At 60.7% G+C, this 54,923-nt stretch carries 57 protein-coding genes, 2 tRNA genes and 2 pseudogenes (1 of these 61 running past the window's edge); 42 read left to right on the top strand and 19 right to left on the bottom strand.

Going from position 1 to position 54,923, the window contains the following annotated elements:
- Window positions 1-253 precede the first annotated feature (253 nt).
- Both JJ889_RS14905 and JJ889_RS14900 read left to right on the top strand, forming a co-directional pair.
- On the top strand, window positions 254-2,002 hold the full coding sequence (locus JJ889_RS14905) for an amidase (protein ID WP_291896454.1): 1,749 nt from the start codon (window positions 254-256) through the stop codon (window positions 2,000-2,002).
- 8 nt (window positions 2,003-2,010) lie between these two features.
- A complete protein-coding gene (locus JJ889_RS14900; protein WP_291896452.1) occupies window positions 2,011-2,640 on the top strand; it encodes a glutathione S-transferase family protein in 630 nt (209 codons plus the stop codon).
- Here the strand turns inward: JJ889_RS14900 and JJ889_RS14895 are convergent.
- From JJ889_RS14895 to JJ889_RS14885, 3 genes are all read right to left on the bottom strand, one after another.
- Window positions 2,637-3,560, bottom strand: coding sequence for a carbon-nitrogen hydrolase family protein (locus JJ889_RS14895; protein ID WP_291896450.1), 924 nt, complete (start codon window positions 3,558-3,560; stop codon window positions 2,637-2,639). The two genes, JJ889_RS14900 and JJ889_RS14895, sit on opposite strands and share 4 nt — an antisense overlap.
- The gene (locus tag JJ889_RS14890) at window positions 3,557-5,599 is read right to left on the bottom strand and encodes a S9 family peptidase (protein WP_291896448.1); all 2,043 of its coding nucleotides are present in this window, start codon (window positions 5,597-5,599) and stop codon (window positions 3,557-3,559) included. Before JJ889_RS14890 ends, JJ889_RS14895 begins: the two co-directional genes overlap by 4 nt.
- Before the next feature lie 136 nt (window positions 5,600-5,735).
- Window positions 5,736-8,075: a TonB-dependent receptor gene (locus JJ889_RS14885; RefSeq protein WP_291896446.1), complete on the bottom strand. Its 2,340-nt coding sequence runs from the start codon at window positions 8,073-8,075 to the stop codon at window positions 5,736-5,738.
- Window positions 8,076-8,618: 543 nt separating this feature from the next.
- Between JJ889_RS14885 and JJ889_RS14880 the strand changes: the two genes are divergently transcribed.
- From JJ889_RS14880 to JJ889_RS14870, 3 genes are read left to right on the top strand one after another with little or no spacing between them, the layout of a single operon-like run.
- A complete protein-coding gene (locus tag JJ889_RS14880) occupies window positions 8,619-9,659 on the top strand; it encodes a hypothetical protein (RefSeq protein WP_291896443.1) in 1,041 nt (346 codons plus the stop codon).
- A gap of 3 nt (window positions 9,660-9,662) precedes the next feature.
- On the top strand, window positions 9,663-10,253 hold the full coding sequence (locus JJ889_RS14875) for a hypothetical protein (protein WP_291896441.1): 591 nt from the start codon (window positions 9,663-9,665) through the stop codon (window positions 10,251-10,253).
- A 2-nt stretch (window positions 10,254-10,255) separates the two neighbouring features.
- Window positions 10,256-10,624 carry an MmcQ/YjbR family DNA-binding protein gene (locus JJ889_RS14870; RefSeq protein ID WP_291896439.1) on the top strand — a complete coding sequence of 123 codons (369 nt, stop codon included), beginning with the start codon at window positions 10,256-10,258 and terminating at the stop codon, window positions 10,622-10,624.
- On the opposite strand, the gene JJ889_RS14865 is transcribed toward JJ889_RS14870, so the two are convergent.
- The 4 genes from JJ889_RS14865 to JJ889_RS14850 form a co-directional block, all read right to left on the bottom strand.
- Window positions 10,621-11,097 carry a hypothetical protein gene (locus tag JJ889_RS14865; RefSeq protein WP_291896437.1) on the bottom strand — a complete coding sequence of 159 codons (477 nt, stop codon included), beginning with the start codon at window positions 11,095-11,097 and terminating at the stop codon, window positions 10,621-10,623. The genes JJ889_RS14870 and JJ889_RS14865 overlap by 4 nt on opposite strands.
- Window positions 11,098-11,146: 49 nt before the next feature.
- A complete protein-coding gene (locus JJ889_RS14860) occupies window positions 11,147-12,520 on the bottom strand; it encodes an alpha/beta hydrolase (protein WP_291896435.1) in 1,374 nt (457 codons plus the stop codon).
- Between the two features lie 55 nt (window positions 12,521-12,575).
- Window positions 12,576-14,723, bottom strand: coding sequence for a methylmalonyl-CoA mutase (gene scpA / locus JJ889_RS14855; protein ID WP_291896433.1), 2,148 nt, complete (start codon window positions 14,721-14,723; stop codon window positions 12,576-12,578).
- A 367-nt stretch (window positions 14,724-15,090) separates the two neighbouring features.
- Complete coding sequence (locus JJ889_RS14850; RefSeq protein ID WP_291896430.1) at window positions 15,091-16,515, bottom strand: methylmalonyl-CoA mutase family protein; 1,425 nt, start codon at window positions 16,513-16,515, stop codon at window positions 15,091-15,093.
- Window positions 16,516-16,669: 154 nt separating this feature from the next.
- Between JJ889_RS14850 and JJ889_RS14845 the strand changes: the two genes are divergently transcribed.
- Window positions 16,670-17,398 carry a DUF2793 domain-containing protein gene (locus JJ889_RS14845; RefSeq protein ID WP_291896428.1) on the top strand — a complete coding sequence of 243 codons (729 nt, stop codon included), beginning with the start codon at window positions 16,670-16,672 and terminating at the stop codon, window positions 17,396-17,398.
- Here the strand turns inward: JJ889_RS14845 and pip are convergent.
- Together pip and JJ889_RS14835 are read right to left on the bottom strand one after the other, a co-directional pair.
- The gene (gene pip / locus JJ889_RS14840; RefSeq protein ID WP_291896426.1) at window positions 17,395-18,399 is read right to left on the bottom strand and encodes a prolyl aminopeptidase; all 1,005 of its coding nucleotides are present in this window, start codon (window positions 18,397-18,399) and stop codon (window positions 17,395-17,397) included. The two genes, JJ889_RS14845 and pip, sit on opposite strands and share 4 nt — an antisense overlap.
- Window positions 18,396-18,764, bottom strand: a complete 369-nt coding sequence (locus JJ889_RS14835; protein ID WP_291896424.1) for a hypothetical protein — start codon at window positions 18,762-18,764, stop codon at window positions 18,396-18,398. Before JJ889_RS14835 ends, pip begins: the two co-directional genes overlap by 4 nt.
- A 271-nt stretch (window positions 18,765-19,035) precedes the next feature.
- Between JJ889_RS14835 and JJ889_RS14830 the strand changes: the two genes are divergently transcribed.
- Complete coding sequence (locus JJ889_RS14830; RefSeq protein WP_291896421.1) at window positions 19,036-19,362, top strand: UrcA family protein; 327 nt, start codon at window positions 19,036-19,038, stop codon at window positions 19,360-19,362.
- 127 nt (window positions 19,363-19,489) lie between these two features.
- Here the strand turns inward: JJ889_RS14830 and JJ889_RS14825 are convergent.
- Window positions 19,490-19,564: transfer RNA gene (locus tag JJ889_RS14825), tRNA-Thr, on the bottom strand.
- Between the two features lie 104 nt (window positions 19,565-19,668).
- Here JJ889_RS14825 and JJ889_RS14820 point away from each other — a divergent pair.
- From JJ889_RS14820 to JJ889_RS14765, 13 genes are all read left to right on the top strand, one after another.
- Window positions 19,669-19,860, top strand: a complete 192-nt coding sequence (locus JJ889_RS14820; RefSeq protein WP_291896420.1) for a hypothetical protein — start codon at window positions 19,669-19,671, stop codon at window positions 19,858-19,860.
- Window positions 19,861-19,913: 53 nt separating this feature from the next.
- Entirely contained in the window at window positions 19,914-21,179 is a 1,266-nt protein-coding gene (murA, locus tag JJ889_RS14815) for a UDP-N-acetylglucosamine 1-carboxyvinyltransferase (protein WP_291896418.1), read from the top strand.
- A gap of 9 nt (window positions 21,180-21,188) precedes the next feature.
- Window positions 21,189-21,623 carry a DUF2948 family protein gene (locus JJ889_RS14810; protein WP_291896416.1) on the top strand — a complete coding sequence of 145 codons (435 nt, stop codon included), beginning with the start codon at window positions 21,189-21,191 and terminating at the stop codon, window positions 21,621-21,623.
- A 2-nt stretch (window positions 21,624-21,625) separates the two neighbouring features.
- Complete coding sequence (locus JJ889_RS14805; protein ID WP_291896414.1) at window positions 21,626-22,102, top strand: UPF0262 family protein; 477 nt, start codon at window positions 21,626-21,628, stop codon at window positions 22,100-22,102.
- The gene (locus JJ889_RS14800) at window positions 22,099-22,521 is read left to right on the top strand and encodes a low molecular weight phosphatase family protein (RefSeq protein WP_291896412.1); all 423 of its coding nucleotides are present in this window, start codon (window positions 22,099-22,101) and stop codon (window positions 22,519-22,521) included. The genes JJ889_RS14805 and JJ889_RS14800 overlap by 4 nt, the downstream gene beginning before the upstream one ends.
- 107 nt (window positions 22,522-22,628) lie before the next feature.
- On the top strand, window positions 22,629-22,847 hold the full coding sequence (gene infA / locus JJ889_RS14795) for a translation initiation factor IF-1 (protein WP_019961978.1): 219 nt from the start codon (window positions 22,629-22,631) through the stop codon (window positions 22,845-22,847).
- Window positions 22,848-22,868: 21 nt separating this feature from the next.
- Window positions 22,869-23,495, top strand: coding sequence for a Maf family nucleotide pyrophosphatase (locus JJ889_RS14790; RefSeq protein ID WP_291896410.1), 627 nt, complete (start codon window positions 22,869-22,871; stop codon window positions 23,493-23,495).
- Complete coding sequence (locus JJ889_RS14785; protein ID WP_291896408.1) at window positions 23,492-24,565, top strand: ribonuclease E/G; 1,074 nt, start codon at window positions 23,492-23,494, stop codon at window positions 24,563-24,565. Before JJ889_RS14790 ends, JJ889_RS14785 begins: the two co-directional genes overlap by 4 nt.
- Before the next feature lie 11 nt (window positions 24,566-24,576).
- Entirely contained in the window at window positions 24,577-24,747 is a 171-nt protein-coding gene (gene yacG, locus JJ889_RS14780; protein ID WP_291896407.1) for a DNA gyrase inhibitor YacG, read from the top strand.
- Between the two features lie 108 nt (window positions 24,748-24,855).
- Window positions 24,856-24,931: transfer RNA gene (locus JJ889_RS14775), tRNA-Phe, on the top strand.
- A 487-nt stretch (window positions 24,932-25,418) separates the two neighbouring features.
- A complete protein-coding gene (locus JJ889_RS15920; RefSeq protein ID WP_366940135.1) occupies window positions 25,419-25,598 on the top strand; it encodes an RHS repeat-associated core domain-containing protein in 180 nt (59 codons plus the stop codon).
- Window positions 25,599-25,627: 29 nt separating this feature from the next.
- Window positions 25,628-26,209, top strand: a complete 582-nt coding sequence (locus tag JJ889_RS14770) for a hypothetical protein (protein WP_291896405.1) — start codon at window positions 25,628-25,630, stop codon at window positions 26,207-26,209.
- Window position 26,210: 1 nt separating this feature from the next.
- On the top strand, window positions 26,211-26,462 hold the full coding sequence (locus JJ889_RS14765; protein ID WP_291896403.1) for a hypothetical protein: 252 nt from the start codon (window positions 26,211-26,213) through the stop codon (window positions 26,460-26,462).
- A gap of 451 nt (window positions 26,463-26,913) precedes the next feature.
- Here JJ889_RS14765 and JJ889_RS14760 read toward each other — a convergent pair whose 3' ends face one another.
- On the bottom strand, window positions 26,914-28,605 hold the full coding sequence (locus tag JJ889_RS14760; protein WP_291896401.1) for an ATP-binding protein: 1,692 nt from the start codon (window positions 28,603-28,605) through the stop codon (window positions 26,914-26,916).
- A gap of 200 nt (window positions 28,606-28,805) precedes the next feature.
- On the opposite strand from JJ889_RS14760, the gene JJ889_RS14755 reads away from it, so the two are divergent.
- The 4 genes from JJ889_RS14755 to fsa all read left to right on the top strand — a co-directional run bounded on the left by JJ889_RS14755 (window position 28,806) and on the right by fsa (window position 32,841).
- Window positions 28,806-30,323 carry an NAD(P)/FAD-dependent oxidoreductase gene (locus JJ889_RS14755; RefSeq protein ID WP_291896399.1) on the top strand — a complete coding sequence of 506 codons (1,518 nt, stop codon included), beginning with the start codon at window positions 28,806-28,808 and terminating at the stop codon, window positions 30,321-30,323.
- Window positions 30,320-31,156: an SDR family NAD(P)-dependent oxidoreductase gene (locus tag JJ889_RS14750; protein ID WP_291896398.1), complete on the top strand. Its 837-nt coding sequence runs from the start codon at window positions 30,320-30,322 to the stop codon at window positions 31,154-31,156. The genes JJ889_RS14755 and JJ889_RS14750 overlap by 4 nt, the downstream gene beginning before the upstream one ends.
- 1 nt (window position 31,157) lies before the next feature.
- On the top strand, window positions 31,158-32,120 hold the full coding sequence (locus tag JJ889_RS14745; RefSeq protein WP_291896396.1) for an alpha/beta hydrolase: 963 nt from the start codon (window positions 31,158-31,160) through the stop codon (window positions 32,118-32,120).
- Window positions 32,121-32,190: 70 nt separating this feature from the next.
- Complete coding sequence (fsa, locus tag JJ889_RS14740) at window positions 32,191-32,841, top strand: fructose-6-phosphate aldolase (RefSeq protein WP_291896393.1); 651 nt, start codon at window positions 32,191-32,193, stop codon at window positions 32,839-32,841.
- A 3-nt stretch (window positions 32,842-32,844) separates the two neighbouring features.
- Here fsa and JJ889_RS14735 read toward each other — a convergent pair whose 3' ends face one another.
- Window positions 32,845-33,099, bottom strand: coding sequence for a hypothetical protein (locus tag JJ889_RS14735; protein WP_291896391.1), 255 nt, complete (start codon window positions 33,097-33,099; stop codon window positions 32,845-32,847).
- A 247-nt stretch (window positions 33,100-33,346) separates the two neighbouring features.
- On the opposite strand from JJ889_RS14735, the pseudogene JJ889_RS14730 reads away from it, so the two are divergent.
- Together JJ889_RS14730 and JJ889_RS14725 are read left to right on the top strand one after the other, a co-directional pair.
- Window positions 33,347-34,312 (top strand): annotated as a pseudogene (locus JJ889_RS14730) (cbb3-type cytochrome c oxidase subunit I); the annotation flags it as partial.
- Window positions 34,313-34,570: 258 nt separating this feature from the next.
- Window positions 34,571-36,049 carry an alpha/beta hydrolase gene (locus JJ889_RS14725; protein ID WP_291896389.1) on the top strand — a complete coding sequence of 493 codons (1,479 nt, stop codon included), beginning with the start codon at window positions 34,571-34,573 and terminating at the stop codon, window positions 36,047-36,049.
- Here the strand turns inward: JJ889_RS14725 and JJ889_RS14720 are convergent, their stop codons facing one another.
- Both JJ889_RS14720 and JJ889_RS14715 read right to left on the bottom strand, forming a co-directional pair.
- Window positions 36,050-36,424: a hypothetical protein gene (locus tag JJ889_RS14720; protein WP_291896387.1), complete on the bottom strand. Its 375-nt coding sequence runs from the start codon at window positions 36,422-36,424 to the stop codon at window positions 36,050-36,052.
- A 79-nt stretch (window positions 36,425-36,503) separates the two neighbouring features.
- Window positions 36,504-37,855, bottom strand: a protein-coding gene (locus JJ889_RS14715; protein ID WP_291896385.1) for an IS3 family transposase whose coding sequence is annotated in 2 segments (ribosomal slippage) — window positions 36,504-37,517 and window positions 37,520-37,855 — 1,350 coding nt in all. Because the reading frame shifts where the segments join, the coding sequence is not laid out codon by codon here.
- Between the two features lie 72 nt (window positions 37,856-37,927).
- On the opposite strand from JJ889_RS14715, the gene JJ889_RS14710 reads away from it, so the two are divergent.
- Window positions 37,928-38,479: an HAD-IC family P-type ATPase gene (locus JJ889_RS14710; RefSeq protein WP_291896513.1), complete on the top strand. Its 552-nt coding sequence runs from the start codon at window positions 37,928-37,930 to the stop codon at window positions 38,477-38,479.
- A gap of 17 nt (window positions 38,480-38,496) precedes the next feature.
- The gene (ccoS, locus tag JJ889_RS14705; protein ID WP_291896383.1) at window positions 38,497-38,637 is read left to right on the top strand and encodes a cbb3-type cytochrome oxidase assembly protein CcoS; all 141 of its coding nucleotides are present in this window, start codon (window positions 38,497-38,499) and stop codon (window positions 38,635-38,637) included.
- Between the two features lie 38 nt (window positions 38,638-38,675).
- Here ccoS and JJ889_RS14700 read toward each other — a convergent pair whose 3' ends face one another.
- Window positions 38,676-39,446: a DUF2189 domain-containing protein gene (locus JJ889_RS14700; protein WP_291896381.1), complete on the bottom strand. Its 771-nt coding sequence runs from the start codon at window positions 39,444-39,446 to the stop codon at window positions 38,676-38,678.
- A 114-nt stretch (window positions 39,447-39,560) separates the two neighbouring features.
- Here JJ889_RS14700 and JJ889_RS14695 point away from each other — a divergent pair, with 114 nt between their 5' ends.
- The 6 genes and pseudogenes from JJ889_RS14695 (at window position 39,561) to JJ889_RS15915 (ending at window position 44,232) form a co-directional block, all read left to right on the top strand.
- A complete protein-coding gene (locus tag JJ889_RS14695) occupies window positions 39,561-40,070 on the top strand; it encodes a sulfite exporter TauE/SafE family protein (RefSeq protein ID WP_291896379.1) in 510 nt (169 codons plus the stop codon).
- 12 nt (window positions 40,071-40,082) lie between these two features.
- Window positions 40,083-40,274 (top strand): hypothetical protein, encoded by a 192-nt coding sequence (locus JJ889_RS14690; RefSeq protein ID WP_291896377.1) that lies wholly within the window; start codon window positions 40,083-40,085, stop codon window positions 40,272-40,274.
- Window positions 40,275-40,369: 95 nt separating this feature from the next.
- Window positions 40,370-40,897, top strand: coding sequence for a hypothetical protein (locus tag JJ889_RS14685; protein WP_291896376.1), 528 nt, complete (start codon window positions 40,370-40,372; stop codon window positions 40,895-40,897).
- A gap of 67 nt (window positions 40,898-40,964) precedes the next feature.
- The gene (locus tag JJ889_RS14680; protein WP_291896374.1) at window positions 40,965-41,378 is read left to right on the top strand and encodes a hypothetical protein; all 414 of its coding nucleotides are present in this window, start codon (window positions 40,965-40,967) and stop codon (window positions 41,376-41,378) included.
- A 58-nt stretch (window positions 41,379-41,436) separates the two neighbouring features.
- A complete protein-coding gene (locus JJ889_RS14675; RefSeq protein WP_291896373.1) occupies window positions 41,437-42,495 on the top strand; it encodes an isoaspartyl peptidase/L-asparaginase family protein in 1,059 nt (352 codons plus the stop codon).
- Between the two features lie 55 nt (window positions 42,496-42,550).
- Window positions 42,551-44,232, top strand: a pseudogene (locus JJ889_RS15915) (TIGR01244 family sulfur transferase).
- Window positions 44,233-44,251: 19 nt separating this feature from the next.
- Here JJ889_RS15915 and JJ889_RS14660 read toward each other — a convergent pair.
- Entirely contained in the window at window positions 44,252-45,163 is a 912-nt protein-coding gene (locus tag JJ889_RS14660) for a LysR family transcriptional regulator (RefSeq protein WP_291896369.1), read from the bottom strand.
- A 91-nt stretch (window positions 45,164-45,254) separates the two neighbouring features.
- Here JJ889_RS14660 and JJ889_RS14655 point away from each other — a divergent pair, with 91 nt between their 5' ends.
- Both JJ889_RS14655 and JJ889_RS14650 read left to right on the top strand, forming a co-directional pair.
- Window positions 45,255-45,716, top strand: coding sequence for a hypothetical protein (locus JJ889_RS14655; protein ID WP_291896367.1), 462 nt, complete (start codon window positions 45,255-45,257; stop codon window positions 45,714-45,716).
- A 174-nt stretch (window positions 45,717-45,890) separates the two neighbouring features.
- Window positions 45,891-46,904, top strand: coding sequence for a fumarylacetoacetate hydrolase family protein (locus JJ889_RS14650; protein WP_291896365.1), 1,014 nt, complete (start codon window positions 45,891-45,893; stop codon window positions 46,902-46,904).
- A 15-nt stretch (window positions 46,905-46,919) separates the two neighbouring features.
- Here JJ889_RS14650 and JJ889_RS14645 read toward each other — a convergent pair whose 3' ends face one another.
- Entirely contained in the window at window positions 46,920-47,990 is a 1,071-nt protein-coding gene (locus JJ889_RS14645) for an acyltransferase (RefSeq protein WP_291896363.1), read from the bottom strand.
- 91 nt (window positions 47,991-48,081) lie between these two features.
- Window positions 48,082-48,417 (bottom strand): heat shock protein HspQ, encoded by a 336-nt coding sequence (gene hspQ / locus JJ889_RS14640; RefSeq protein ID WP_291896510.1) that lies wholly within the window; start codon window positions 48,415-48,417, stop codon window positions 48,082-48,084.
- Window positions 48,418-48,713: 296 nt separating this feature from the next.
- Between hspQ and JJ889_RS14635 the strand changes: the two genes are divergently transcribed.
- Together JJ889_RS14635 and JJ889_RS14630 are read left to right on the top strand one after the other, a co-directional pair.
- Window positions 48,714-49,748 carry a Ppx/GppA phosphatase family protein gene (locus JJ889_RS14635; protein WP_291896362.1) on the top strand — a complete coding sequence of 345 codons (1,035 nt, stop codon included), beginning with the start codon at window positions 48,714-48,716 and terminating at the stop codon, window positions 49,746-49,748.
- Window positions 49,745-50,500, top strand: a complete 756-nt coding sequence (locus JJ889_RS14630) for an RlmE family RNA methyltransferase (RefSeq protein WP_291896361.1) — start codon at window positions 49,745-49,747, stop codon at window positions 50,498-50,500. Before JJ889_RS14635 ends, JJ889_RS14630 begins: the two co-directional genes overlap by 4 nt.
- A gap of 161 nt (window positions 50,501-50,661) precedes the next feature.
- On the opposite strand, the gene JJ889_RS14625 is transcribed toward JJ889_RS14630, so the two are convergent.
- Window positions 50,662-51,069: a biopolymer transporter ExbD gene (locus tag JJ889_RS14625; protein WP_291896359.1), complete on the bottom strand. Its 408-nt coding sequence runs from the start codon at window positions 51,067-51,069 to the stop codon at window positions 50,662-50,664.
- A 187-nt stretch (window positions 51,070-51,256) separates the two neighbouring features.
- Here JJ889_RS14625 and guaB point away from each other — a divergent pair, with 187 nt between their 5' ends.
- The 4 genes from guaB to JJ889_RS14605 form a co-directional block, all read left to right on the top strand.
- Window positions 51,257-52,726: an IMP dehydrogenase gene (gene guaB / locus JJ889_RS14620; protein WP_291896357.1), complete on the top strand. Its 1,470-nt coding sequence runs from the start codon at window positions 51,257-51,259 to the stop codon at window positions 52,724-52,726.
- A gap of 103 nt (window positions 52,727-52,829) precedes the next feature.
- Window positions 52,830-53,246 carry an MAPEG family protein gene (locus JJ889_RS14615; RefSeq protein WP_291896355.1) on the top strand — a complete coding sequence of 139 codons (417 nt, stop codon included), beginning with the start codon at window positions 52,830-52,832 and terminating at the stop codon, window positions 53,244-53,246.
- On the top strand, window positions 53,243-53,614 hold the full coding sequence (locus tag JJ889_RS14610; protein ID WP_291896353.1) for a DUF3088 family protein: 372 nt from the start codon (window positions 53,243-53,245) through the stop codon (window positions 53,612-53,614). The genes JJ889_RS14615 and JJ889_RS14610 overlap by 4 nt, the downstream gene beginning before the upstream one ends.
- Before the next feature lie 121 nt (window positions 53,615-53,735).
- Window positions 53,736-54,923, top strand: partial view of an RsmB/NOP family class I SAM-dependent RNA methyltransferase gene (locus JJ889_RS14605; protein WP_291896351.1) — the 5' portion only. The gene runs 126 nt beyond the window's last position; 1,188 of the gene's 1,314 nt are visible here — the first part of the coding sequence; the start codon lies at window positions 53,736-53,738; the stop codon falls past the right edge of the window.

Genomic DNA, 54,923 nt, shown 5'->3' with positions numbered 1-54,923 from the left:
GCTCGTAATTACCGTGCCCGGCGTCTGGCGACGACGGTCTTGGCGGGAATTGGATTGGAGCTTCAGCGGTCATGGCCTCCCCCGTTTTCAGCTCACCGGAATGGTTCGAGTAATAGGGTTAAGAGCCAAATGTGGCGCACAATGGGGCAGTTTTCGGCGATTTGGCGATCTTTCGATAAAATGGCCATCAGGACTTGCCGATAACGCTTCGAAGCATCAGATATATAACAGAATTCACATGGGGAGAGTGATGATGAAAAAAGGTGGATCCAGACGCGATTTTCTCAAGACAGGCGCCGCGGGCATGGTCCTCGCGGGCGGGGGATCGGCCGCATTGGGGCAAGAAAATGGCGCCTCATCCGCGAATCCGGAGACCGAATCTCCCCTAACAGAAGAAACCATTCGCTCGGCCGAGGCGATTTTCGATGTGCGCTACACGGACGCTGAACGCCAGATGATGGTGGATGGCATGGAGGAGTGGATTGACCGCATGAGCCGGTTCCGCCGCATCTCCAAGCCCAACGAGCTCGCGCCGGCCTGTTCCTTTGATCCGCGCCTGCTCAATGTCGACTACCCCGAGCAGGACAATCAACTTGTTCGTTCCGGGCAGGATGCAGGTCAGTTGCCGTCCGGTGACACTGACATCGCCTTTGCTCCGGTCTGGCGCTTGTCACAGTGGATTGAACGGCGCCAACTCAGCTCCCGCCGCCTGACCGATATCTATCTGGAGCGCATCAGTCGCCATAATGGTGTGTTACAGTGTTTTGTCACGGTGACGCCGGAAATAGCGCGTGCCCAGGCGGATGATGCCGACAGGGAAATCGCCGCCGGACAGTATCGAGGCGCGCTGCACGGCATCCCCTATGGCATGAAGGACATCATCGATATTGCCGATATCGCTTCGACCTGGGGTGCGACACCGTATCGGGACCGGGTCGCCAGCGAGACCGCCTTCATCGCAGATCGCCTGCGCGAAGCGGGTGCTGTATTGCTGGGCAAGACCACGAACGGCGCGATTGCCTATGGTGATATCTGGTTTGACGGTGTGACCAAGAATCCCTGGAACCCGGAAGAGGGCTCTTCCGGTTCGAGCGCCGGGTCTGCCTCGTCGACAGCGGCCGGCCTGGTCGCTTTCTCGATCGGCACCGAGACGCTCGGTTCCATTGTTTCACCGTCCAATCGCTGCGGCACGACCGGCTTGCGTCCGACATTCGGACGTGTTTCCCGCCACGGCGCCATGGCCCTGTGCTGGTCACTCGACAAGATCGGTCCGATCACACGTTCGGTGGAGGATGCCGGCCTGGTGCTCGAAGTCCTGAACGGTTTCGATCGCCAGGACCCCGGAGCCATCGAGATGGGTTTTTCTGCGGACTTCACCCGTGATGTGCGCGGTATGCGCGTGGGCTTTGACCCTGCCTGGTTCGAGCTGGGGTCGGATGCGGATCGCGCCACGCTGGAGGCCGCACGATCTGCCGGTGTAGACTTGGTCGAAATCACCTTGCCCGACCTGCCATACGACGCGCTTTTTGCTGTGGTTGAGGCGGAATCCGCGGCGGCCTTCGAGGAACTCACCCTGACCGATCAGGATGACGACCTGCGCTGGCAGGCACCGTTCGCCTGGCCCAATACCTGGCGCCAGGCGCGTTTCATTTCAGCCATAGATCTGATCAATGTGGACCGTTTCCGGCGACAGGTTATGCGGGAGATGCATACATTGTTCGAAGGGTTGGATGCGATGATCGGTCCGAATTTCGCCGGTGCGATGCTGACGATCACCAACTATACAGGGCACCCCCAGCTCGCGATAAAATCCGGCTTCAACGAGATCGCCAGCCGTGCTGCCTTCGATGTCGAGCCGGCCAATCCGGACACGCTGTATCGTGTGCCCCAGACGACCTCGCTCTGGGCGCCATTGTTCCAGGAGGGGAACATTCTGGCGCTGGGGCGTGAAATCGAGAACCGGTTGGGTGTTGCCGATATGCGGCCGCCGCTGTTCAGCTAGGAAAAGCCATGATCCTGTATGATTACCATCAGGCGCCGAGTCCGCGCCGCGTCCGCATGCTGTTGGCCGAAAAGGGGATCGAGGTCGAGACCCGACAGATCGATCTCGGCGCCCGTGAGCAGTTGGGTGAGGAATTCCGCAAGATCAATCCGCGCTGCACGGTGCCAGCCCTGGCACTCGATGATGGCACGGTGTTGTGCGACAGCATGGCGATCACGCGCTATTTCGAGGAAATGCGGGCGGAGCCGCCCATGCTGGGCCGTGATCCGGTTGAAAAGGCCCTGGTCGCCGAATGGATCGCTCGGTGCGAGCAGGAGGGTTTCTTCGCGGTCGCGGAAGCCCTTCGCAACAAGGCACGTTCCTTCGCGGATGCTGCGCTGACTGGCCCCAAAGCCTATGCCCAGGTGCCGGAGCTGGCCGAGCGCGGTCGAGCCCGGGCGCAGGATTTCCTGGCTATTATGGACGAGCGGCTTGCCGAGAGTGCATTCCTCGCAGGTGATAACTTCACCGCTGCGGATATCACAGGCTTCATTTTCGTGGAGTTTGCTGCCTGGGTGAAAGTCATGCCGAACGAGGCGCAAACGCACCTCCTGGCCTGGTACCAGGCGGTCAAGGCTCGACCCAGCGCGTCGGCCTAGCGCGGATAGATCCTGTCGCCCTCGAGGCGCACCTCGAACAGGTCCGGTCGGGAATAATGCCCGGCCGGGTCACAGGCGGATTTTGCCTTGCGCACTTCTTCCAGATCCGCTTCGGCCATCAGGATGGTCTCACCATCTGCCGGTCCTGCGATGATTTCGCCGCGTGGATCGATGATCGCGCTCTGGCCGGTGTGTTCGAAGGCGCTGAGTTCGCGGAAACGTTCCGGCACATGTTTGGTCAGGCGCAGACCGGCCGGAGCGATCACATAGGCGCCGGCCTGGCTTGCAAAAGCGCGTGACAGCAGGATCTGTCGTGACCAGACCGGATCACTGGGCGCCGTTTCCGGTTCGCGTCCGGGCCAGCCGGCCACGTGGATCTGGGTGCCCTGGCAGATCAGGGAAAAGCCGGGCAGGACGATATTGTGCTCCCAGCAATTGAGACCGGATAGTCGACCATAGGGGCGCTCATGGACCTTGAGGCCCTTGGCATCACCATCCGCCCAGACCGAGCGTTCGTGATGGGTCGGTTTGATCTTACGGTGGCGCCCCAGCAATTCTCCGTCCTTCGAGATGAAGACCAGGCTTGCGTAGATGCTGCTCTTCGTTGCCGGGTCGAGTTCGGCGATACCGATGACGACATCTGTTCCAGCCAGTTTGGCCGCCTTCCGGATGCGCGCCATTTCCGGCCCGTCAAGGAGCACGGCGTTTTCCAGATAGAGCGCTGCAGCTTCCCACCAGAGTTCGCTCAGTGGCGCTTCGATGAAGAACGGATAGCCCGGCAGCCAGGTCTCGCCGAAAGCTGTTACATCGGCTCCCTGCTTGCCGGCCCTGGCGATCCACTCACAGGCCTTCTCGGTCGATGCGGCCTTGTCGAAGAATACTGGGGCAGCCTGAACAGCGGCCAGCTTGATCTCGCTCATTGTGAGGCGTCCTCGCGGGCAGGGTCATGGGTTTCGAACCAGCGCAGAATTTCCGCGACCTTGGTCAGCAGGCGGCTGGGCCGGGAATTGGAAATGCCGTGGAAACTGTCCGGAATGGTGACGAAGGCCGTTGGAACGTCCTGAACGCGTAGTGCCGTGTAGTACTGTTCGGCTTCCGAGCCAGGTGTGCGGAGGTCGGCTCCTCCTACCATCACCAGCGTCGGCGTCTCGACATTCCCCACGAGCGATAACGGCGAACGACGCCAGTATTCCTCCGGGTCCTCCCAGGGCGGGTTTTCGAACCAGTAGCGCAGGAAGAAGGGCGGAAGGTCCGAGTGCAGCACGAAGCTCGACCAGTTGATAACCGGCTTGACCACCGCTGCTGCAGCGAAGCGATTTGTCGTGCCAATGGCCCAGGCCGTCAGTGTTCCGCCGCCAGAGCCGCCCGTGATGAAAAGGCGTTCAGGATCGATAAAGCCTCGGTCGAGCATGTAGTCGATAGCGCCCATCAGGTCGTCATGATCATTGCCGGGATAGGCGTGGTGGATTTCATTCGCGAACTGGTCACCATACCCCGAGGAGCCGCGCGGATTGGTGTAGATCACGACATAGCCAGCCGCCGCCATCAGTTGAAATTCAGCCGAAAAGACAGGCCCATAACCAGAGAACGGCCCGCCATGGATCTCCAGGATTAGTGGATATTGCTGGGTCGGATCAAACTCGGGCGGGTAAAGGACCCAGCCCTCGATTTCGAGCCCGTCATGCGGTGAGTTGAAATGGATTTCTTCCGCATCGGAGATGTGGATTCCGGCGAGGGCGTCCGAGTTAACATCGGTAAGCTGCACGAAGCCCTGATCTGCCGTGCCCACAAAAAGCTCGGCCGGGCGGGTCGCGGTGATTCCGGTGATGGCCAGGGTCCCATCAGAGGCAACGCTGTAACTGCCACCTGTATAGGGGCGACCGAACACGGGATCTCCCAGCCCGCCTACCAGGGGTTCGAGACGACCATCCAGGTGGATGCGGGCGACCACGGTATCGCCGCTGTCCTCGTACTGAACGTAGATGGCCTGACTGTCCGAGGACCAGGTCGGATTGGCGAGGGAGCGATCCAGATCGGCACTCAGTACGCTGTGTTCGCCGGACTGGGTGTCTAGCAGCGAGAGGCGCGTATTGTGATACCCCATGCGCTGATCATCATAGCCCAGATAGGCGATGTATCGCCCATCGGGTGACACGGCGGGTGCAGTGTCCGGGCCAAGCCTGTTTGTCAGTTGCATCCAGCCGTCTTCGGCCAGGTCGATGCGGTAGAGTTCGGTATTGGGCGGGTCTGTTTCTCGCTCCCGGCGGTCCGCGGAAACTATGAGTGACCGGCTGTCCGGTTCCCAGGCCAGGGCGTCAATACCAGCAGTAGCGGTTTGGGTGAGGGGGGTAATCCGGCCGGAGCTTGCGTCCATGATGAAAATTTGCCGATCGCCATAGGGCAGGGTGCCAAATCCATCGAGACGGAAAACCAGTCGGTCTTCAACCTGTGCCCGTGCTGCCCAGCGCTCTTCGTCTGCTTCTACACCGAGACTGGCAGGCTGTGGTGCTGCGCCACCGACAAAGCCGACAAAAGCGAGCATGGAACCATCGGGCGACCAGGCCAGATCATTGAGACCACCGTCCAGGCGGGTCAGTGTCGCTCGACGACCGGAGGTCGGATAATATCGGATCAGGCTGGCGCCGTTTTCGTTCTGGAGGACATAGACAAAACTCTCACCATCCGGCGCCCAGAGCGGCGCTGAGGAAGTTTCATCACCGGGTGTCAGAGAACGTTGTTGCGAGCCGTCAGCCCGGCTGAGCCAGACATTGGACATGCCCTGATCGGCACCACGGTCATTTGAACGCCGCACATAGGCGATCCATTCGCCGTCGGGCGAGATCTGGGGTGCTGCTATGGCTTCGAGCTCGAACACGTCTTCAGGCAGAAACGGGCGGGAGACATCGGCAGTCTGGAGCGCTCCGGCGGCGAGGATCGCCGCCCAGATGGAAATCGACACAGCATACTCCCTGGGTATCTAACTGAAAATCGGCAGGCTGAAGGTCCTGCGGTAGTGAACCGCAAATCGCATTGAATTCCAAAATAAAAAGGCCGGGGCGATAACCCCGGCCTTGTCCTTGTGGTGTTGGAATCTACTAACGGGAGATCGTGAACTCGATTCCGATAGTCCGGCCCGGCTTCAGCGGGGACAAGGTTCCGACCGCCGGATACGCCCCGAACGGCGCATTCACGCCATCATTGAGACTGGGCAGACCGAACAGCGGAGCGACATTGCCGCCAAAGGGCAGCTGGGTGTCGCCACCCGCCTGGACTTCATCCAGCAGGTTGCGACCGAACAGAGAGATCTCGAGGCCGTCGACCGGGGTGTACCAGGTCAGGTTGGCATCGAGCATGTCCGCTTCCTGGATCCAGCCGAAATTGCTGTCCGTGTACGCGATACGATCACGGTGCTGAAGATTGACGCGGGTCGACACCGTACCGGAGTTACCCAGATCGAGATCGTGGATAAAGCCGATGCCCCAAGTGGTTTCCGGGACACGTGGCAGGGCGAGAGCCAGGTCCGCACCATCGACGAGTCCGCCTGGATCTGCGGAGATGTTGAAGGCGACGGAGTCATATTCGGCATCGATCAGACCAAGATTGGCCATGATCAGGAAAGTGTCGGTCAGCGCATAACGACCTTCGAATTCAAAGCCGGAAATGCTGGCATCTGCCGTGTTCAGGATGGTCTGGACGACACCTGCGGTCGGATCGGAGGCGTTTACCTCACGCTGCATGTCCGCAACATCCGTAAAGAACGCGCCAAGGCTGAACTGCCCGCGACCATCTTCGGTTTCATGACGAAGGCCGATTTCGTAGCTGTCCACAGATTCTTCATCGAACGCGTAGGCGCCACCATTGCTGGCCACGATGGCCTCGAACGGTGCAGGTGCGGTGATGCGGAAGTTGTAGCCGCCGGAACGGAAGCCGCGCGTGTAGTTACCATATATGTTGGTGTTCTCACCCGGGAACCACTGGAACCCGATTTTCGGCGTAACGTTCGACCATTCATCAGCATCGGTGAAGCCGTTGTTTTCACCCGGAACAAACGGGTTGGTGCCCGTGAACGGGCAAGTGCCGGCGACGATCGAGCACTCTGGCCGGGGCCGGATATAGGTGATGCTCGCGTCTTTTTCCTCGTTCGAATAACGAAGCCCGAAGCTTGCGATGAAAGTCTCCGTCACATTCCAGTCAAGCTGACCGAAGAGGCCGAAGACCGTGTGGTCTTGGCGGCCACCGCCGAAGAAGCGTGCAGCAGAGACGGTCGGCAGATCACGGGTCTCGGTATAGGCGATCTCCTGATCGAAATAATAGATGCCGGTCGTTACATCGACATTGCCGAACGTGCCCGCATACCGAAGCTCGTTGGAAATTTGTTCCTGCGTGGTTTCGGAACCCGAGTGGAAGAAGAAGCCCGGTGTCGAATCGATATCGCCATAGGAGCTGCCTTCGGAATCACGGAAGCCGAAAATATTGGTGATCGTGCCGTTACCGAAATCAACGTTCAGGTCGGCGCGTATCGAACCCAGCCATGCATCTGATTCATAAAACCCACGTTCGTCGATCGAGAAATCGAACGTGCTGCGTTCGAAAATACCACGGTTCTGAGTTGAAGGGCCGTCGCCATCGCCGGAAGAGTTTTCCAGCTTGGCTAGGATGGTGAGATCGTCACTCGGCGTCCACTCAAGCGAACCACGGATGATGGTGGCTTCATTGGCACCGTGGTCGGAGCCGTCGAGCAGATTGGTGAAATAGCCACCATCGTCGTTGCGGTACATGGACAGGCGACCATTCAGGACACCTTCTACAATCGGCCCCGAAACATAGCCCTGCAGGGTGTGAGCGCTGCTGCCGCGGTCGTCATCCATGGGGCCTTCGAACGTGTAGCGCGCACCCCAGGTGAACTCGTCCGTCGGCGAACCGGTATTGATGACGATCGCGCCGCCGGTCGTGTTGCGACCGAACAAAAGGCCCTGGGGACCACGGAGAACTTCGATGGAATCCAGATCGAACATGTCGAAGACAAGTCCGCCATTATATCCCATATACACGCCGTCAATGAAGACGCCGACTGTCGGGTCAATCGACGGAATGGACGAATTCACGCCCAGGCCCCGAATTGAAAAGTTCGCGGTGCCTCGCGACGTTGCAATGTCATCGAGAGTGACGTTGGGAATGGAATAGCTCAGGCTTTCCAGATCACGCATGTTTAGCGCGTCCAGGGTATTGGCGTTAAACGCAGATACCGAAATGGCGACGTCCTGAACGTCTTCCGCATCCGGTCGTTTTGTTGCCGTTACGGTGATTGTGTCAGAGATGACACTTTGAACGCTGCCTCGGCGTTGTTCCTGGTTGTCCTGCGCGATGGCGCCTGATGCGCAAATCGCAATGGCACTAGCGCCCGCAAGGAGCGCTTTGGTGATGTCGAGTTTCATGTTTTCTCCCCTAATTATCGATCCGTCTGTATTTGTTGCCTCAGTCCGGGCGGCATGCCTTCGATAGCTTTCGGTCACGATCCTTCAGAACCAGACTGTCTCGACCGTTCGCGCATCGAGCACTCATTTCGGTCGGTGTGTTGGCTGAAGCGAAGCTGCTTCTTGTTCGGGTGTGGTCTTTTTGTTTTCTCCTCCTCAAGACCTAGACTGACGCATCTGGTAGTCCAGCGGGCCAGCGCATCTAAATCAGACAAGATAAGCATCTGGGCCGACACCGCGGGATGAAGCCTAATCTAGTTTCCTCTTATAGGTAAACGCGTAGACGACCGAACTTTTCCACTTTGCTTCGCAAGTGATGGATTAATTCACGTTTGCCCTTTTCTATCAGCGTGACTTAGCCGTCTTGTCAGACTTGTTAGGCCTTTCGGCTCGGTGTTATCTAGGTCAGTGTCATGAGTTGTTTTTTAAGGTGATTTTCACCACTAGAATCGGGCAATGGGTGTTAGGCGGACTGCCGACGATCATGGGTAGAGAGAAGGCGAGATGACACAGCGTACCAAACGACTTCTCCTAATGGCCGCCGGGGCCTGGCTGGTATTGACCGCGCTGGCCGTGAATTTTGGTCCGGTTTCCGTAGGAACACTTGAGCGTCGCCTGCAGGCCAATGCCCAGGATGCGCTGGATCGTCGTGGCTATAGCTGGGCTCAGGTTCGGATGGATGGCCAGGTTGCCACCTTGACCGGCGCAGCCCCCGACGAAGATCAACAGCAGGCTGCGATCGCGATTGTGCGTGCCTCGACCTGGTCTGGTGGCCGCGTTGCCGGTGGAATTAGCCGTGTTGTCGATGAGATGGTCGCCGAGACCCGATCCCGTGGCTTTTATATTCGCGGCGATATGATTTCCGCAGGCCGTGTCCATATCAGTGGCGGCGCTGCAACCGATGCCATGCGTCAGGAAATCGGCAGCTTTTCCTCCGCGACATTTTCCCAGGGTTCCGCAGTGGACCTGACGATTGTTCCGGGCGGTGAGGAAATCGCTGGCTGGGACGAAGCGGTCAGGAGATTGCTGGGTCAATTGGCGCGCCTTGAGCAAGGTTCCATTTATCTTTCCGGCACTTCCGCAGCCCTGATCGGCGAAGCGGCCAACCCGCAGATCGCCCGTTCGGTGACGCGCGCCCTGGTCAATATGCCCGAGGGATATGAAGCCGCTTCCGTAGTGACTCCGTCCGGAGCGCCGGCGGAAGTTTCCATCGCCGGAAGCGCGGGATGCCAGACTGTTCTGCGGGCAGCTCGCAGTGCTGATGAAGACGAATTACGTTTCGACCATGGCGGTGTTGAACCCAGCCCCTTTACTGAAGTGGCGCTGCGACGCATGGCTCGTGTTTTCCAGGCCTGTCCCGGAGAGCCCACGTTGCGGATCGGGATTGGCGTTGAAGAAGGCGGTGCGGAGTTGGCTGCGAGCCGGGCTGACCGCGTGCGGGCGTTGATGGTCCAGGCCGGAGCGCCAACCGAGAGATTGAATATCGTACTGGAGAACAATCAGGTCCGATTGCTTCAGTTCGAAGTGGAAAGCGATGAGGGGTAGGCCATGTTTTGGTTGATCTGGCAGATGGGACTGATCCTGTTGGCAGCGTTTGCGCTGGGCCTGTTCTTCGGAAGACAGATTTGGAGCGGTGAGGCGCGAAGCGCTGAAGCTGACCAGGCTCTGGCGGAAGCGTCCCGCCTGCGCGCGGAAAATGAAAACCTGGCCCGTCGCCTAGGTGAATCCGAAGCCCGCCAGAAAGATGTCTCGCCAAACGTGCAACCCGTGCCGGCGCAGAGTGCACCCGCGCCAGCGAAAGCCGAGGCGGATACCGGGGCAGTCAACGCAGACGAGCAGGAACCAGATCCGGCTGCCGAGACACCCACTCCGAAAGTGGTCAAGCCGACCCCCTCCGCCAAGCGCGGGAAGACTGCGGCGAAGCCCGCCAAGGCAGATGCTCCAGCTGACGATTTGACGAAGATCAAGGGCTTGGGCCCAAAGGCCGCTGCGGCGCTGCATGACGGCGGCGTGACCCGTTTCGCCCAGATCGCCGCCTGGTCCGACACGGATGTTGAAGACTGGGATGCCCGCATCAATGGACGCGGCCGGATTACCCGGGATGACTGGGTCGGGCAGGCCCGTTCTCTCGTCGGCTAGCCATGCGGTCTGCGGATGATTTTCATGCGTTTTGTGCTGCTCTTCCGGCGACCAGCCATGTTGTTCAGTGGGGGGGGCATGATGTCTGGAAGGTGGGCGGCAAAGTCTTCGTGATCGCGGGCTTCAGTGAGGAAGAGGGGCCCCGCCTTTCCTTCAAGGTTTCGGACATCTCCTTCGAAATCCTGCAAGACCAGCCGGGCCTGCGGCCGGCGCCTTATCTTGCGTCGCGGGGAATGAGCTGGATCCAGCATTATGAAGAGCCGGGCCTCGATGATGCTGCGCTGCGCGACTATATCCGCGAGAGCCACCGTCTCGTGGCGGCGGGTCTGACCAAGAAGAAGCAGAGAGAGCTGGGCCTGCTCAGCGACTAGTCGATTTCTGCGTAGTTGAGGACATCGATTGCGTTGTAGGCGTTCCGATCCTGCGGCATCTCACCCGTTCGGATAAGGATCTCCAGGGAGACACGCTTCTCACCGGCATCGCCGTCAAAGTGTACGCCGAGGCCAACTGACGTGCCTGAACGTCCTCCGGAACCAAATCTGTGGCTGACACCCGTCCGAACGCGGACCGGGTCGCGCTCATTGCCGTCACGCGAGCTAGAGACGACGAGGAACCATTCGCCATCATTGAGCAGCGTGACTTCTGCAGCGCGCCGAAGAGCCATGTCTTCCGCGTCACGAAGGGACATGTCCGAGCCCGCATCGAAGTGAATCCGGAAGCGATCGCTCTCGATCTGCTGTTCCGAATAACCGCGGTCACGGCCGTTCGCAGGGGCATAGGTCGTCGGAGTGTTAGCGCAGGCGACAAGAGCCGCAGACGCCAGGATGGGAGGCAAAACACGCATTTGAAATTCCTTCACGCTGGCCCAATGAAAGCCCGTCGCGGCAGCTGGATCAATCCTCATTGGCGAGGTCGTCGAGCGGGGGGGCGGCAAAGGGTGATAACTCGGCGTTGCCATAGGTCTGGGTGAAGGCCTGGTGTCGGGACCAGTCGACCAGCATCTCCAGATAGCCCTGCGCATATCCCAACCCCTGGCGGCTACCGTCCTCGGCTTCGACAAACCGCGTTATCCCGTGATCCGTGTCCGGGAAGAATGCGATATCGATGATGTGTCCATCGCTCTGCAATTCGGTCAGGATCTGGCGCGTCGGGGCCGACGGCGCCTCTCGGTCCGCACCGGCGAGCACCCACAGCATGGGGACACCGACCTTGCGCAGGACGGGCACGGGTTCATGGCCCCAGCTGGTGCCAACGCCAAGGAAGCGATAGCCCATCCGGAATTGCCACAGCGGTCTCATGGTCATTTCGCCGGTTATCTCTCCGCGCATCTCCTGGAACCAGGCTTCATCGCCCCATTCGCGGCGAACTCGGGCGAGGTCTTCAGCTCCGTCCTGGAAATTCGAGGCCAGCAGCCGGCCGGTGATGTCGGTGACCTGGCGGGCGCGGTCCAGCACCGCGTCATCATAACCGGCCTCCCGCAATTCCATCTGCACCTGCTCGCGGTCCTCGGCCAGCGGGCTTTCCGCCAGTCCGAAGCTGGCGATGACAAAATCGGGTTGGCTGAGGGTCGCTGCCAGTGGCGCGACCCATCCACCCTGGCTGCCCCCGAGATAGCCGGAGCTCGAGGCGCGCCCGGCGGCCAGTTCCAGGGCAGTTCGGTGCGCGGCTGCCGCATCCGCAGCCAACAGGTCGAAGTCCTGGGTGTACTCCCCCGTCGATGCGCCTGTGCCCCGCTTGTCATAGACGAAGGCACCGATGCCATGGGCCGGCAACATCCGCTGCAGGAAGGCATAATCCCGCGCGCTCCAGTCTTCCGATCCGTGCACGAGGACAACGATCGGCACCGGTTCGTAGCCCGCTGGCATGACCAGGCGGCCCGCGAGCTCTTCGTCCGCGCCTGTAAAGCGGACGTCCTGAATATCATGGGAGATGCGGGTCGCATGACCCTGCAGGCTATCAATGCCGTTGATCTCTATCCCGTCATCACCGCAGGTGGTCATTGCCAGCCGGGCGGTGTGGGGCAGGTCGCTCCAACCCGTTGTGCCCGTCCAGACGCCGTCCTCGTCGCGGCTGACGCGGCCCACTTCGCCCGACATGACACGCCAGCGCAAATGATCCGAACTGGACAGGCCGACATCGATCACATCGCCGGTAGCCACGCGGTAACTCCCGACCAGACAGCGCATGTCAGCGCTGATCTCGTCATCCGATGATGAACATGCCGCGAGCGTGATGCTGGCTGCCAGTGCAACACTAAAAAAGCGCATGGGCCCCCTCCTGATCCAATATCAGCTTAGCGGAGAGAAGGGGCCGACGACCAGCTTATTCTGCCAATTCTGCCTCGATATCGACGCCCATACGCTCCAGCATCACGATGGCACTGTCTGCGATGATTGTGCCCGGCGGGAAAACTGCGGCTGCACCCATCTGGCGCAGGACCGGCTCGTCGTCCGGCGGGATAACGCCGCCAACAATCACCAGAATGTCGTCACGCCCGTTGTCGCGCAGCGCATTGCGCAGCTCGGGTACCAGGGTCAGGTGACCGGCCGCCAGTGACGAGGCTGCAGCGGCGTGAACGTTTTCCTCCACCGCCAGTGCCGCAGCCTCTTGCGGTGTCTGGAAGAGCGGTCCGGCGACGACCTCCCAGCCGAGGTCGGCATAGGCCGAGGCGACGACTTTCTGGCCGCGGTCATGCCCGTCCTGGCCCAGCTTGGCGATCAAGATCTTGGGCTTGCGGCCGTGACGCTTTGCAAAGTCTGCAGCAAATCGTTTTGCCAGCTTGATGCGGTCATCATCACCTGCTGCGGCGGCATAGACGCCTTTGACCGTCTGGATCTTTGCCACATGGCGGTTGAAGGAGCGCTCCATCGCGTCTGAAATCTCGCCGACGGTCGCCTTGGCGCGTGCTGCGTCGACGGCCAGTGCCAGCAAATTGCCGTCACCCGCGCGCGCGGCATTGGCCAGCCCGTCCAGCTTGCTTTCGACCTCGGCGCTGTCGCGCTCCTGGCGCAGGCGTTCGAGCTTCTCGATCTGCTGTTTGCGAACCAGATAATTGTCGACCTTGAGAACCGGAACGTCCTCTTCCTCATCGAGGCGGAACTTGTTGACGCCGGTAATCGTCTGCTGACCGCTATCGATCATCGCCTGGGTGCGGGCAGCAGCTTCTTCAATCCGCAGTTTCGGGATGCCGGCATCAATCGCCTTGGCCATGCCGCCCAGCTTGTCGACCTCGGCGATATGATCGAGCGCCTTTGCGGCGAGGTCGTGGGTGAGGCGTTCGACATAGTGACTGCCGCCCCATGGGTCGGCGGTATCACACAGATGGGCCTCGGTCTGCAGCAGGAGCTGGGTGTTGCGGGCAATGCGCGCAGAGAAGTCCGTCGGCAGGGCCAGGGCTTCGTCCAGCGAGTTGGTGTGCAGGGACTGGGTGTGACCGTCTACGGCCGCGATGGCTTCCAGTGCCGTACGGCCAACATTGTTGAATACGTCCTGGGCCGTCAGTGACCAGCCGGAGGTCTGGCAGTGCGTGCGCAGGCAGATGGACTTGTCGGATTTCGGCGAGAACCGTTCCTTGACCAGCTTGGCCCAGAGCAGGCGCGCGGCACGCAGCTTGGCGATCTCCATGAAGACATTCATGCCGATGCCGAAGAAGAAGGAGAGGCGGGGCGCGAAAGCGTCCACGTCGAGGCCGGCATCCACACCCGTCTGGATGTATTCCAGACCGTCCGCGATCGTGTAGGCCAGCTCCAGATCCGCCGGCGCGCCGGCCTCCTGCATGTGATAGCCCGAGATCGAGATCGAGTTGTATTTCGGCATGTTTGCCGAGGTATAGGCAAAGATGTCCGAGATGATGCGCATGGAAGGCTGGGGCGGATAGATATAGGTGTTCCGCACCATGAATTCCTTGAGGATGTCGTTCTGGATCGTACCGGAGAGTTTATCCGGGCTGACGCCCTGTTCCTCGGCCGCAACGATGTAGAGTGCGAGGACCGGCAGGACCGCGCCATTCATCGTCATCGAGACGGACATCTGGTCGAGTGGGATGCCGTCAAACAGGGTCCGCATGTCATAGATGCTGTCGATCGCCACACCGGCCATGCCGACATCACCGGCAACACGTTCATGGTCACTGTCATAACCGCGGTGAGTGGCCAGGTCGAAAGCAACCGAAAGGCCTTTCTGGCCGGCGGCCAGATTGCGGCGGTAGAAGGCGTTGGAATCTTCCGCCGTCGAGAAACCGGCATACTGGCGGATGGTCCAGGGGCGTTGCCCGTACATGGTCGGGTAGGGGCCGCGCACAAAAGGCGCTGCGCCCGGGACACTGATCAGGAAATCAATGCCGTCACTGTCGCTGGCGCGGTATTGCGACTTGATCGGAATACCTTCCGCCGGTGTCCATTCGCGGCGCGCGCCACCAGTGCCGGTCTCCAGCGCGCCGAGCTCGATCTGAGTGAAGTCAGGGTTCTGCATTACTTCTCTCCTTCGCGGTTCGCCGTGACAGAGGCCAACTCGATCCAACGTTCACTCGGTTCTGAGAGGATTATTGTATTCTCGAGTAACACGACATGGTTCTGCCCGTTCGGTTCAACCGCCCCGAGGGCAACGGCCGTGCTGTCGCCATTGATGGGTTCAGCTTGAACAATGACTCCTGCTCTTTGCGCGCCATCGTCGTCCGTCCATATGGCCGGACGCGGCAGCGCCATCGGATGCACTGAAAGCGCGGGCGGCCGTTGGGCGAAGACTGCGCTACCTCGACCCACCATGTTCTCCTGCGCAGGAGAGGTCTGAACACATTCGATCGTTTCCCACTCTGACGGGATGTAGGGAAGTTCACACATCAATCTTTGCCCTCGAACGACGCTGCAAGGGAGACGGGGGCAAGCGGGCTATCGGGGGAGGTTGCCTCTCCCCATGCATCGCCGGTTTCAACCGGTTTGGGATCCGGGTCGGGGTACTTGGTGACGCCCAGAATAATCTCGCTGCCATCGGCAATCTGTTGCACCCGCGCTTCACGCGCCGCAGCGATCTCTGCCTGCAGCGAACCGTCTGCAAAAGCCGCCACTAGGCCGCCCTTGCGTTCGATATCCTGGAACTTGGTCCAGGCCTTCTGTGCGAGCTGCTCGGTCAGGTGCTCGTGCAGATAGCCTCCGGCTGCCGGGTCAGTGACCTTGCCGATATGGCTTTCTTCCGCGAGCAGGATATGAAGGTTGCGAGCCACGCGCCGCGCAAAGCTGCCAGGGCGTCCCAGGGCATCGGTCATCGGGCGGATGGTGATACTGTCGGCACCGCCAGCTGCTGCAGCAAAGCCCGCGCAAGCATTGCGGATCAGATTCGTCCACGGGTCCTTGGCGCTGAGCATGCGTCCTGCCGTAACGACATGGATGTTGGCGCGTTTAGCCGTTGCACCGAAGCTGCTGGCGATCTGCGCGAATACCCGGCGTGCCGCCCGCAGCTTGGCGATGGTGAGGTGAATGTCAGTGTCGGCTGCAAGCTTGATCTCGATGGCCTGAGACGCCTCATCCGCGCTCATGCCGCATTCACCCATCAAGCGCATATAGGCCGCGACCTTGCCGGCCATGACGGCGAGTTCCTGTGCTTCAGTCGCACCGGCCTCGAAGGCGAGGGCACCGTCAGCACGGAAGATCTTCAGTTTCGGAAACGCGGCCTGGCAGAGCTGAACGTGGGCTTTGGCCTTGTCGAAACACTCCGGATCCAAGTCCACATTCTGGCGTGCAGCGCGGCCGATCGGGTTGAGCCCCAGACCGCCCTCGAGCGTTTCACCGTCAATCCGACGACGCGCATAAAGTGCGAGCAGGTGATGGGCGTGCGTGCCCTGGCCCAGGATGACATCGAGGTGGATCGGAGCGAGAGACAGGTCGACTCCCTTGAGGGCCGCGTCCAACGCGTCGACATCATTCGCCGCGAGACCGGTTTCGCCCCGCGGGTCGAGATTGAGTTCCAGCTCCGAAACTCCGCCCATCAAATCTGCGAGAGCCGCTTCATTGGCAGTTTCCGGAGTCGCTTCAACGATGGAGGCGCGCATGCCCCAGGGCAGGTGTAGGTCGCGCTCACGCAAGTCCACGGCACCCGCATTGTCAGCCCGCTCGAAAAAGGCCGTGCCGCGATCAATACCATCCGCGCTGGCCCGCCCGAGTGTCTCGTCGAAATCCGCTCCGCGCAGGGCCTTTTCGGCCAGCGGGCGCCAGTCTTCGGCGGTTTTTGCGGCAAATCCCCCGGACATGGTGTGGATAGTTTCGCTCATCGGACAAATTCCTCGCGGCGCAATGATCCTGTTGGGCGGAGAAAAGGCATGAGAGGGGCCTGCGTCAAGTGCGCGATATGCGCATGGATAGTGCGCGAGCCTCTCCACCCGCCCCGGCCACCTTGCATGCTTTACATACAGCAAGGAGATCGTCATGTCCGAACAAAGCCCGCGCCTGTCACTTCCGCTCGTCATGCCGGACCAGGCCCAGAAACATGTCACCGTGAATGAGAGCCTGCTGCGTCTCGACACGCTGGTTCAGTTGAGCGTGGAGAGCCGCGTCCTCACGGCTCAGCCCTCATCGCCCGTGAATGGCCAGGCCTGGATCCTGCCGGCCGGAGCAAGCGGAACCGACTGGTCCGCGATGTCGACCGCCTCGATAGCGTTGTGGCGGGACGGTTCCTGGAGCGAGATTATTCCTCAGACCGGTTGGCAGGGCTGGGTGATTGATGAGGGCACTCGCTGTGTCTTTGGAGACGGGCACTGGACCGCAGCCTATGAGACTTCCGAACGCGTCCTGGCGCTTGGCGAGATGGGCGCACTGACCAAGGCGGTCTTGCTGGAGGAGGAGTTGGGCGCTCTTGCGGGCGCAAGCGTTCAGACGACGATCACCATCCCTGATCGTGCAATCGTCTTTGGCGTCTCCGTGAGAACCATCAGCGTGATCAACGGTGCCACCAGTTTCGACTGCGGCATAGCCAGCGAGACGTCCAAGTTCGGCGGATCACTCGGTATTGCCGCGGGCGCGTCCAATGTCGGTGTGATCGGCCCCCAGGCCTTTTACGCTGAAACGCCCGTTGTTTTGACGGCGAATGGGGGTGATTTCGCTGGCGGTACGGTGAGGGTAGCTATCCACGCCGTGGTGCCGGAAGCGCCGGACTAACCCTCAAACCCGCTCATGATCTCCCGCAGCACCGCCTGTGTCGTTTCCGTCATGCCGTGCCCGTTGACCGGTACAAGACGGAAGTCCGCATGCGGACAGGCCGCAGCCAGGCGGAAGGCGGACTGAGGCGGGCAGACCATGTCATACCGGCTGTGCAGGATCGCCATCGGAATGTCCGCGAGGCGGTGGGCGTCCTGGATAAGCTGGTCGGGTTTCAGGAAACACCGGTTCTGGAAGTAGTGCGCCTCGATCAGGGAATGTGAGGCGATATAGTCTGCGCCACGCTCGCGCAGGCTCTCCAGGACTTCCTGCGGCGAGTTTTCCAGGTAGGAGGTGCGGTCTTCATACTCAGTCCAGCGATAGACGGCGGAGCGCCGCAGTTCGTCAAGAGAGGCCGTCGCCAAGTTGGCCAGCAGCGGATAGCCTGCCGCCTGCTCCGCGCGCATGACATCCAGATACCAGTCCATGACGTTTGTGGCGCTTTCGCGTGCGGGTATCGGCACCGGGCTGATGAAGGCGTCCCACGCGTCCGGGAAGAAGCGCTGCAGCCCGTCCGGACTGTGCCACCAGTTCAGCTCACTCTCTGTGCCCAGGAAGACGGCCTGTACGACAAGTCCGCTGATCCGTTCCGGATGCGCTTGCGCGTAGGCGAGCGCAAGGGTGGAGCCCCAGGACGGTCCGTAGACAATCCATCGGTTCAGCCCGAGCGTGTCGCGAAGGATTTCGAGGTCGTCGATCAGATGAGCAGTGGTGTTGTGCTCGAGACTGGCGACCGGGCGGGATTGTCCTGCGCCGCGCTGGTCCAGCATGAGGATGCGAAACCGCTGGGGATCGAAGACCCGGCGATATTTCGGTGAACACCCCGAACCTGGCCCGCCATGCAGGAAGAGTAGGGGGATACCCGCCGGATTGCCGCATTCCTGCCAGAAGAGCTCATGCCCGTCTCCCGTTTCGAAACGGCCGGAATTGAAGGGGGTGATGTCGGGGAAAAACGCGCTCATCGCGCAAGCGTATGACTATTGCCCTGATAGTTCACGCGGATTGTCCAGTCGCAAACCTCGTCATCGGCGAGGCGCGCCTCGACCTCATGCATCATTACATCTGGCCCCTCCGCGATCGGGCTGAAAACACCATCCAGGCGTTCGGCGGCAAGTCGCAATTCGATCTGTGATCTCAGCGCCGGCTGATCCAGGGGGCAAGCTGCCCAGACAGACGGGTCCTCGGTGATGTTGAGAATGGAGTAGAGGCGCTCCTCTCTCGGCAGGTCCGCTGCCAGGCCCAGATGGGGGGACGCCCATACCGCGCCACCGGCCATCATGGCCGCAACGACAAGCGCTGCTCCTGCACGCATCAGATCAGATTGCATGACGTCCCCTCGGTCCCGCACGTGTTTTAGCGCCGCCAACATGGCGGGGCCAGATGCTGGCCGAGCTTGCAGATGGGAGCCGAGGCAGCGCGCGAAGACAAACCTGTTGAAAACCTGTCCGGAACCTCAACAGAAGTTCTCAAATGTCTAATACGGGCGAAATGCTGAGGACAGGTGCGCCGGGCGATGATCCCATCAACGGTTCAGCACACACACGGCATGAGATCGTGGGGCGCGGATCGTTCAATTGGTACAGAGAAAGGTCCCCCCAATGAAACATGCGATTCTCCCCCTCGCCATTGCTGCAACCCTGCTGGCAGGTGCCAGCGCTTCCGCGGCCGAGCCGACCCAGATTGTGGATTTCCATCCGGCAGATCTGGCGACTGAAGCCGGCCAGGCCTCTATCCGCGCGGATATCCTGCGAGCCGCTGAAGACGTCTGTGCGAATCGCGACACACGCGCCCTGTCACTTCGCTCCGACCAACAGGAGTGCCTGCAAGCCGCCGTCAGCGAGGGTGAGGCCCTGTTGCAGGAGCGTGTTCGTGAGGCCGGTTACTTCCATTTCACCGTCGCCAACATCCCGCGCGCCATTAACTAGACGCGCTACATATCTCGCTGAGAGGGTTCAGCGTTACGAAAGGGGGCTTGCTTGCAGGCCCCCATTTTCGTGTTCGTACGTACGAGCGGAGCCGGGCGGTCCGAGAAGGCTGTGAGTTTTGGGGGAATGGTGCCGCGAGAGAGAATTGAACTCTCGGCCTCACCCTTACCAAGGGTGCGCTCTACCACTGAGCTACCGCGGCGCCGGATCGCGAGATCGCGAACGGGAGACGGGCGTATAACGCAAGGTCGCGCGCCCGCCAAGAGTGTCTTGACGTAACCAGCTGCATTCGACATGACAAAACGCATGAGCGATACATCAAAAACCCCCGCATCCGCCCGCAAAACCAAGCCTGAAGGCACACGTGAAGACCGTCTGGCAGAAGCGCTGCGCGCCAATCTGCGCCGCCGCAAGGCGGGCCGGACGGCAGCGCCGACTGAACAGGATGGGGAAACAACTGACAATTCTGCCTCTAAATTGCCCACGGACAGGTCATAATCCGGCCGGACTTGCCGGGCCTTTTGCCGCGTATCTTGAAGTGAGGAGTTAAGATGGACCGTATCGTCATCCAGGGCGGCGCGAAGCTCAACGGGGGCATCAGTATTTCTGGTGCTAAGAATTCGGCGCTCAAACTCATGGCCGCTGCACTGCTGACGGACGAGCCGCTGGTGCTGACGCGTATGCCGCGCCTGGCTGATAGCCGCTTCATGGCGCATCTGTTGGCGCGACTAGGCGTGTCCGTGGAGGAGGGGCCTGGTCCGGAAATGACGCTGCATGCTGGTCGGATCGCTGACACGTATGCGCCCTACGACCTTGTCCGCAAGATGCGCGCGACTTTCAATGTTCTGGGCCCATTGGTTGCCCGCGAAGGCAAGGCCAAGGTCTCGCTCCCGGGGGGGTGCGCGATCGGAGCCCGTCCGGTTGACCTTCACCTCAAAGCCCTTGAAGCCCTTGGTGCACAGATCGAGTTGTCGGAAGGATATGTCGAGGCGACAGCGCCGAAGGGTGGTCTGGTCGGCGGTGAAATCGAGCTTCCATTCGCATCTGTTGGTGCGACTGAACATGCCATGCTCGCGGCCTCCCTGGCCCGCGGGGAAAGCGTGATCGACAATGCAGCCCGCGAACCGGAGATTGGCGACCTTGCCGATTGTCTCGCCGCCATGGGCGCTGAAGTGGAGGGCGCCGGTACGTCGACGATCCGGATCCAGGGGCGTGAAAGGCTCAGCGGCGTCCGCCACCAGGTTGTCGCTGATCGTATCGAGACGGCGACCTACGCGCTTGCGGTGGCCGCTGCGGGTGGTGATGTCGAGCTGGAGGGGGCGCGCTGGGAACACAATAAGGTGCTGTGGCGCGCGATGAGTGATGCGGGTGTCACGGTCGAGCCCTCGGATGCTGGAGTTCGGGTCGCCCGCAATGGCTCACAGATCGTCGGAACGGATATCGAGACCCAGCCTTTCCCCGGTTTTCCAACTGATGCCCAGGCGCAATTCATGGCCGTCATGACCTTGGCGGAAGGCACCTCGGTGATCCGGGAGACGATTTTCGAGAACCGTTTCATGCACGCTCCGGAACTCACCCGGCTGGGTGCGGATATCGCTGTGCATGGGAACGAAGCCATTGTTCGTGGTGTGAAAAGTCTCAAGGGCGCGCCGGTCATGGCAACGGATCTGCGGGCCAGCGTCTCCCTCGTCATCGCCGGACTTGCGGCGGAAGGGGAAACCGTGGTCAACCGGGTCTACCATCTTGATCGCGGATTCGAGCGTCTGGAGGAGAAACTCTCCAAATGTGGCGCTCAGATTCGCCGGGAATCCGAATAGGAGCCTTTCTTGCCTAGGCCTGCCTTGCCACTGAGACTGTCCGCGCTGGACGAGAATGATCTCCAAACCATAAGCGCGACCCTTCAGGATGCCGTGGCGCAGCTGGGTGATTTCGAGTTTTCCAGGTCGGCACGCACTTTTACGCTCGCGCTCAACCGGTTCCGTTGGGAAGGCGGCGGTCGCAATGAGCGTGTCCGCACGGGATTGCAGATTGCCCAGGTGACGGGCGCTTGGTCACAAAACCTGCGCCAGGGCGCGGATGACGCCGTTGTCAATCTGCTCTCGGTCGGCTTTGAGTCCTCAGACGCGCCCTCCGGTGTTGTTGTCCTGGTATTTTCCGGTGGTGGAGAATTGCGGCTCAGTGTTGAATGCCTGGAAGCGGTGATGATCGACATCTCCGCGCCCTGGCCGGCATCGAGCCGTCCGGAACACGAGGCGGAGTGATCATGAGCGAGCATCGCATCATTCGAATCGACCTGGAGGCCGCAAGCCTGGGGCCGGGGGATGTGAATGCCGATCACGAGCGCCGCGTCGCCATCGCGGATCTTCTGGAAAGCAATCATTTCCGTCCCGAGGCCGAGGGACAGGGGCCCTATGCGCTTCGCCTGGCGATCGAGGATGATCGACTGGTCTTTGATGTGCGCCAGGAAGATGAGACGCCCGTGCATGCCTTTGTCTTTGCGCTGGGGCCGCTGCGTCGGATCATCAAGGATTATTTCCTGATCTGTGAGAGCTATTATGAGGCCGTGCGCGATGCACCACTGGCCCAGATCGAGGCGATCGATATGGGGCGTCGCGGTGTGCACAACGAGGGCTCCAGCCTGTTACGCGATCGTTTGACCGGCAAGATCGAGGTTGATTTTGATACCTCGCGGCGCCTGTTCACTCTGATCTGTGCCCTGCACCGCCGAGTCACAACATGAGCGCTCCATCCGTCTTGTTTGTGTGTGGCCGCAACGCCATTCGCTCTCCCATGGGCGAAGGGCTGTGGCGACTGGAACATGGCGAGAGAGCGAACGCCCGTTCCTGCGGGGTGATTCCTGCCGCTTTTGTCGATGGTTATACGATCTCGGTCATGGAGGAGCTGGATTGCGACCTGTCCGAGTTTTCGCCCATTGCCCTGAACGGTGTCGGTGAGCCGGCGGCTCAGATTGTGGTGTCTCTGTCGACCGCGGCGGACCGCACGGCGCGGGAATATGCCGAGCGGACGGGAGCAACTTTCCTGGCCTGGCCGATCGCCGATCCGAGCGAGACACCGGGGGATCGAGAGGCCAAGCTGGCGGCCTATCGGCGGACGCGCGACGAGATCCGCGAGCATATCCGCAGCTTCCAGCCCGCCTAAATGCGTGCTGGCCCTCGACTTTGACCGCCGACCGGGACTATATAGCGCCGCTCAGGCCGCCGGCTGGTCTGAACATCCAGATTTCGAAACCATGAAAGTGGAGCCGCATGGCGAAAGAAGAGTTATTGGAGTTCCCGGGTGAGGTGACGGAATTGCTTCCGAATGCCACCTTCCGTGTGAAACTTGAAAACGATCACGAGATTATTGCTCACACCGCAGGCAAGATGCGCAAGAACCGCATCCGTGTCCTGGCGGGCGACAAGGTTCTGGTCGAGATGACGCCCTATGACCTGACCAAGGGCCGCATCACCTATCGCTTCAAATAAGTCCGACAGCGTGGTTCCGCGATGACGAGAGCTGATCCGGTCGCAAGCCGACCACGCTTGATCCTTGCCAGCGCGTCGCCCCGGCGGCGCGATCTGTTGTGTCAGGCTGGTCTTGAGCCTGACAGTATCGAACCGACCCATATCGACGAGAGCGAAATCCCTGGCGAACTGCCGGGGCCGCTCGCCTTGCGCCTGGCGCAGGAAAAGGCCGCGGCCCACGCCGGTGCCGAGGACGGATTTGTCCTGGCGGCGGATACGGTTGTCGGTGTTGGTCGCCGCATCCTGCCCAAGACCGAGGACGCCGATGAGGCGCGGCGCTGCCTGGAGCTGATGTCCGGCCGCAGCCACCGTGTCTATACCGGTATCGCCGTCAAGGCGCCCGACGGTCAGCTGACCTCGCGCCTGGTGGAAACACGCGTGAAGTTCAAACATCTCAGCGCGCCGGAGATCGCGACCTATCTCGCCTCCGGTGAGTGGAAGGGCAAGGCCGGTGGTTATGCCATCCAGGGCATGGCGGGCGGCTATATCATCAATCTCATCGGCTCCTTCACCGGCGTGGTGGGGTTGCCGCTATACGAGACCATCAATCTTCTGTCGGGCGCGGGTTTTCCTGTACTGCTCCGGCAGGGCGAGGCTGAAACGTCATGAACCGCACCATCCTGATCGAGGAAAACATCGGCGAGACCCGGGCGGCCGTGGTCGAGAATGGCCGTATCGTCGAGCTGCACCTGGATCGCTGGAGCGAACAGGACAGGCGCGCCATCGAGGGCGAGGTCTATCGCGGCCGTGTGCGCAAGGTCGAGATGGCGCTCAACGCCGCCTTTGTCGATCTGGGCGTCGGCGAGGAGGGCTTTCTGCCCTTCGGCAAGTCCGGACGCCCCAAGGGCATGCATGAAGGTGCGGCCATCAAGGTGCGTATCGCCCGGGAAGCCTATGACGACAAGGGGCCGAACCTCGCTCTGATCGAGCTGGACGACGGGCCGGCACCGGAATGCCTGGAACCCGCTCCCATCCTGGCCCAGCGCCTGGTCCGCGCCTTTGGCGATGCCGAGGCCCAGTGGTCGGATGAAAGTGATCTGGACATGGATGAGGCCTTTGACGAGGCCCTTTCCCCGGCCGCCATGATCCCGGGCGGTGGTTCTCTCTATATTGAACAGACCCGGGCGCTGGTTGCCATCGATGTCGATGCGGATGGCCGCAAGGGGCAGGGCAATGCAACCAAGCTGAACCAGCAGCTCAACGTATCCGCCGCCAAGGAAGCCGCGCGCCAGGTGCGCCTGCGCGGACTGGGCGGTCTGGTCGCGATCGATTTTGTACACATGCGCGCGCAGCCGGATCGCAAGGCGACCGAGCAGGCTTTGCGCCAGGCCTTCAAGCGTGACCGCGCCAAAGTCGATGTCGCACCGCTCTCCCAATTCTGCATCGGTGAACTCGCGCGCCAACGCCGCGGGCGTTCTCTCGCCGAGCTGATGCTGGACAAGCGCGGAGAGCTAACCGTCGAGACCGAGGCCCTGCGTGCCTTGCGTGAAGCCACCTCGGCCCTGTCGCATTCGCGTAAGGCATCGGTGACCATCAAGGCCGGCCAGGATGTGTTTGACTGGCTGGAGGTTGACACGATCAGCTGGCGCGAAGCCTGGGGCGAGCGGCTTGGCCCGCTTCCCAAACTGCAGCTGGATGACAAGATGCGCCCACGTTCCGTCACTGTCCGCGCGGACTAGGAGTAAGATCGATGAAATGTCCCATCTGCCGCCAACCCGCGGATCCGGAATTCAAACCCTTCTGCTCCAAGCGTTGTGCGGACGTTGATCTGGGCCACTGGGTGTCGGGAAACTATGCCATTCCGGGCGAACCGGCAGACCAGGCGGAGGAGACGCCGTACAACAATCGCAATGAAGAATAGGGCCGAACTGCAATTGGCTGCGTCCGAGCGTCGTTGAAGCGTGGACAGGCGCAAATCATCACCGTATAAACCGCGCTCTCCGGCGGTTACAACCGCAGCGGAAACAGCGCCTGGGTAGCTCAGTTGGTAGAGCAGCGGATTGAAAATCCGCGTGTCGGCAGTTCGAGTCTGCCCCTAGGCACCATTCCTTTTTCCCTAAAAATCAACGTGATGTGCTAACTCGTAGCCGAGCGTGTGGTGCGCGGTTTTGCAGGTATTTCGGAACAGTCTTGCAATAGACGTTCGCAGAGCGGTCTTTTTCCGATCTGGTTCAGGTGCGATACATGAGCAAATATGATGACCTGATAGATGTGTTATGCATCAAATATGGATGGTGCGGCAGCGTCTCTGATGGGGTGTAGATCAATACATTCCAGAAACCGGGAATGTTACGGCCAAACAGTTCGCGGAGTGGGTGGTCCTTGCGGATGGCGAGGATCCGTTCGGCGAACAATCGATAAACCGACAATGGTTGCAAAAAATTGAGCGGATTTTTATTGAAATAATGGGTCGGGACAACATACCAGTGTCTGAGTTCCATAAGTAGACTGGTTGATGCGTCTTGGGTTTTTCGAATATTGAGTTGCGGAAAACCAACGCCTGGCCGTGCTTAGCCCCCGCCAGACCATCAAATACTGCTACGGCCCGGCAACCCGTTCCGCTATACCGGCCGCCGCTACGACGCCGAGACAGGCTTCTATTACTGCCGGGCCAGTTATTGTGACGCGGATCTGGAGCGCTTTCTGCAGGTCGATCCGATCGGGTATGCGGATCAGAGGAATCTTATGCGTTTGTCGGGAACAACTCGCTGAACGCGACGGATCCAACGGGGATAGAGACGTTGCGCGCGTCGTTCACAATGCAATTAGGTACGGGTAGTTTGATTGCTCGCGGGCTAGATGCGTTGGGTATAAAGAACCAGAATGGGGATCTGTTTTCCACGGGCGGCGCGATTAGTGTGGGCGCTGTGTTGGAAGCGCCTTCGATTGATGGATCGGGGCAATGGGGTCTTGGAGTTTCCTTCGGTGGGACATTGGAACCGCCAAGTAGTGAAATCAATCCAATTGCAGAGATCCCAGGGCTTGGAATCGGTGCGGAGGTTGCGGGTTCAAACGGCTCCATCAATGACCTTCGCGGGAAAGGGGCAGTGACCTCCGTCGATATCCCTGTAGGCCGCCGCCTTTCGACTGCTGCGGTTGCTGCAGTGGCGAGCATTGCGCCTGATGGAGTTGTACGAGACGTAGTTGATGGACCTGTTCGAAAAGGGCCAGAGAGTTTTCTTGGGTTATCGGTTCATGCTGCGGCGATTCAGAACGAAGGGTCCACCGAAGTGGAGGCGGGTGTTACAAAAGGCTTCGATCTTGAGTTTAGCCAAGTGCAAACCGTCATCTGTTCACTAAGAACTAGTTGTGGAGGAGAGTGATTTGCTTCAACTGGTCTCGTTCGTCTGGCGTGCGGCAAAAACGGCTTTCTTGACTTCAGGTGCCTTGGTGGCGGTATGGATAATTCTGTATCCCGCTTTGCTCTTTTTAGGGGCAGCGTCAGGCTCTCCAATAACAGTACCTTTCGTAGAAATCTTGCGAACGTTGCCGGTTTTGTTCTTCGGTATTTTTGGGCTGATTTTAATTGTGATCATCGCGGCGCAGATATTTGGTTTATACCGCGAGAGAAAATAGAAGTTGGCTCTGAATACCCGCATCACATGCTGTGATCGCGCGCCAGGACTAGCCGATCTGGGGCAAAAACAGGGACACACACCATTTTTCGCTCTCTGATAACCCGGAGTGCTCCACGTGCACTGGCTTGGTATCGCCATCCGTTTCACCCTCTGATCAGAAATAGTAGCAAGACGCCAACCCAAACGGCTGCCAGAAGCACCATCATCAAGGTGGTTTCCCAGCCTGGGCTTGGCCTGCCGTAACCGCGGAAGTGTCTTCTTTTGCCGGGCATGCGGGGATTATTTGACAGTGGAACTGAACCTGCGGTGACAGCGTCACAAAATATCTGGGAAACGCTGACACAAGACCCGGAGCCAGTGCGCATTGGACGGGTGGCCTTGCCTCGGATCAAACGCGGCGGGTGGCGCTGGCCGCAAAGCAGCACAAGCTCTTCGACGGCGCCCGAGCTTCAACCGCTTCGTCTGACCCGTTTGGGCTGGCCCGCGACCTCGGCGATGACGTCCTTCAGTGCATCAAGCTCCAGCGGCTTGCCGATACAGCCGCTCATGCCGGCATTTCGATAATTCTGGCGATCCTGTTCCATCGTGCTGGCGGTGAGGGCGATGATGGGGGTGCCCGTGGACTGACCGGCATTGTCGAGCAGTGCTGCGGTGGTGGCGATGCCGTCCATGCCCGGCATGTGGATATCCATGAAGATGAGATCGAAACGCTGGCCGCGCGCCATCTCGAGGGCGGTTTCCCCGCTCTCGGCGACACTGACCTCATGTCCGAGATGCCCGATCAGGGATTTCGCGACGGTGCGATTGATGGACTGGTCATCGACCACAAGGATGCGGCGGGGCGTGTCGGAGGGGGCGGTTGTTTGCGCCGGTTCAGTCTCAAGTGACCTTGTGCCTTCGCGCAGGGGCAGGGTGAACCAGAAGGTCGATCCCTGGCCCTGGATGCTGTCGACACCGATCTCGCCGCCCATCAGCTCGACAAGCTCGCGGCAGATCGACAAGCCCAGACCGGTCCCGCCAAACTTGCGTGTGGTTGACGCATCAGCCTGGGTGAAACGGTGGAATATGCGATCCCGGGCCTCTGCAGACATGCCGATGCCTGTGTCAGTGACAGAGAAACGCATGGTTTCCCGGTCTTCCGGCAGGCGTTCGACGACAAGATCGATCTTCCCGCGTTCCGTGAACTTCACAGCATTGCCAACCAGGTTCCACAACACCTGGCGCGTGCGCGTCGGGTCGAGCAGGAGTGTGCAGGGGATGTCCGGTGCGATGCTGGCGGACAGGACGGTGCTGGTATTGGCGACCCGCGCCTCGAAGAGGCTCAGCACATCGCTGCAAAGCGTGTCGATGACGGTGTCGACCGGTTCGATCTCTATCGCGCCCTGTTCTAGCTTGGAAAAGTCGAGAATATCGTCAAGCACGGCCACCAGCGTGCGCGCCGAGGAATGCATGATCTGGACATGGTCTGCATCCGGCACGCCGCTCTTGGTGTTGCGGGCGAGTTCGAGCAGGCCGAGAATACCGTTCATGGGCGTCCGGATCTCATGGCTCATATTGGCGAGGAAGGCCGCCTTGGCCTGTTCTGCCTTGCGCGCTCCCTCAAGCATGCGCTTGGTCGAGTTGGCAAAGGCCATGACACAGACCAGCCCGAGAATAGTGGTCGTCGAGAGCAGGATAAAGCTTGCCACTCGTTCTGCGTCTGCCGAGTAGGGCGTTGGAGTGACGATGCCACTACCGTCCAGATAGAGCAGGAGGCCGAGAAGACCGACGGCGGTCGAGGCGAAGATTATTGATGACCTCAGCGAGAGGAGGTACCCGGCAGCCATGGGCGCAATGATCATGAAAGGCGTCACATAACCTACAATCCCGCCATTCGTGAGAGCTGCGGCAAAGGCCATCAGCTGCGCGAGGCCGATAAAGAGATGGCCGCAAACCGCATAGGCGATGCCACGCCAGGCCACTGCGGCGATCACGAGAAAGCTGGATGCAGCGACGAGGCCGGCGATCTTGGCCGGCGACCAGCCGGGCATAGCCATCGAGACCAGGCCCAGATAGATGAGCAGCACGACTCCGAATGCGCCACACGTGCGAGCGAGTATCCGGCCTTTGACGACCTGGGAGATCGTATGATCACTGACCATGGGGGTCCTGTGTTGCCGCTGCGAGGCCAAGGCTAGGCTGGTTTGCTAACATTTCCAGCTTTCAAAATACCTAAAAATTGCGCTTGGTTATTCCTCAACCAGGGCAGATGGCCTGTTGGTCATGGCAGCCTGGCTTGCACTGATTTAGCGAACAGTGTTCACTAAAATTCGGAAGCCCGGGGCTCGGGCAGGGAGGAAACATGTCCGAAGCATTCTCGCCGTCTGTTACGGTGAATGTCCTGATCGTCGGTGCCGGCGTGTCCGGCATTGGTGCTGCGCACCATCTGACCACGCGCTGTCCCGACCAGAGCTTCGCCATTCTCGAAGCGCGGGATGCGATCGGCGGCACATGGGACTTGTTCAAATATCCCGGCATTCGATCCGACAGTGACATGCATACATTCGGCTATGCCTTCAAACCCTGGGAAGATGGCCAGGTCTTTGCCGATGGTCCGAATATCAAGCGCTATGTGACCGAGACCGCGGACGAGGCCGGCATCACGCCGCATATCCACTTCGGACATCGTGTTGTCGAATCCAACTGGAACAGCGCGCGGGCACGCTGGGAGGTGACGGCTGAGCGGACGGATACCGGCGAGCGCGTGCAGTTCGAGTGCCGTTTCCTGATGATGTGTTCCGGTTACTACCGATACGATCACGGCCATATCGTCAATTTCGAGGGCGAGAAGGACTTCAAGGGCGATATTGTGCACCCTCAGCTCTGGCCCGAGGATTACGACTATTCCGGCAAGAAAGTGGTGATTATCGGATCCGGAGCGACGGCGGTAACACTGGTGCCTGCGATGGCGGGAACGGCCGCGCATGTGACCATGTTGCAGCGCTCGCCGACCTATATCGCCCCGCGCCCTGCGCGGGATCCGGTCGCCAACTTCCTGCGCAAGATCCTGCCGCGACGAGCAGCCTATTCCGCCACCCGGATCAAGAATGTCCTGATCTCGATAATCTTTTTCGAGCTGGCCAAGCGCCACCCCCAGATGATCCGCAATATGGTGATGAAACACATCCGCGCCGAACTCGGCGACAAGATGGATGTCGAGAAACACTTCACGCCGAAATACAATCCCTGGGACGAGCGCTTCTGTGCGGCTCCGGACGGTGATTTTTTCGACGTGCTCAAGAATGACAGTGCCTCGGTGGTCACCGATCACATCGAGCGCTTCACGGAAACCGGCATCCAGCTGAAATCCGGCGAACACCTGGAGGCTGATGTCATCATCCCGGCCACTGGGCTGGAGATGCTGCTGGCGGGGGGCATGGAATTCAACTTGGACGGCCAGCCGGTCGATCCGCGTCAATCCATCAGCTATCGCGGCATGATGCTCAGCCCGATCCCGAACATGGCGATCGCGTTTGGATATACGAACGCGTCCTGGACGCTGAAGATCGATCTGACCTGTGAACGCGTTTGTCGCCTGCTCAAGCACATGCAGAAAAAGGGATACGACTGGTGCGTGCCGGAGCCGCCAGCGGATATCGAGACCATGCCGCTGCTGAACCTGCAATCGGGTTATATCAAGCGTGCCGAGCCCTATTTGCCGCGCCAGGGCACCAAGCCGCCATGGCGGACCTATCAGAACTATATCAAGGACATGATGGCCATTCGGTATGGACGTCTCGAGGATGGTGCGCTGACATTCGGCCGCGTCGAGGATGAGCAGGTCGCCCCGGTTTCCCCCGTGGCGGAAGCTGCGGAATGAGCGGACGTCTGGAGTTTGCCGGCAAAACGGCAGTGATCACTGGCGCAGCCAGCGGGATTGGCCGCGCGCTGGCCTTTGCGCTCGCCGAGCGTGACTGCAATCTGGCGCTGGCAGATATCAATGAGGATGCACTCCGGGAGGTCGCAAACGCGCTGGCCAGCAATGAGCGCAAGGTCACAGCCACGCGTGTGGATGTTGGCCGGCGCGGTGATATTGCTGACTTTGCTGACACGGTGCGCGCTGAACACGGCGAGGCACACCTCCTCTTCAACAATGCCGGCGTTGCTGCCGGCGGTACGTTCGAGGAATTGTCCGAAGAGACTTTCGAATGGCTGGTCGGAATCAATTTCTGGGGGCCGATCCGCATGACCCGAGCTTTCCTGCCCCTGATGCATGCGAGTGGCGATGGGCACATAACCAATGTCTCCAGCATTTTCGGGGTTATTGCGCCGGCCGGGCAGACTGCCTACAGCGCCAGCAAGTTCGGTGTTCGTGGCTTCTCTGACGCCCTGCGTCACGAGCTGGCCGGGTCCGATATCTCGGTGACCACCGTCCATCCGGGCGGTGTGAACACGAACATCGCCAAGTCGGCCCGGGTATCGGACAGCGCCAGCGAGGAAGACATCGAGGCCGGCTTGAAGCAGGCGGCCCAGAATCTGGTGATGCCGCCAAGCGAGGCGGCCGGAATCATCCTGCGCGGTGTCGAGCGCCGCAAACCACGGGTGCTGGTGGGCAGGGACGCGCATTTACTACACTGGCTCGAACGCCTGATGCCATCGAGCTATTGGGGGCTGATGGCGCGTCGCCTCGGCAGCGCGAAAGCGGAGGACTGACATGGAACTGACTCTGACAATTCTGGGCGCGCTGTTGCTGATCGTGATGCTGGTCCTGATCGGTTTCGCAGGCTTCTCGGCCTATGTGTCTGGCAAGATTTCCAAGGCCATGGCGCCAGCCGGTGCTTTCCAGGAGGTTGAGGGCGGCCGCATCCACTATGTCGAGAAGGGCGAGGGGCGGCCGCTGCTGCTGATCCATGGCCTGGGCGGCAACCTGCACAATTTCGGCTATGCGATGATCGATCGTCTGGCCGAGCGCTATCACGTCATCGCTATCGACCGTCCGGGATGCGGACATTCCGAACGGGATAATGACGAGCTGGCGCGCCTTCCAAGGCAGGCGGAAATGATTGCCGATTTCATCCGCCGAAAGGGCATCGAGAAACCGCTTGTCATCGGACATTCCCTGGGCGGTGCGATCTCCCTTCGCCTGGCCATCGACCACCCTGAACTGGTCGGCGGGTTGGCAATGCTGTCACCGCTCACGGCTGTCCAGGAGAGCGCTCCGGCCGTATTTGGTGGTCTCTTTGCGCCCAATTCCGCCCTGCGGGGCATCATCGCAAACACGATCGCTGTACCGGCGTCCATCCGCAATGGCGCCGCCGTGGTGGAGACGATCTTTGCTCCGGAACCGGTCCCTGAGGACTTTCGAACGCGCGGAGGTGGATTGTTGTCGCTTCGGCCGGTTGCCTACTACGCGGCGTCGACCGATATGCACGCAGTGCCGATGGATATCGGAGCGCAGCAGGATTTGTACGCTCGGATTTCTGCTCCCATGGGGATGTTGTACGGCGATGATGATGCGGTGCTGGTGGCCGACCATCATGTCGCGGCAATCATGGCGGTGCAGCCGGAACTTCACCTGGTCCGCATGGGCGGGGTGGGGCACATGCCGCTGGTGACCCAGCCGGACACGTGCGAGCGCTTTATCGACGAAATGGCAAGCCGGGTTTTTGCGACTTAAAACCAGCTTGGCTTGGGCGCGCGAACATGTCATGTCGCTAGGCCAATGATCACCCAGCGAGGGCACAGCCATGAAGTTTTTCGTCGACACTGCTGACGTTTCTGAGATCCGTGATATCGCCGATGTCGGCCTGCTTGATGGCGTGACCACAAACCCCTCGCTGATCATGAAATCAGGTCGCGACTTTATCGAGGTGATCGCCGAGATATGCGAAATCGTCGAGGGGCCGGTCAGCGCTGAGGTTACGGCCCTGGAAGCCGACGCCATGATCGCGGAAGGCAAGAAACTTGCGGCTATTGCATCAAATGTCGTGGTCAAATTGCCATTGACATGGGATGGGCTGAAGGCGTGCAAGGCGCTCGTCAGTGCAGGCATCCAGACCAATGTCACCCTGTGTTTTTCGGCCAATCAGGGCCTGATGGCTGCGAAGGCCGGCGCGACCTATGTCTCGCCCTTCATCGGTCGTCTGGACGATCTTGGGGTTGATGGCATGGAGCTGATCCACGATCTGCGCATGATCTTCGACAATTACGGTTTCGAGACCGAGGTGCTGGCTGCATCAATCCGATCTGCTGCGCATGTGCAGGAGTGTGCCATCGCCGGAGCTGATGTTGCGACCGTACCGCCGGGCGTGCTCAAGGGGCTGGTCAAGCACCAGCTGACCGACAAGGGCCTGGCTGCTTTCATGGATGATTGGAAAAAGACGGGTCAGTCGCTCTAGAGCTCAGACTACGTCAACCAAACTCCAGTCGCGTCGCGCCGTATCGGTATCAAGATACTCGTTGAAGGCGTCGAGTGTGCCCGAACTGGTTGCCTGGACGGTGACCAGTTGTCGTCGGACCGTGCGATTATTGGTTAGGAAGAGGCATTCGCCATTGTTGGTTTTGCTTTTGTCCAAGCGTGTAATGAACCGCAGCACGTGTTGCTGAAAGCGCAGAACCTCTTCTTCAGTCTTGAAGCTATGTGTCTGTGACAACATGATTTTCCCCCACGAGCGCCATATGGCTCGCTCCCCGATCAGGCCTTATTGTGCAGCCTGTTCTTCGCAGTTTTGCAGATTGTAACCCTAAAACGCAACCTGAACGGCAAATCCGTCGCGAAAAATGGGTAAGCGCAGGGCGTGCAAACTGCGTCCATCCTGTCGCGCGACAAATTGCCATACAGATTTTGTGGAATTGAACCCGTAACCCGGAGACCTGACAGGCAATCAAGAACCGGGGGCGTCGATGACTTCGTCGCAATCTCTCCAGCGTAGCGGGTTTGATATAAACCTTGCTGGCGTTGGTCTAATTACAATTTTAGGGGCGCTCTGGGCGCTCTTCGCTGCTGCCTTTGCGCCGGATGCTGCCATGAAAGGGCAGTCCTGGTTGATTCTCGGCGGCTTCCTGACGGGCATTTTCCTGGTCGTCGGCGCTGCGGCGCGCGGCGGTGTGATCACGGATCAGTCCGACTATAACGAGGACATCGTCAAGGCAGGCGTCATCGCCTCGCTCTTCTGGGGCGTTGCCGGATTGCTGGTTGGTGTCATCATCGCTGCCCAGCTGGCCTTCCCGATCCTCAATTTCGATGATTTCGGCTTTCTGAGCTTTGGTCGCCTGCGCCCGCTGCATACGTCAGCGGTGATCTTCGCCTTTGGCGGCAATGTGCTGATCGCGACATCCTTCTACGTCGTTCAGCGGACGTGCCGCACGCGCATTGCCGGCGGGATCTGGCCCTGGTTCGTCTTCTGGGGCTATCAGTTCTTCATCGTCATCGCGGCGTCCGGTTATCTGATCGGCATCACCCAGGGGCAGGAATAGGCCGAGCCGGAATGGTATGCCGACCTCTGGTTGACCGTGGTCTGGGTCGCCTATCTCCTGGTCTTCCTCGGCACGCTGATGAAGCGCAAGGAGCCGCACATCTATGTGGCCAACTGGTTCTACCTCGCCTTCATCCTGACGATCGCGGTACTGCACGTGGTCAATAACCTGGCCATGCCGGTCGATTTCTTCGGCTCGCGCAGCTACTCGCTGATGGCCGGTGTGCAGAACGCTCTGACCCAGTGGTGGTATGGCCACAACGCGGTTGGTTTCTTCCTGACGGCAGGTTTCCTTGGCATCATGTACTACTTCATTCCGAAGCGGGTACAGCGTCCGGTCTATTCTTACCGCCTCTCCATCATCCACTTCTGGTCCCTGATCTTCATCTTCGTTCCTTCGTCACTACGACGAAACCCAAACCCTCCCTAAATAACAACCTCAAATCTGTGCCATAGGCGCTGACGGGGGACAGATCGCGCCGGAAAACCCGCGCCCGCCTCTCATTATCAGGCCCGAAGCCCCGACGGTTCGGGCCTTTTGCTTCCGTTCGCAAGAGCCCCTTAACCCGAGGCGCTTCAACCCTCGCTTTCTCTCGTGACGATTGCGCCTGAACCGTCTAGCTTGGCCGGATCTGCATGTGTCGAGGTTATCATGTTCCATCTGCGCTTTATCGGGCTTGCCGCCAGCCTGCTTGCCTTGTCCCTCCTCGTTCTATCGGTCTCGAGTCAGGCTCAGGCCCAGACGCAGACTGGGGCACAGGACGAGGCAAGCGGTTTTCAGGCTGAGGCCGATGCGATTGCCGCGCGCTGGACCGAGATACTCAATAGTCGCTATCGCGAACTCGCCGCCCTCGACGAACAAGCTTTCATCACCGGCTGGGCAGAGGAGATCGACGGGTGGAAAACACAACTGCGCGCACTGGAAGTCGAACATGATCGTTCAGCCGAGGCTTACATCACGCGTATCCATTATGAATGGGCCATCGGTCGTCTGCTTTACGGCCCGATGCACGGACGCCTGACGCAGGATCGCGCCTTTCGTCCCAGTTCCACCTATGATGCCTATCTCGACGAGGTGGATCTGGGACGGGCGGACCTGCTCGAACTGGACGAGTATCGCAGCTTCATCGAACGACTGCGCGATTACTGGGCCGATACACGCTTTGACGAAGATGTGCCCGGCACCGTGCAATTCCTGACGGCCAAGCTGGAGTCGGGCCACCGGTTCAGTCATCCCGATATCCAGTGTTACCTCAACACCCAGTCTCTCAGGCTCTGGGTGGAGGAAAACGCCGCCGATGGCCTGCACACCGAAGCCGAAGATCACCGCGCCGCCTGCCCGGGCGAGGCGTCCGACGATATCCTGGCGATGGTCGCCGCCGAACGCGCCGAGCGGGACGGTCATATCATCGAGACCTTCAAGACCTTCGACGATTATGATCTGGAGATTCATATCTACCTGCCCGACGACTGGAGCGCGGATGATGACCTTCGTCCCGCCATGGTCTGGGTCCACGGCGGTGGCTGGTTTTTCGGGTCCTGGAGCTGGTGCGGGCCCTGTAGTTTCTTCAAGGATCGCGGCCATGTGGTGGCGCAGATTGAGTATCGCACGCGGGGGCGTTTCGGTGTGCGGGCCGGAGACAGTCTCGCCGATGTGACAGATGCGATCGCCTGGCTCCGCGAGAATGCCCAGACCTATGGCATCGACGCGTCCCGGATCGGCGTGTCGGGTTTTTCCGCTGGCGCGCATCTCTCCGTCGCAGCGGCCACACTGGAAGCGCCGACTTCGCCCTCGCGACCTGATTTGGCCCTCTCCTTTTCCGGCTGTATGGACATGACCGATGACGGCTACATGATCTCGATTGCCGGAGGCTGGCCAACCGCCCGCTCGCTCTCACCCTTGCACATGATGGACGGAGCGCTACCCCCGCTGTTTATCGCCCATGCCCACGAGGATACGGACTGTTCCTTTGAGACGGCCACGGCCTTTGCCCAAGCCGCCCGCGCCCAGGGCACGTCTGTCGACATGATTGATTTCCCCCAGGCCGGTCATTTCTTCCTGCGTGATCCGGACCGCGCGCACCTCACCCGTACCCGTGTCAACGCGTTCCTGGATCAGCACGGCTATTGATCAAGCGGACCGATCTCCCCAACTGAGCGGGCACGGTCGCGCGCGCTGGACGTCAGGCGGTCCTGCGAGCTCTTTATGGTTGATTTGCTCATCGAGCAGTTCGTGACCATCCGGCTCATCAATTGAGAAGGCGTCGAGGATGCGACGTTCCTCAGCCGGATCGGTCCACGCGAAGAAGGCGTCGATCTCGACCGGGTTTCCGTGGTCGTTGTAGAACCCGCTATCAAGCGAGAGTTCACCGCGCTTGCAACGGACGCGCTGCACCCGATTAGCTTCCTTCGCTGCGGGGATGAATGCGAGGAAACGAGAGCCGTCCTGCGGAGCCTCTTCCGTATTCCAATTCCACATCATGCGGGTCGAGAAGAACTTATCCATCTTAGTGTCCGTCGTCAGAACATTTGGCACAACTCGCGGCGTAGGATTGCGGAGTGTGGGCCTCGTCTGGGATTGATGTTTAGGCGGCGAGCCTGCGGTGTTGCAAGCGCCGATGTTCGAGTGTCTGTCGCTTGATCCTTTCTCTTGGTTTGATGATTGCTTGTGCCTTGCCGAAGTAGGCGTCGCCGGCTGTGACGTTGTCGAGGCTCTCGTGGTAGCGCTGGTGGTTGTAATGCTCGACGAAGGCCTCGATCTGCTGTTCGAGATCGCCGGGCAGGAAGTAGTTCTCCAGCAACACACAGCTCTTCAGGGTCTGGTGCCAGCGCTCGATCTTGCCTTGGGTCTGCGGATGGAAGGGCGCGCCGCGAACGTGATCCATCTGCTTGCCATTGAGATAATCGGCCAGTTCTCCGGCGATGTAACTCGGGCCGTTGTCGCTCAGGAGCCGCGGCCTGTGCAGCACGTTGGCGTGGTCGTAGCCTGAGGCTGCCAGAGCCATGTCGAGCGTCTCGGTGACGTCCTCGGCCCTCATGGTGGAGCGGAGCTTCCAAGCAATGATGTAGCGCGAGTAATCGTCGAGCACGGTGGATAGGTAGACCCAGCCCCATCCGATGATCTTGAAGTAGGTAAAATCGGTCTGCCATATCTCGTTGGGCCGAGTCGTCTGCGTGTGGAACGCCTCTGCCGCCTTGATCACCGTGTAGGCCGGACTGGTGATCAGATCATGGGCCTTGAGAAGGCGGTAAACCGTGGCTTCGGATACGAAGTAGCACCGCTCGTCGGTGAAGCGCACCGCCAGTTCGCGAGGAGACAGTTCGGTCAGCTCCAGCGCCATCTCGACGATCTGCTGCTGGATGTCCTCACCGATGCGGTTCCACACCCGGCTCGGCGTCGATGGCCGGTTTGCCAGCGCCTCCGGCCCGCCTTCAATGTAGAGGTCATACCAGCGGTAGAAGGTTCGCCTTGCCACGCCGATCTGGTCCAGCGTTTGCTTGGCGGGCAGGTGAGACTGCTCGACGATACGGATGATCTCCAGCTTCTCGGATGCGGGATACCTCATTCGTTGTCTCCCCCATCCGCGACCATGCTTTTTTTGAGCAGGCGGTTCTCCAGGATGAGGTCGGCCACACACTCCTTCAGATCGCGGGCCTCGCGACGAAGATCTTTCACCTCGTCCGTGGTAGCAGCACGGGCGGTGTCACCGGCAAGCCGACGCTTGCCAGCTTCCATGAATTCCTTGAAACAGGAGTAATACAGGCTCTGGGCAATGCCTTCCTTGCGGCACAGCTCGGCGATGGAGTCATCACCGCGCAGGCCGTTGAGCACGATCCTGATCTTGTCTTTAGCGGAAAAATGCCGACGGGCCTTTCGGCGGATGTCCTTCACCACCTGCTCGGCAGGCGATTTAGACCTTGAGGATTTGGGCTTCATCTTCGTTCCTTCGTCACTACGACGAAACCCAAATCCGCCTTAAATCACAACCTCAAATCTGTGCCATAGGCGCTGACGGGGGACAGTTTCCGCTTTGAAGACAAGCTGCGCCCGGAAGCGCGCGAAACCATCGATGCGCTGCACAAGCGCGTGTGCCGCGTGATCCTGCTCTCCGGTGACCGCCAGGCTCCGGTAGCCGCTATCGCTGAGGAGCTGGGGCTGGACAAGTGGCAGGCCGAGCTGAAACCGCAGGCCAAGATCGAGCGTATCCAGGCCTTCAAGGAACAGGGCGCCAAGGTCGCCATGGTCGGTGATGGCATCAATGACGCGCCCGCCCTGGCTGCCGCTGATATTTCGGTGTCTCTTGCCTCAGCAGTAGAAATCTCCCAGGCCGCCGCGGATTTTGTGCTGCAGGGCGACAAGCTCGACCGCATGGTCCGGGCGATGGATGTTTCCTGCGGCGCGAAACGCCGCGTATTGGAGAATTTTGGCCTGGACGTTGTCTATAATATGATCGCGGTTACACTGGCTGTGTTTGGTTTTGTCACGCCTCTGGTTGCGGCGATTGCCATGTCCGCATCCTCGCTTCTGGTGATATTGAATGCGTTGAAGCTCGCTCGCTGAAGTCTTTCCTGATCTGGATGATTCCGCTCGCCCTTTTGATGGGCCTGGCCGGCCTGACCGGCTTCATGTGGAGCCTGAAATCCGGCCAGTTCGAGCATCTCGATGGTGCCGCCCACCGCATCCTCATGGATGACGACAAGCCGCTCGATCGCGATTGAGCGCGAATGAAAACGCCCGGCTGTGCCGGGCGTTCATCTCAGCTTTTTGCTGCGCTGGCCGATGGCTCCGGCCTCGGTTCGAAATCCTTGTAGGCATAACAGGACGCATGCGCGATCCATAGGAAGGTGAAGGCCAGGCCGATGGTGAAGACGGCTGATCCCGCAACAACCATGAAAGCGATGAGCCAGGCCCAGGTGATCATCACGAAAGGCTGGGCAAGGACCGAGCGGAAACTCGCGACCAGGGCCGTGACAGCGTCCACATCCTGATCGATCAGCATCGGGAAGGAGAGCACGGAGATCGTGAAGGCGAAAGCCGCCAGGATGGCGCCGGTGATCGTGCCGATGATCATGAAGGTCATGCCCTCGGGGGCTGTCAGCATGAATTGGATGAACTCGCCCGGATGGAACGGCCCGGACGGGGCCAGCACGATGCGCAGGGTCTGGGCGATGTGGAACCAGAGCAGCAGCATAACCAGAATCACACTCATGAAGCTGACCTGGGAGATGCGAGAGGGATAGCGGGAAATCACCACGCGGAATCGTGGTTTCTCCCCCCGTTCGAAGGCGCGGCTGACCTGGTAGATGCCGATGGCCAGGGCGGTGCTGATAAGCGCGAAGCCGCTTAGCGCGACCGGAATGGCCTCCTCGCCACCAAAGGCCCACAGCGTGCCGCTGATGGCCAGGCCGCCCAGCACGAAGATGAGACCATAGCTGATCGAGACCAGCGGTGCGCGCCGCAGATCCTCGAAGCCCAGCTTGAGCCATTTCCAGGGTGCGTCCCGGCGGACTTTCTTCAAAGTAACCATGTTAATCCTCCCCCTTCATATTCGCCCGACAGGCGTATGAAATCTGCGCGTCATTACGCCACACGTTTTTTGTGATTATTCCGGGACATAAGGTCGGGGCCAAGGAGAAAGAACATGCCACCAGCCGGTCTCGCCGACCTCAGCATTCTGGGCGGATTGCTCGCGGGTTTTGCCTCGAGCCTTCACTGCGTGGGCATGTGCAGCGGAATTGCCGCCAGTCTGATGTTTACGCTGGCGCCTGAGGCAAGTGAGAACGAGCGCCGGATAGTGATACTGAAGGCGCAGTTCGGGCGTATTGCAGCCTATATGCTGGCGGGTGCGGTGCTGGGAGCCATCGGCAGCCAGTTCTATTTCGACGCCGATCGCGCCGAAGGTATCATGATCCTGCGCTGGGCCGGTGCAGTGACACTGGTCTATATCGGCCTCTCCGTCGCGGGCTGGGCCCCGGCACTCGCTGGCCTGGATCGCGTCGGCGCGGGGTTGATACGCATCGCGCAAAATCCACTGGGCGGAAAGTTGAGCGCAGCCACACCGGTGCTCGCTGGTTTCCTCTGGGGACTGTTGCCCTGTGGGATGGTCTATGCCGCGCTGTTCTACGCCATGCTTTCAGGTTCGCCAGGGTAGGGCGCCGAGATCATGGCCGGCTTTGGCGTAGGAACCTTGCCCGCAGTCCTGGCGTCCGCCTTTGGCGCCGCCAAGCTGATGAGTTTTGCGGCTCGCCCGGGCATGCGAACGGTGACCGGCCTGGCCATAGTCGCAGTAGGCATTCTGTCAGCGGCGCTGCCCTGGAAGGAAATCGCAGCCTTCTGCGGCATTCCTGTCGAATAAGCACGCAGTTGTGATGCAGCGCGAGAAGACCCGCCTTCTCGGTCGCGCTATCTAGTCCGTGCTCGGGGGTAGACATCATGATGAAGGCGAACACCATGCTTCTCACGCTCATACTGGCCTCCAGCCTCACCTTGACGATCGCAGGCGAAGGCGATGCGCAGGTCGTGGGCGCAGTCACGGAGCACCAGTCAACACTTCTGAGCCAGGGTGGTGGAGCGCTTTACGGACTGCAGATCACTGAGCGACGTAGCCGGGCCTGCCAGGTTCGCGCCTTCTTTCGTGGTGCACCGCCGCGAACCTCGCAATTCTGTTCCGGCCGGGTCGTCGGGCGGCATGTGCGCGATGCCTCCGCGGCGCTGATGGGTATTGCCGAGGAAGTCACCGGGCTGAGCGCCTGCATGGATCGCAACGAGAAAATCGCCGTCGTGCGATTGCACTCCGGGAGTGGCCAGACGGCGCAGGCCAGTGTTGGTGAGTGTGCGACCGATTTCCAGCGGGTCGATTGTGAAGCTGGCTGGGCAGTGCAGGGCATCCAGTTCTATTTCGATGGCGCTTCGGGAACACGTTCCCACCGTCATCTGAGCGGAATGCGCCCATTGTGCACGCTGATGGCGATGCAGTAGGCCGATTTATCGCTTATGATTTGAGCGACCGGACTGTCTGCTGCAGATTCTCTGCAGGAGAAGCGCCATGCCGAGCGAGAATCATCCAGACCCGGAAACCTATCTGACGACCGCCCTGGACGGTCAGGTCGTCATGGTGCGAGCGACGGGGGAGCAGACCGGGCCCGAGGCTGCCCTGATGCGCCAGAAACTGGTCCGGCTTCTGGTCGAGCGTGGATGCGACGCGGTTCTGGTGGATTTGCGGGAGGCCAGCTATGAGGCAAACCGCATTCGGGAGACGGCAGATCGCCTGGCGGCACTGACCGCCGTGATCCCGCCCGGACGGGTCGCAGTATGGCACCGCAATGAAGACCCGCACGCGCTTTCCTTCATCCTCGATGGTTTCCGCCGCGCCGGGCATCTTGCCTGGGCGGTACAATCACTAGACGAAGCCGCGCACTATCTGCTCGACGACGAAGGTCCTGACATTATTGCGATCTAGCTGTGCTTGCCCCGGCCCTGCGAACGGGTCATCCTGCGCGCAATTGAGGGGGAGCATCATGAAATTCAAGGCGATTGCCGCTGCGCTGGCCGCGACTGTACTTACACCCTTTGCCCAGGCCCAGGAGCAGCCCGAATGGGCGCTGGTTATCCATGGTGGCGCAGGCGTGATCGAGCGCGGGCGTATGACAGCCGAGCGCGAAGCAGAGTACCGGGCAGCCATGCATGCTGCGCTCGACCGCGGCGAGGCAGTGCTGGAGGCCGGTGGCAGTGCGCTGGACGCAATCGAGGCCGTGATCCACGGCATGGAAGATGATCCGTTGTTCAACGCTGGTCGCGGAGCTGTTTTCACTGCTGCCGGCAAGAATGAGCTCGACGCGTCCATCATGGACGGCGCATCCCTGAACGCCGGCGCCGTTGCCGGTGTCACCCAGGTCCGTCATCCTATCTCACTGGCCCGGGCCGTCATGGACCGTTCTCGCCATGTCATGCTGCAAGGAGAGGGCGCAGAGACTTTTGCCATCGAGCAGGGGCTGGAAATGGTGCCACCCGCCTGGTTCTTCACGGAACGCCGCTGGCAGTCGATGGAGCGCGCCCTCGATCGTCTGGGCATAGCGGCCCCGGATCGCCCTGAGGACGCGCCGGAGGCAGAGGGTGTCGATCACGGCACGTTGGAACAGGATGACCGCGAACACCGGTTTGGCACAGTTGGCGTGGTAGCCCTGGACAGTGACGGAAATATCGCCGCGGGAACCTCCACCGGCGGAACAACCGCCAAGCGTTGGGGGCGTGTCGGTGACAGCCCAATCCTGGGCGCCGGCACCTATGCCAGCAACCAGTCCTGCGGCGTGTCCGCAACGGGTACGGGCGAGTATTTCATCCGCCTGACAGTGGCCAGCCGAATCTGTGCGCTGGTCGAGTTCCAGGGGCTGTCCTTGCAGGAGGCCGCTGACCAGGTCATCCAGGATGAGCTGACCGCGATGGGCGGTGATGGTGGTATTGTCGCCCTGACACCGTCCGGAGATGTCGCGTGGAGCTTCAACACACCCGGCATGTATCGTGCCCGCCAGAGTGCAGGCGGCGAGCCGGCTGTGGGCATTTATGGTGACGAGGACTAGCCCGTCCCGTACTGCCCGACATTCAGATCCAGACCAAACCCTGAAAGGTACCCCCTTGGATATCAAAGCCCTTACGGACCAGCTGTCCGTCAGCCCCCAAGGTTACCGTCGAGGATATCGCTGCCATCAAGGAGGCAGGCTTTAAGTCTGTCATCTGCAATCGTCCTGACGGCGAGGGTGCGGATCAACCGACGTTTGACGAGATCAGTGCAGCCGCCCAGGCCGCAGGGCTTGAAGCGCTCTATCAGCCGATCGTCGCGGGCAGGGTGCAGGACGAGGATGCGGCGAAATTCGGCGAAGCGCTCAGCTCGCTGCCGGGGCCGGTCCTGGCTTATTGCCGCACGGGCACTCGCTCGGCGACGCTCTGGTCACTGCACAGCGCTGCGACCATGTCCATGGAGGATATCCTCGCAGCGACCTCTGCAGCTGGTCATGACATGACCGGAATTGCCCGCCGCGTGGCCAGTGGCGGTTCCACGCCAACTGAGACCGGGGGTGCGCGTTTCGATGTCGTGATTGTTGGTGGCGGCGCCTCCGGTGTCTCCGTAGCTGCCAGCCTGCAAACACGCGAGTATGGCCTGTCCATCGCTATTATCGACCCGGCCGACACCCATTATTATCAGCCGGGTTGGACCATGGTGGTCGGCGGCGTCTTCAACGCTGAAAGTACGGCGAACCCCATGGGCGCGCTGATCCCGGGCGGGGTGACCTGGATCAAGTCTGCTGTTGCCTCCTTTGAGCCGGAAAAGGATGCTGTCGTTCTCGATGGCTGCCGCGTGGTGAAATACGACCGCCTGGTCGTCTGCCCCGGCCTCAAGCTGGACTGGGATGGCGTGGAGGGCCTGACCGACACGCTGGGTCGCAATGGCGTGACCTCGAACTACCGATATGACCTGGCGCCCTATACCTGGGAGCTGGTGCAGTCGCTGAACAAGGGGAGGGCCCTGTTCACCCAGCCGCCCATGCCGATCAAGTGTGCCGGTGCGCCGCAAAAAGCGCTCTATCTCTCCGGGGATGCCTGGACGCGTCGGGGGGTGATAGACGACATCGAGATCGAGTTTTGCAATGCCGTTGGCGTGCTCTTTGGCGTGAAGGACTATGTGCCGGCGCTTGAGCGATATATCGACAAGTATGGCGCCCAGCTGAACTTCTTCCATAATTTGGTGGCTATTGATGGCGAGGCGAAAAAAAGCCTGGTTTGACGTAAAGAAGCCGGACACCGAAGTGGTCCGTGTCGAGAAGGAATTCGACATGATCCACGTCTGCCCACCCCAGACGGCCCCGGACTTCATCCGTGTCTCACCTCTGGCGGATGCCGCTGGCTGGGTGGATGTCGACCAGTTCACCCTTCGTCACAAGACTTATGAGAACATCTGGTCGCTGGGTGATGTCATGAATGCGCCGAACGCCAAGACAGCCGCCGCAGCGCGCAAACAGGCCCCGGTCGTTGCCGAGAATATCTCGGCTGATATTCGCGGTCGTTCGCCTGTGGCCCAGTATGACGGTTATGGCTCCTGCCCGCTGACTGTCGAGCGCGGCAAGATTGTTCTCGCCGAGTTCGGCTACGGCGGCACGCTTTTGCCAAGCTTCCCGCGCTGGCTGATTGATGGCCAGAAACCGACTCGTGCAGCCTGGTTCCTTGAGGAAAAACTCCTGCCGCCGATCTACTGGAAAGCCATGCTGCGCGGTCATGAATGGCTGGCCAAGCCGACCCGGATCAAGGTTGAAGTGGACTAGAACCGTCATCGCAAGCGAACTAGGAGAGAATCGAATCCTCTCCCTGTTCGAAATACTCACTGTCACGTTTCATCTGGGCGACGATGTGGTCGAACGCCGCCCGGATCCGGGCGCTCTTGCGCACGGTTTCATGGGCCACGATCCACAGATCCAGCGACGTGGAAAAGTCTGGCAGCAACCGGACCAGGTCACCGCAGCGTCGGGCGAGGCGGTGCGAGGTCACGCCAACGCCGTAACCGGCTTCCAGCCCCTTGATATGGCTGGCCGGGCTGTTGGCCTTGAAGGCAACGTGATGAGGTACGACGGCTGAACCTTCAGGCGTCTTGGGCCAGCCAAAATAGTCCCCGATCGACCAGGCAACACAGGCGTGATCCGATAGATCCTCGACATTGGTCGGGTGACGGTGCCGCTCCAGATAGGTTTTCGAAGCATAGAGCCCAGCGCCAACTGTTGCGCCGCGCCGGCCAATCAGGCTTTGCTGGGTTCCGGGGCCGTTCCACCGCAGGGCAATATCGGCTTCGCGGTCAGCCAGGTTCGCCGGGTGATTCTTGATCGCGATCTCGATCCCGATGCCGGGGTTTTCCCGCTGGAACGGAGCGAGGGCGCCTGGCAGCCAGTCCGCGCCCAGACCTTCCGATGCCGAAATGACAACCAGTCCGGTCAGGGACTGGTCCTGCGCGATGGCAGCGCGGTGGATGGCGGAGGCTTCCTCGCGCATGCGCCGGGCATGGCCGACAATACGTACACCCAGCGATGTCAGCTTGGACTGCCCGTTTTCGCGTTCGAACAAGGGTTCACCCAGCCGGGACTCCAGCGCCTGAAGGCGGCGGGTGACGGTAGGTTGGGAGACATTGAGTTCCGCGGCGGCGGCCGTGAGGCTGCCACATTCCGCGACCGTGAGGCACACGAGATAGTCTGACCAGTCATCCATACATTTATGTATGCAGGTAATGTGCTATTGGTCAATGATATTCATATAACTTCGTTCTAAATATAAACGCTGTTCACTCATGGAGAGCGAGATGTTCAGAACGATTCTTATTGCTGCGGCGCTCGTCGCCGCCCCGACCACTGCTGCAACGGCCCAGTCCTGCGAGGCCGAGCCGCAGTTTGCCTTCAACCGTACTTCTAATGCCCTAGTCCGTGCGCAGTTCAACTCCCTGCGCCGCGCCCAGTGGGAACGAGCCATCCACTTCGGCACGGAAGTCTCCGAATCCGGTGCTTCCCCGCGCGACAAGGTCGTGGCCCTGTCCAACCTTTGTTATGCGTATGCTGCGTCCGGCGATGCGGCTGAAGCCATTGTCGCCTGTGATGCGGCAATCGAACAGAGCTCTGACGCCTGGCGTGCCCTGAATAATCGCGGCGCTGCCAACTGGCTTGCCGGCAACCGCTCGGCTGCCGCGGCTGATTTCCAGGCTGCTGCTGCCGTTGCCGGTGGTGAGGACGAGGTCCAGGCCAACATGGCCCTGGCCCAGTGCAGCTAAACTCCCCCCATCAGCTTGCCCAAGGCTGATGTTATAGCCGGAGCGCTCCCCCGCTCCGGCTTTTTGCTGCCTGCGTATGTGGGCGGGTGAGGCGATGAAGCTTCACACTGAGCTTGTCTTGTGCGGTGAGTAGCGATAGCCATCAGCTTCCACCCAACAAGCAAGTGGTTCACTATGAAACTCGCATCTTTGAAAAACGGTCATCGCGACGGCAAGCTGGTCGTCGTTTCCAAGGACATCGCCTGGTATGCGGACGCGTCTTCCATCGCCCCGACCATGCAAGCGGCCCTGGATGACTGGGAGCGATGCGAGGGCGAGCTGCAGAGCCTTTACGAACAGCTCAATCGCGAGACCATTCCGCGCGAGCGCTTCCATGAACATGACGCCCTGTCGCCGTTGCCGCGTGCCTTTCAGTGGGCGGACGGCTCGGCCTATGTCAATCACGTGGAACTGGTGCGCAAGGCGCGCAATGCCGAAATGCCGGCAACCTTTTGGACTGATCCGCTGATGTATCAGGGCGGGTCCGACGCTTTCCTGGCGCCGCGCGCCGACATCCCGCTGGGCGACGAGGCCTGGGGATGTGACATGGAAGGTGAGGTCGCCGTGATCTGTGGCGATGCGCCGATGGGCTGTTCTCCGGAGGAAGCCGCCAAGTCGATCCGCCTCATCATGCTGGTCAATGATGTCTCGCTGCGCGGCCTGATCCCGGCCGAGCTGGCCAAGGGCTTTGGCTTCTTCCAGTCCAAACCGCCGACGGCCTTCTCTCCGGTCGCTGTGACCCCGGACGAGCTGGGCGATGCCTGGGATGGCAAGAAAGTCTCGCTGCCGCTGGTCGTGCACTATAACAACGAACCTTTCGGCGTGGCGGATTGCGGTGTCGACATGACGTTCGATTTTCCGCAGCTGGTCGCTCACCTGGCGAAAACGCGACCGGTCACCGCCGGCACCGTGATTGGTTCAGGCACGATTTCCAACAAGCTGGATAATGGTCCGGGCAAGCCGATTTCCGAGGGCGGCGTGGGCTATTCCTGCATCGCCGAGATCCGCATGATCGAGACGATCAATGAGGGCAAGCCCTCGACCTCGTTCATGAAGTATGGCGATACCGTCAAGATCCAGATGAAGGACAAGGACGGCAAGTCCATCTTCGGCGCGATCGAACAGACCGTCGTGAAATACGAGGGCTAGGCCTTCGCAAAAGCCCTAGACAGACGCCGGTGCGGTTTCGTGCCGGCGTTTTTCTTTGCCGGATACCTTGAGGCCAAGCGTCAGCGCGGGCAGCCAGGGCATCACCGGGCCGAGACTGCGGGCAATGATTTCCGCAGCGATTGAGAGGGGCAGACCTGCCGTGGCGCCGATGACCAGGCCAAGCCAGGGATCTGGGAAGCCCATGATCTTGTAGACTGCCAACAGGGCCATCACCGGGAACATGTGGTAGAGATAGATCCCGAAGGAAAACCGGCCGATCCACGCCAGCGGCGCGAAATTTAGCACATTGCGAAAGAGGATCAGCGAGCCAGATGCCGTGAGGCCCAGGCCGAGCGCCATGGCATCACGCCGCTCGATCACGGCGGACGGATCAGCAAAGACTCCGATGAAATGGATCGTGCCCAACAGGGCCATGCTGGACAGGAAGGCCGTCTTTACGCCGCGTGTTGCTTCGCCCTCGAACCGGTTGAGGAAGACGCCCAGCGCAAAGAAGGGCGCCAGGTAGAGCGTGCGGTCAAACGACATCCATTCAATGCCCCGGCCGATATCGGACAGGAACAGCGCCGAGGTGACCGCCAGGAATCCTGTGGCCACTTGCAATCGTGCCTTGGGGAAAATCAGATCCAGTGCCCCGATGACCAGAAAGAGGATGAGCACCGCCTGCAGGAACCAGAGATAGGCATAGGCGCTGACATAGATCTGCCAGAACTCGCCCCACGGCACACCGTAACCGGCACCCAGCAGGGTGTTGGCTACGCCATAGATGGTTGTCACGAACAGGAAGGGCAGGCCGACACGACGCATCTTGCCGGTCACGAACTGGCCGCTCACCTCGCGCGTCGGTGGTCGATAGGCATAGACAAAGCCCGACAGCATCGCGAACAGCGGCATGCGCAAATGGAAGAAAACCGCAGTGAACATGGCCAGCGGATGATCATCGGGGACCCGCAGTCCGTTGGTGGCCTGCTCACCGACGACATGCAGCACCAGCAACAGGATACAGGCCAGGCCACGCAGCGTATCAATACCGCCATGGCGAGATTGTGCCAGATTGGTGCTGTTCATGGCCGCGGCCTCCCGGAAGCTTGTTCAGGTGGCCCGGCTCGCAAGATTTGCGCCGCGCTGGAGTTTGTCACGGCGCGCTTCGCTGGCGACCCTAATTCGGGCGAACATCCTCGGCGCGGAGCGGGTAGCGCTGGCCGTCGAATTCGTCGAAGGCGTCCCGGAGTTCGGGATGGCCGACCGGGCCGTTTTCCGCATCGGGCAGGAGATTGCCTTCGGAAACATAGGCGCCGTAATAGCTTTCATCATTCTCCGCGAGGAGATGATAGAATGGCTGGTCCTTGGACGGGCGGATATCCTCGGGAATGGCTTCATACCATTCCTCGGTATTGGCGAATTCCGGGTCGACATCGACCACCACGCCCCGGAAGGGGAAGAGGCGGTGACGCACCACGTCGCCGAGACCGTATTTGGCGTGCCGGATATCCATCACGTCATACTGCCACACTCTGCTTAACTTTGCGTGATTGCTGACAGTTCGAGCGCAGTGCTGCGTCGGGCTGTGCAAAGTCTTGTCACGCATCTTTCCTCTCTCATGTGAGATGAGTATGCTGATTTTCAAGACCAAATTTAGGCCGCACCGAGCTGCGCCGCCAATGCCCGAAGGGGCGGGGCGATTGCGCACCTGTCGGCGAAAGGACCATCATGGCGGAGCCATCGCCCCACAAAGAGGGGGGCAAAGGATCCGCCGGACGCAAGCGAAACCGGCGCCGTGCGCCGGCTCCGGTGTACGGCGCGATCGACCTCGGCACCAACAACTGCCGAATGCTGCTGGCTCGAAGGAGTGGCAGCAATTTCCAGGTTGTTGATGCCTTTTCCAGGGTAGTACGGCTGGGCGAGGGCCTGACCGCGTCCGGGCAATTGTCCGACGTGGCCATGACACGTGCCGTGGAAGCCTTGAAAGTCTGTTCGGAAAAACTCGCCCGCCAGAATGTCGCCAAACACCGCGCTATTGCCACCCAGGCCTGCCGGTTTGCGGATAATGGCAAGGAATTCCTCGAGCGGGTGCGGCTGGAAACGGGACTGAATTTCGACCTGATTTCGCCGGAAGAGGAGGCGCGTCTTGCCGTGCATGGCTGTGTCGATCTCATGGATGTCGACCGCGACGCTGCTCTCGTCATCGATATTGGCGGTGGATCTACGGAATTGTCCTGGGTCGACCTGGAGGAATGGCGTCGTCGCGGTGGTCCGGAAAGCGGTGGGCGTCCGCCGATGAAATCCTGGTCGTCTGCGCCCATTGGCGTGGTGACGCTGTCGGAACGCTTCCCCGAGCGCCATGATGACCGTCTGGCCTGGTATGAGGAGATGAAATCCTTTGCCCGCCAACAGCTCAAGACGCCGCGCGGCGCACGCTCCATGCGGGCCGTGTTCGCCGAGGGGCGCGGGCATCTCGTGGGCACTTCGGGTACGGTGACATCAATGGCCGGCGTGCATTTGCGTCTGCAGCGTTATGATCGTTCGCGTGTGGACGGTTTGTGGATGTCCGGCGAAGAGGCCCTGGCGGCCTGTACCCGCCTACGGGATCTCGACATCAAGGGGCGGGCCCAGGAGCCGACAATCGGCGCGGACCGGGCCGAGCTGGTGCTGGCGGGGTGTGCGATCTATGAAGCGGTTGCGGAGAAATGGCCGGCCGACAAGCTTCGGGTCGGCGATCGCGGTCTGCGCGAGGGCATGTTGCTCAATCTGATGCGCCGTCCTAAACGTCGCCGCAGAGGGGGCCGCAAGCCCAATACTGCCCAGACCGGCGGAGACGAGACGTGAGCGACGACAATAACGAGAATGACACTCCGGAAGAGCGGTCCGAGGAAGAGGGCGGTCGCCGCCGTCGTCGCTCCGGCCCTGTCACCAAGGGCGGCGATGCCCGCGCTGCGAAACAATTCCGGACCCGGGTGAAAACCGCTCGCGGGCGCAAGCTGTCCTCGACGCGTTGGCTCGACCGCCAGCTCAATGATCCCTACGTGAAAAAGGCGCAGATGGAGGGCTATCGCTCCCGCGCAGCCTACAAGCTCATCGAGCTGGACGAGAAATTCAAATTCCTGCGCCCCGGTCAGCGCATCGTCGATCTCGGTTCTGCGCCGGGCGGCTGGGTGCAGGTTGCTCTCAAACAGGGCGCAACGGAAGTGATCGGTATCGATCTCCTGGAAATGGACCCGATCGAGGGGGCTGTCCTCCTGCAGAAGGACTTCACCGAGGATGACGCGCCGGATCTGGTGAAGGCAGAAATGGGCGGCCCGGCCGACCTGGTCATCTCGGACCTTGCACCGTGGACCACCGGTCACAAGACCACGGATCACCTGCGCATTGTCGGCCTGGTGGAAATGGCAGCCCAGTTCGCCTTCGAAACCCTCAAGCCCGGCGGCAGTTTTGTCGCCAAGGTCTTCCAGGGCGGCACCTCCGGCGAGCTGCTAGACCAGATGAAGGGGCGTTTCGCCAAGGTCCGCCACTTCAAACCGCCATCATCCCGTTCCGGCAGTCCCGAGACTTTCCTGATAGCGACCGGGTTCAAGGGATAGGTTGTTTTCTTCCCCATTCGTGGGGAAGTGCCGTAACGAAGTGAAGGCGAAGGGGGCGAGCGCAGCGAGCTAACCTCCGGGCCTCGCCCTCCGGCCCCTCCGGCCCCTCCGTCTCCGCCTTCGCTGAAGCTACGGCAGATCCACCTCCCCGGTGGGGAAGATTATCCGTCCTCCTCAGCGCGCCTGAGAGAAACAGGCACGGCGTTGGCCTGCATGTCGTCCCAGATCCGCACGATGATGCCGTGGCTGGCCTCGTTATTGGCTTCGATCAGCACGGCTGCGCCGGCACTTTCGGCCCGGAAGCGGTTAACCGCCGAGATACCCCGGTCGACATCCGTGATCACGCCGTTGACGTAGATGCGATTGTCCTCGGTGACCTGTACGACAATGGGTGCCGGGCAGTCCGGACAGGGTGGTGCCGCGTCCGGAGGCGGTTGCATATCGATGCCTTCCTCATTGAGGAAGGTTGCTGTGACGATGAAAAAGATCAGAAGAATGAACACGATATCCAGCATGGGTGTCATGTTCACTTCAGCGGCGTCCTCCCGCCGCTTGGTGCGTTTGCGCATGGCAATTCCCCACGATTGCTAACGTGGGCATGACAGCCAAGGCTTGCGGCGAAACTCCGGGGGCAATGTGCCGGGATTGGGATTAATTGTGGCGGGCAGCGGATACGCGCCGCTTCACCACACATCTCCGATTGACCTTCCGCGCGTGTCTGATATAGCGGCCCCGCAAGAGAGAAGGAGGTCTCCGATGGAGATTCGTGAAGGTCTGACCTTCGACGACGTGCTCTTGCAGCCCGGCCCGTCCGAAGTTCTTCCTGCAACCGCCAATGTCGCGTCCCGCATCGCCCATGATGTTGGTCTGAACATTCCCATGCTCGCTGCCGCCATGGACACCGTGTCCGAGGCCGGTATGGCGATCGCCATGGCCCAGGCGGGTGGTATGGCGGTGATCCACCGCAATCTGACCATCGCCGAACAGGCCGAGGAAGTGCGCCGGGTGAAGCGGTTCGAGAGCGGCATGGTGGTCAACCCGGTAACCATTTCTCCCGACGCGACGCTGGCCGAGCTCAAGGCGCTGATGGCCGAGCACCGTATCTCCGGCATCCCGGTGGTCGAGGGCGCAACCAATTCCAAGCCCGGCAAGCTGGTCGGTATCATCACCAATCGCGATGTACGCTTTGCGGACGATCCGAACGAGAAGGTCGGCAATCTGATGACCCGCGACGTCGTCACGGTTCGCGAGGGCGCGACCCAGGACGAGGCCCGTGCCAAGCTGCATGAACACCGTATCGAGCGGGTGCTCGTGGTCGACAAGGATGATCGCTGCATCGGTCTCATCACCGTCAAGGACATGTCCAAGGCAGAGCAGCATCCCAATGCCGCCAAGGACAGCCAGGGGCGTCTTCGCTGTGCGGCAGCGACGACTGTGGGTGACAGCGGTTTCGAGCGCGCCGAGGCCCTCATGGACGCCGGTGTGGACGTGGTTGTCATCGACACCGCGCACGGTCAGAGCGCGTCGGTCCTGGAACAGGTCACGCGCGTCAAGAAATCGTCCAGCGCGGCGCGTGTCGTGGCCGGCAATGTCGCCACCTATGACGGTGCCAAGGCGCTGATCGATGCCGGTGCGGATTGCGTGAAGGTGGGTATCGGCCCGGGGTCGATCTGTACGACCCGTATCGTGGCCGGCGTTGGTGTGCCGCAGCTGACCGCGATCATGGACGCCCGCCGCGCAGCAGAAGGCTCTGACGCCTTCATCATCGCCGATGGCGGGATCAAGTTTTCCGGTGACATGGCCAAGGCCATGGCCGCCGGCGCGCATGCGGTCATGGTCGGTTCTCTCCTGGCCGGTACGGAAGAAGCGCCGGGCGAGGTCTTCCTCTACCAGGGCCGGTCCTACAAATCCTATCGCGGCATGGGCTCGCTGGGCGCCATGGCGGCTGGTTCTGCCGACCGTTACTTCCAGAAGGATACCGAGCGCATGAAGCTGGTTCCGGAAGGCATTGAAGGCCAGGTCCCGTTCAAGGGCCCGGTCGGACCGATCCTGCACCAGATGGTCGGCGGTCTGCGCGCGGCAATGGGCTACACCGGCTCGGCCACCATTCCGGATCTGCATGAGCGTGCGAACTTCGTGCGCATCACCAATGCCGGTCTTCGCGAGAGCCACGTCCATGACGTGAAAATCACGCGCGAAGCGCCGAACTATCCCACTACGAGCTAGCACTGCTCCTTCCTGCATGGCCTCCAGACGGAAATGTATCTGGGGGCCGTGTCGGCTCTGAACTAGCGTTCGCGTACTCACCAACAGTTTCAAGGGTAATGCGATGTCTACTGCGCTTCTGACACCAGTTTTTGTCTATGTGGCCTTCTGTTTCGTGATCATCGGGATGATGGGCACGATGCGATTCAAGGCGATGTCTTCCGGCCAGGTCCGGGGGCGAAAGCTCAAGCTGGGCGAGCGCAACTGGCCCGAGCGTATCCAGCGTGTCTCCAATGTCGCCCAGAACCAGTGGGAAACGCCCATCCTGTTCTGGGGGGCAATCGCGACGGCGCTCATCCTCGAGCTCGACGCGCCGCTGCTGGTGCCGCTGGCCTGGTTTTTTGTCGTGACACGCCTAGTGCATGCCACCATCTATATCAGCGTCAACCACATCCTCTCGCGCTTCCTGAGCTTTGGCTTGGGACTGGTCACAATGGCCGCGATGTGGGTCGTAATTGCCCTGGAGGTCTTCAGCCGATGATGCAAGAGCAACCGCCGATCGATACCGGCAAGGACATCCTGATCCTGCTGACTGGCAGCTGGGTCAATGAGGAGACGGGCGAGGAGCGCCTGTGTCCGGACGCCTGCCTGGTTGAAGGGGCGATGTTGCTCAACCCGCATTGGGCGGACGCGGTGACGATCATTCGTGTTGATTATCCGCGCCCGCGCCAGCCGGTCATCGATCTGCTGGACGAAGATAACCAGAATGCCCCGACGCTGATCCTGGCCGCTGATGCCAAGGCCCACCAGGCGGTCGAGGCCGAGGTCAATGGTCGCCGCATCATGACCGACCCGAAAACCATTTGTCGGCAACTGGCCGCCAGCCATGGCGGTTCAAGACCGGCTTAAGTTTCTATTTTCCCCCTCCAGGGGGAAGTCCCGAGCATGCGAGGGAGAGGGGGCGGTCCCCCTTCAATTTCGCTGCGCTCAACCACTTCCCCCTAGAGGGGGAAGATAAAGGATATTGCCCATGAGAGACGGTGGACGCATCGCTGCAGCGATTGAGATCCTGGACACGCTTCAGACCCGGCACCAGCCGGTCAAGGACGCTGTGCGGGACTGGGGCAAGGCGCACCGGTTTGCGGGATCCGGCGACCGGGCCTGGATTGGCGGGCTGGTGCTCGATGCACTGCGCCACAAGCTTTCGGTCTCCCATGCCATGCAGGACGACAGCGCGCGCGCCCTGGCGCTGGGAACAGCTGGCCGGGTCTGGGGCATGAGCGCGGACGAGCTGGACGAGATTTTCGACGGCGATGAACACGCCCCGGAAAAGCTGAGCGAAGCCGAGCGCGAAGGGCTGGTCCGCGACATTTCCGATGCGCCGATGTTTGTCCGAGGCGACTTCCCCGAATGGCTGGAAGAAAGCCTGGTTCGTGCTTTCGGCGATGCGGCTGCGGAGGAGGGGCGCCTCCTGTCCTCGCGCGCTCCGGTCGATCTGAGGGTGAATGAAGTCAAGACCAATTTTGAGCGCGCTTTCAAAGAGGTGTCGAGCAAAATTAAAGCAGTTTCCGAATCCTCTCTGACCCGACTTGGCCTACGCATTCCGCTGCGTGATCCGCGCGCCAAGTCTGCGTCAGCTGATAGCATTCCCGCCTATGGCAAGGGCTGGGTCGAGGTGCAGGATCTGGGATCCCAGGTCGCAGCACTCGCGGCGGCACCGAAAGAGGGCATGAACATCCTCGATTACTGTGCGGGCGCCGGCGGCAAGACGCTGGCCCTGTCGGCCTTGCTCAACAATACCGGCCAGGTGCATGCCTGGGATCTGGACTGGCGTCGTCTGCGGGCCATCTGGCCGCGCCTCAAGCGCGCTGGCACACGTAATGTTCAGGTGCATGATGGTAAGGAAAACGAGGTATTAGAGCCATTTGTTGATGCCATGGATGTGGTTTTCTGTGACGCGCCGTGCACCGGAACCGGCACCTGGCGCCGTCGTCCGGACGCCAAGTGGCGACTCAAATCCACCGCCCTGGAACGCCGCATGAGCGAACAGGACACCGTCCTCAACAAGGCCCAGCGTTACGTCAAACCCGGCGGCCGTCTGGTTTATGTGACCTGCTCCGTCCTGCCGGAGGAGAACGGTGATCGTGTCCAAGCCTTCCTCGACACCGGCGCAGCCTTCAAGCCAGTTTCCGCCCTGGAGGTCATCCAGTCCTCCGGC

Source organism: Maricaulis sp. (assembly GCF_017643475.1).
Taxonomy (GTDB): domain Bacteria; phylum Pseudomonadota; class Alphaproteobacteria; order Caulobacterales; family Maricaulaceae; genus Maricaulis.
This window is presented reverse-complemented; position numbering and strand designations above follow the sequence as displayed.

Bases quoted from the DNA above. Each gene is read 5' to 3' on its own strand.
- murA (WP_291896418.1), top strand. From the start codon at position 19,914: ATGGACCGTATCGTCATCCAGGGCGGCGCGAAGCTCAACGGGGGCATC.
- JJ889_RS14760 (WP_291896401.1), bottom strand. From the start codon at position 28,605: ATGGTCAGTGATCATACGATCTCCCAGGTCGTCAAAGGCCGGATACTC.
- JJ889_RS14895 (WP_291896450.1), bottom strand. From the start codon at position 3,560: ATGAGCGAGATCAAGCTGGCCGCTGTTCAGGCTGCCCCAGTATTCTTC.
- yacG (WP_291896407.1), top strand. From the start codon at position 24,577: ATGAAATGTCCCATCTGCCGCCAACCCGCGGATCCGGAATTCAAACCC.
- JJ889_RS14875 (WP_291896441.1), top strand. From the start codon at position 9,663: ATGTTTTGGTTGATCTGGCAGATGGGACTGATCCTGTTGGCAGCGTTT.
- JJ889_RS14805 (WP_291896414.1), top strand. From the start codon at position 21,626: ATGAGCGAGCATCGCATCATTCGAATCGACCTGGAGGCCGCAAGCCTG.
- JJ889_RS14800 (WP_291896412.1), top strand. From the start codon at position 22,099: ATGAGCGCTCCATCCGTCTTGTTTGTGTGTGGCCGCAACGCCATTCGC.
- JJ889_RS14750 (WP_291896398.1), top strand. From the start codon at position 30,320: ATGAGCGGACGTCTGGAGTTTGCCGGCAAAACGGCAGTGATCACTGGC.
- JJ889_RS14830 (WP_291896421.1), top strand. From the start codon at position 19,036: ATGAAACATGCGATTCTCCCCCTCGCCATTGCTGCAACCCTGCTGGCA.
- JJ889_RS14725 (WP_291896389.1), top strand. From the start codon at position 34,571: ATGTTCCATCTGCGCTTTATCGGGCTTGCCGCCAGCCTGCTTGCCTTG.
- JJ889_RS14700 (WP_291896381.1), bottom strand. From the start codon at position 39,446: ATGGTTACTTTGAAGAAAGTCCGCCGGGACGCACCCTGGAAATGGCTC.
- hspQ (WP_291896510.1), bottom strand. From the start codon at position 48,417: ATGGATATCCGGCACGCCAAATACGGTCTCGGCGACGTGGTGCGTCAC.
- JJ889_RS14885 (WP_291896446.1), bottom strand. From the start codon at position 8,075: ATGAAACTCGACATCACCAAAGCGCTCCTTGCGGGCGCTAGTGCCATT.
- JJ889_RS14870 (WP_291896439.1), top strand. From the start codon at position 10,256: ATGCGGTCTGCGGATGATTTTCATGCGTTTTGTGCTGCTCTTCCGGCG.
- JJ889_RS14785 (WP_291896408.1), top strand. From the start codon at position 23,492: ATGAACCGCACCATCCTGATCGAGGAAAACATCGGCGAGACCCGGGCG.
- JJ889_RS14755 (WP_291896399.1), top strand. From the start codon at position 28,806: ATGTCCGAAGCATTCTCGCCGTCTGTTACGGTGAATGTCCTGATCGTC.
- JJ889_RS14615 (WP_291896355.1), top strand. From the start codon at position 52,830: ATGTCTACTGCGCTTCTGACACCAGTTTTTGTCTATGTGGCCTTCTGT.
- JJ889_RS14900 (WP_291896452.1), top strand. From the start codon at position 2,011: ATGATCCTGTATGATTACCATCAGGCGCCGAGTCCGCGCCGCGTCCGC.
- JJ889_RS14835 (WP_291896424.1), bottom strand. From the start codon at position 18,764: ATGCAATCTGATCTGATGCGTGCAGGAGCAGCGCTTGTCGTTGCGGCC.
- JJ889_RS14610 (WP_291896353.1), top strand. From the start codon at position 53,243: ATGATGCAAGAGCAACCGCCGATCGATACCGGCAAGGACATCCTGATC.
- infA (WP_019961978.1), top strand. From the start codon at position 22,629: ATGGCGAAAGAAGAGTTATTGGAGTTCCCGGGTGAGGTGACGGAATTG.
- JJ889_RS14720 (WP_291896387.1), bottom strand. From the start codon at position 36,424: ATGGATAAGTTCTTCTCGACCCGCATGATGTGGAATTGGAATACGGAA.
- scpA (WP_291896433.1), bottom strand. From the start codon at position 14,723: ATGCAGAACCCTGACTTCACTCAGATCGAGCTCGGCGCGCTGGAGACC.
- ccoS (WP_291896383.1), top strand. From the start codon at position 38,497: ATGATTCCGCTCGCCCTTTTGATGGGCCTGGCCGGCCTGACCGGCTTC.
- JJ889_RS14745 (WP_291896396.1), top strand. From the start codon at position 31,158: ATGGAACTGACTCTGACAATTCTGGGCGCGCTGTTGCTGATCGTGATG.
- JJ889_RS14660 (WP_291896369.1), bottom strand. From the start codon at position 45,163: ATGGATGACTGGTCAGACTATCTCGTGTGCCTCACGGTCGCGGAATGT.
- guaB (WP_291896357.1), top strand. From the start codon at position 51,257: ATGGAGATTCGTGAAGGTCTGACCTTCGACGACGTGCTCTTGCAGCCC.
- JJ889_RS14860 (WP_291896435.1), bottom strand. From the start codon at position 12,520: ATGCGCTTTTTTAGTGTTGCACTGGCAGCCAGCATCACGCTCGCGGCA.
- JJ889_RS14845 (WP_291896428.1), top strand. From the start codon at position 16,670: ATGTCCGAACAAAGCCCGCGCCTGTCACTTCCGCTCGTCATGCCGGAC.
- pip (WP_291896426.1), bottom strand. From the start codon at position 18,399: ATGAGCGCGTTTTTCCCCGACATCACCCCCTTCAATTCCGGCCGTTTC.
- JJ889_RS14905 (WP_291896454.1), top strand. From the start codon at position 254: ATGAAAAAAGGTGGATCCAGACGCGATTTTCTCAAGACAGGCGCCGCG.
- JJ889_RS14650 (WP_291896365.1), top strand. From the start codon at position 45,891: ATGAAACTCGCATCTTTGAAAAACGGTCATCGCGACGGCAAGCTGGTC.
- JJ889_RS14850 (WP_291896430.1), bottom strand. From the start codon at position 16,515: ATGAGCGAAACTATCCACACCATGTCCGGGGGATTTGCCGCAAAAACC.
- JJ889_RS14790 (WP_291896410.1), top strand. From the start codon at position 22,869: ATGACGAGAGCTGATCCGGTCGCAAGCCGACCACGCTTGATCCTTGCC.
- JJ889_RS14690 (WP_291896377.1), top strand. From the start codon at position 40,083: ATGGCCGGCTTTGGCGTAGGAACCTTGCCCGCAGTCCTGGCGTCCGCC.
- JJ889_RS14680 (WP_291896374.1), top strand. From the start codon at position 40,965: ATGCCGAGCGAGAATCATCCAGACCCGGAAACCTATCTGACGACCGCC.
- JJ889_RS14695 (WP_291896379.1), top strand. From the start codon at position 39,561: ATGCCACCAGCCGGTCTCGCCGACCTCAGCATTCTGGGCGGATTGCTC.
- JJ889_RS14735 (WP_291896391.1), bottom strand. From the start codon at position 33,099: ATGTTGTCACAGACACATAGCTTCAAGACTGAAGAAGAGGTTCTGCGC.
- JJ889_RS14685 (WP_291896376.1), top strand. From the start codon at position 40,370: ATGCTTCTCACGCTCATACTGGCCTCCAGCCTCACCTTGACGATCGCA.
- JJ889_RS14645 (WP_291896363.1), bottom strand. From the start codon at position 47,990: ATGAACAGCACCAATCTGGCACAATCTCGCCATGGCGGTATTGATACG.
- JJ889_RS14625 (WP_291896359.1), bottom strand. From the start codon at position 51,069: ATGCGCAAACGCACCAAGCGGCGGGAGGACGCCGCTGAAGTGAACATG.
- JJ889_RS14820 (WP_291896420.1), top strand. From the start codon at position 19,669: ATGAGCGATACATCAAAAACCCCCGCATCCGCCCGCAAAACCAAGCCT.
- JJ889_RS14880 (WP_291896443.1), top strand. From the start codon at position 8,619: ATGACACAGCGTACCAAACGACTTCTCCTAATGGCCGCCGGGGCCTGG.
- fsa (WP_291896393.1), top strand. From the start codon at position 32,191: ATGAAGTTTTTCGTCGACACTGCTGACGTTTCTGAGATCCGTGATATC.
- JJ889_RS14865 (WP_291896437.1), bottom strand. From the start codon at position 11,097: ATGCGTGTTTTGCCTCCCATCCTGGCGTCTGCGGCTCTTGTCGCCTGC.
- JJ889_RS14655 (WP_291896367.1), top strand. From the start codon at position 45,255: ATGTTCAGAACGATTCTTATTGCTGCGGCGCTCGTCGCCGCCCCGACC.
- JJ889_RS14675 (WP_291896373.1), top strand. From the start codon at position 41,437: ATGAAATTCAAGGCGATTGCCGCTGCGCTGGCCGCGACTGTACTTACA.